This is a genomic window from Spirosoma endbachense (assembly GCF_010233585.1).
GTDB lineage: Bacteria > Bacteroidota > Bacteroidia > Cytophagales > Spirosomataceae > Spirosoma > Spirosoma endbachense.
Genome location: NZ_CP045997.1, coordinates 3,808,106 through 3,865,776, shown reverse-complemented (window position 1 = coordinate 3,865,776; position 57,671 = coordinate 3,808,106). Strand labels below are relative to the sequence as shown.

General features: G+C 48.0%; 60 protein-coding genes and 1 riboswitch (2 of these 61 running past the window's edge). Of the genes, 27 read left to right on the top strand and 33 right to left on the bottom strand.

The window, feature by feature from the left end:
* Positions 1-1,146 carry the 3' portion of a S8 family serine peptidase gene (locus GJR95_RS15585; protein WP_232541194.1) on the top strand. Its footprint begins 624 nt before the window's first position, so the window shows 1,146 of its 1,770 coding nt (coding positions 625-1,770); the start codon falls outside the window, past its left edge; it ends in the stop codon at positions 1,144-1,146.
* A 63-nt stretch (positions 1,147-1,209) separates the two neighbouring features.
* The gene (locus GJR95_RS15580; protein WP_162386752.1) at positions 1,210-1,449 is read left to right on the top strand and encodes a hypothetical protein; all 240 of its coding nucleotides are present in this window, start codon (positions 1,210-1,212) and stop codon (positions 1,447-1,449) included.
* Here GJR95_RS15580 and metH read toward each other — a convergent pair.
* Positions 1,446-5,177 (bottom strand): methionine synthase, encoded by a 3,732-nt coding sequence (metH, locus tag GJR95_RS15575; RefSeq protein WP_394369993.1) that lies wholly within the window; start codon positions 5,175-5,177, stop codon positions 1,446-1,448. The genes GJR95_RS15580 and metH overlap by 4 nt on opposite strands.
* 158 nt (positions 5,178-5,335) lie before the next feature.
* Positions 5,336-5,451, bottom strand: a riboswitch (SAM riboswitch).
* A gap of 166 nt (positions 5,452-5,617) precedes the next feature.
* Here metH and GJR95_RS15570 point away from each other — a divergent pair.
* From GJR95_RS15570 to GJR95_RS15555, 4 genes are all read left to right on the top strand, one after another.
* Positions 5,618-6,505, top strand: coding sequence for a Ppx/GppA phosphatase family protein (locus GJR95_RS15570; protein ID WP_162386751.1), 888 nt, complete (start codon positions 5,618-5,620; stop codon positions 6,503-6,505).
* A gap of 630 nt (positions 6,506-7,135) precedes the next feature.
* Positions 7,136-8,083, top strand: coding sequence for a GNAT family N-acetyltransferase (locus GJR95_RS15565; protein WP_162386750.1), 948 nt, complete (start codon positions 7,136-7,138; stop codon positions 8,081-8,083).
* 145 nt (positions 8,084-8,228) lie between these two features.
* Complete coding sequence (locus GJR95_RS15560) at positions 8,229-9,134, top strand: hypothetical protein (protein WP_162386749.1); 906 nt, start codon at positions 8,229-8,231, stop codon at positions 9,132-9,134.
* 220 nt (positions 9,135-9,354) lie between these two features.
* A complete protein-coding gene (locus GJR95_RS15555) occupies positions 9,355-10,716 on the top strand; it encodes a tyrosine-type recombinase/integrase (protein ID WP_162386748.1) in 1,362 nt (453 codons plus the stop codon).
* 13 nt (positions 10,717-10,729) lie between these two features.
* Here GJR95_RS15555 and GJR95_RS15550 read toward each other — a convergent pair whose 3' ends face one another.
* Both GJR95_RS15550 and GJR95_RS15545 read right to left on the bottom strand, forming a co-directional pair.
* Complete coding sequence (locus tag GJR95_RS15550) at positions 10,730-10,888, bottom strand: hypothetical protein (RefSeq protein ID WP_162386747.1); 159 nt, start codon at positions 10,886-10,888, stop codon at positions 10,730-10,732.
* Positions 10,889-11,216: 328 nt separating this feature from the next.
* Positions 11,217-11,759: an RNA polymerase sigma factor gene (locus tag GJR95_RS15545; protein WP_162386746.1), complete on the bottom strand. Its 543-nt coding sequence runs from the start codon at positions 11,757-11,759 to the stop codon at positions 11,217-11,219.
* A 552-nt stretch (positions 11,760-12,311) separates the two neighbouring features.
* On the opposite strand from GJR95_RS15545, the gene GJR95_RS15540 reads away from it, so the two are divergent.
* A complete protein-coding gene (locus GJR95_RS15540) occupies positions 12,312-12,515 on the top strand; it encodes a hypothetical protein (RefSeq protein ID WP_162386745.1) in 204 nt (67 codons plus the stop codon).
* Positions 12,516-12,571: 56 nt separating this feature from the next.
* Here GJR95_RS15540 and GJR95_RS15535 read toward each other — a convergent pair whose 3' ends face one another.
* Positions 12,572-12,931, bottom strand: coding sequence for a DUF4359 domain-containing protein (locus GJR95_RS15535; protein ID WP_162386744.1), 360 nt, complete (start codon positions 12,929-12,931; stop codon positions 12,572-12,574).
* Between the two features lie 199 nt (positions 12,932-13,130).
* Between GJR95_RS15535 and GJR95_RS15530 the strand changes: the two genes are divergently transcribed.
* Positions 13,131-13,391 (top strand): hypothetical protein, encoded by a 261-nt coding sequence (locus GJR95_RS15530; RefSeq protein WP_162386743.1) that lies wholly within the window; start codon positions 13,131-13,133, stop codon positions 13,389-13,391.
* A 322-nt stretch (positions 13,392-13,713) separates the two neighbouring features.
* Here the strand turns inward: GJR95_RS15530 and GJR95_RS15525 are convergent, their stop codons facing one another.
* The 3 genes from GJR95_RS15525 to GJR95_RS15515 all read right to left on the bottom strand — a co-directional run bounded on the left by GJR95_RS15525 (position 13,714) and on the right by GJR95_RS15515 (position 15,511).
* Complete coding sequence (locus GJR95_RS15525; protein ID WP_162386742.1) at positions 13,714-14,040, bottom strand: DUF2207 domain-containing protein; 327 nt, start codon at positions 14,038-14,040, stop codon at positions 13,714-13,716.
* 84 nt (positions 14,041-14,124) lie between these two features.
* The gene (locus GJR95_RS15520; RefSeq protein ID WP_162386741.1) at positions 14,125-14,613 is read right to left on the bottom strand and encodes a hypothetical protein; all 489 of its coding nucleotides are present in this window, start codon (positions 14,611-14,613) and stop codon (positions 14,125-14,127) included.
* Between the two features lie 61 nt (positions 14,614-14,674).
* Complete coding sequence (locus GJR95_RS15515) at positions 14,675-15,511, bottom strand: XRE family transcriptional regulator (protein ID WP_162386740.1); 837 nt, start codon at positions 15,509-15,511, stop codon at positions 14,675-14,677.
* Between the two features lie 105 nt (positions 15,512-15,616).
* Here GJR95_RS15515 and GJR95_RS15510 point away from each other — a divergent pair, with 105 nt between their 5' ends.
* The 11 genes from GJR95_RS15510 (at position 15,617) to GJR95_RS15465 (ending at position 20,727) form a co-directional block, all read left to right on the top strand.
* Positions 15,617-15,841, top strand: a complete 225-nt coding sequence (locus tag GJR95_RS15510) for a hypothetical protein (RefSeq protein ID WP_162386739.1) — start codon at positions 15,617-15,619, stop codon at positions 15,839-15,841.
* 75 nt (positions 15,842-15,916) lie between these two features.
* Positions 15,917-16,213 carry a helix-turn-helix domain-containing protein gene (locus GJR95_RS15505; protein WP_198424845.1) on the top strand — a complete coding sequence of 99 codons (297 nt, stop codon included), beginning with the start codon at positions 15,917-15,919 and terminating at the stop codon, positions 16,211-16,213.
* An 83-nt stretch (positions 16,214-16,296) separates the two neighbouring features.
* Positions 16,297-16,695, top strand: a complete 399-nt coding sequence (locus GJR95_RS15500) for a hypothetical protein (protein WP_162386738.1) — start codon at positions 16,297-16,299, stop codon at positions 16,693-16,695.
* Between the two features lie 3 nt (positions 16,696-16,698).
* The gene (locus GJR95_RS15495) at positions 16,699-16,935 is read left to right on the top strand and encodes a hypothetical protein (protein ID WP_162386737.1); all 237 of its coding nucleotides are present in this window, start codon (positions 16,699-16,701) and stop codon (positions 16,933-16,935) included.
* Entirely contained in the window at positions 16,935-17,339 is a 405-nt protein-coding gene (locus GJR95_RS15490) for a hypothetical protein (RefSeq protein ID WP_162386736.1), read from the top strand. The genes GJR95_RS15495 and GJR95_RS15490 overlap by 1 nt, the downstream gene beginning before the upstream one ends.
* Positions 17,336-17,467: a hypothetical protein gene (locus tag GJR95_RS42540; protein ID WP_262889787.1), complete on the top strand. Its 132-nt coding sequence runs from the start codon at positions 17,336-17,338 to the stop codon at positions 17,465-17,467. The genes GJR95_RS15490 and GJR95_RS42540 overlap by 4 nt, the downstream gene beginning before the upstream one ends.
* Positions 17,468-17,478: 11 nt before the next feature.
* Positions 17,479-18,444, top strand: coding sequence for a MarR family transcriptional regulator (locus GJR95_RS15485; protein WP_162386735.1), 966 nt, complete (start codon positions 17,479-17,481; stop codon positions 18,442-18,444).
* A gap of 28 nt (positions 18,445-18,472) precedes the next feature.
* Positions 18,473-19,159, top strand: a complete 687-nt coding sequence (locus GJR95_RS15480) for a hypothetical protein (protein ID WP_162386734.1) — start codon at positions 18,473-18,475, stop codon at positions 19,157-19,159.
* Positions 19,146-19,541, top strand: coding sequence for a VRR-NUC domain-containing protein (locus GJR95_RS15475; RefSeq protein ID WP_162386733.1), 396 nt, complete (start codon positions 19,146-19,148; stop codon positions 19,539-19,541). The genes GJR95_RS15480 and GJR95_RS15475 overlap by 14 nt, the downstream gene beginning before the upstream one ends.
* Complete coding sequence (locus GJR95_RS15470) at positions 19,538-20,068, top strand: hypothetical protein (RefSeq protein WP_162386732.1); 531 nt, start codon at positions 19,538-19,540, stop codon at positions 20,066-20,068. The genes GJR95_RS15475 and GJR95_RS15470 overlap by 4 nt, the downstream gene beginning before the upstream one ends.
* Positions 20,069-20,094: 26 nt before the next feature.
* Entirely contained in the window at positions 20,095-20,727 is a 633-nt protein-coding gene (locus tag GJR95_RS15465; protein ID WP_162386731.1) for a DUF4494 family protein, read from the top strand.
* Here the strand turns inward: GJR95_RS15465 and GJR95_RS15460 are convergent.
* A complete protein-coding gene (locus tag GJR95_RS15460) occupies positions 20,705-23,266 on the bottom strand; it encodes a tetratricopeptide repeat-containing sensor histidine kinase (RefSeq protein WP_162386730.1) in 2,562 nt (853 codons plus the stop codon). The two genes, GJR95_RS15465 and GJR95_RS15460, sit on opposite strands and share 23 nt — an antisense overlap.
* A gap of 379 nt (positions 23,267-23,645) precedes the next feature.
* On the opposite strand from GJR95_RS15460, the gene GJR95_RS15455 reads away from it, so the two are divergent.
* Entirely contained in the window at positions 23,646-24,131 is a 486-nt protein-coding gene (locus tag GJR95_RS15455) for a DUF5131 family protein (RefSeq protein WP_162386729.1), read from the top strand.
* 77 nt (positions 24,132-24,208) lie between these two features.
* Here GJR95_RS15455 and GJR95_RS15450 read toward each other — a convergent pair whose 3' ends face one another.
* Entirely contained in the window at positions 24,209-24,739 is a 531-nt protein-coding gene (locus tag GJR95_RS15450) for a hypothetical protein (protein WP_162386728.1), read from the bottom strand.
* A gap of 1,209 nt (positions 24,740-25,948) precedes the next feature.
* Entirely contained in the window at positions 25,949-26,905 is a 957-nt protein-coding gene (locus GJR95_RS42670) for a helix-turn-helix domain-containing protein (RefSeq protein ID WP_162386727.1), read from the bottom strand.
* 279 nt (positions 26,906-27,184) lie between these two features.
* On the opposite strand from GJR95_RS42670, the gene GJR95_RS15440 reads away from it, so the two are divergent.
* From GJR95_RS15440 to GJR95_RS15425, 4 genes are all read left to right on the top strand, one after another.
* The gene (locus GJR95_RS15440; protein ID WP_162386726.1) at positions 27,185-27,421 is read left to right on the top strand and encodes a hypothetical protein; all 237 of its coding nucleotides are present in this window, start codon (positions 27,185-27,187) and stop codon (positions 27,419-27,421) included.
* A 282-nt stretch (positions 27,422-27,703) separates the two neighbouring features.
* Positions 27,704-28,447, top strand: a complete 744-nt coding sequence (locus GJR95_RS15435) for a response regulator (protein WP_162386725.1) — start codon at positions 27,704-27,706, stop codon at positions 28,445-28,447.
* Positions 28,448-28,517: 70 nt separating this feature from the next.
* Positions 28,518-29,027: a hypothetical protein gene (locus GJR95_RS15430; RefSeq protein ID WP_162386724.1), complete on the top strand. Its 510-nt coding sequence runs from the start codon at positions 28,518-28,520 to the stop codon at positions 29,025-29,027.
* Between the two features lie 699 nt (positions 29,028-29,726).
* Positions 29,727-29,933: a hypothetical protein gene (locus GJR95_RS15425; RefSeq protein ID WP_162386723.1), complete on the top strand. Its 207-nt coding sequence runs from the start codon at positions 29,727-29,729 to the stop codon at positions 29,931-29,933.
* A 557-nt stretch (positions 29,934-30,490) separates the two neighbouring features.
* Here GJR95_RS15425 and GJR95_RS15420 read toward each other — a convergent pair.
* The gene (locus GJR95_RS15420) at positions 30,491-30,919 is read right to left on the bottom strand and encodes a response regulator (protein WP_162386722.1); all 429 of its coding nucleotides are present in this window, start codon (positions 30,917-30,919) and stop codon (positions 30,491-30,493) included.
* A gap of 308 nt (positions 30,920-31,227) precedes the next feature.
* Here GJR95_RS15420 and GJR95_RS42665 point away from each other — a divergent pair, with 308 nt between their 5' ends.
* The 3 genes from GJR95_RS42665 to GJR95_RS15405 all read left to right on the top strand — a co-directional run bounded on the left by GJR95_RS42665 (position 31,228) and on the right by GJR95_RS15405 (position 35,787).
* A complete protein-coding gene (locus GJR95_RS42665; protein ID WP_162386721.1) occupies positions 31,228-32,586 on the top strand; it encodes a sensor histidine kinase in 1,359 nt (452 codons plus the stop codon).
* Between the two features lie 385 nt (positions 32,587-32,971).
* On the top strand, positions 32,972-33,397 hold the full coding sequence (locus GJR95_RS15410) for a response regulator (protein ID WP_162386720.1): 426 nt from the start codon (positions 32,972-32,974) through the stop codon (positions 33,395-33,397).
* 989 nt (positions 33,398-34,386) lie between these two features.
* Positions 34,387-35,787: a serine hydrolase domain-containing protein gene (locus GJR95_RS15405; RefSeq protein ID WP_162386719.1), complete on the top strand. Its 1,401-nt coding sequence runs from the start codon at positions 34,387-34,389 to the stop codon at positions 35,785-35,787.
* A gap of 264 nt (positions 35,788-36,051) precedes the next feature.
* Here GJR95_RS15405 and GJR95_RS15400 read toward each other — a convergent pair whose 3' ends face one another.
* The 22 genes from GJR95_RS15400 to GJR95_RS15295 all read right to left on the bottom strand — a co-directional run.
* On the bottom strand, positions 36,052-36,618 hold the full coding sequence (locus tag GJR95_RS15400; protein WP_162386718.1) for a glycoside hydrolase family 19 protein: 567 nt from the start codon (positions 36,616-36,618) through the stop codon (positions 36,052-36,054).
* The gene (locus GJR95_RS15395; RefSeq protein WP_162386717.1) at positions 36,615-37,073 is read right to left on the bottom strand and encodes a hypothetical protein; all 459 of its coding nucleotides are present in this window, start codon (positions 37,071-37,073) and stop codon (positions 36,615-36,617) included. The genes GJR95_RS15400 and GJR95_RS15395 overlap by 4 nt, the downstream gene beginning before the upstream one ends.
* Positions 37,070-37,531, bottom strand: coding sequence for a hypothetical protein (locus GJR95_RS15390; protein WP_162386716.1), 462 nt, complete (start codon positions 37,529-37,531; stop codon positions 37,070-37,072). Before GJR95_RS15390 ends, GJR95_RS15395 begins: the two co-directional genes overlap by 4 nt.
* 4 nt (positions 37,532-37,535) lie before the next feature.
* Positions 37,536-37,898, bottom strand: coding sequence for a hypothetical protein (locus GJR95_RS15385; protein ID WP_162386715.1), 363 nt, complete (start codon positions 37,896-37,898; stop codon positions 37,536-37,538).
* A gap of 278 nt (positions 37,899-38,176) precedes the next feature.
* Complete coding sequence (locus tag GJR95_RS15380; RefSeq protein ID WP_162386714.1) at positions 38,177-38,812, bottom strand: hypothetical protein; 636 nt, start codon at positions 38,810-38,812, stop codon at positions 38,177-38,179.
* Positions 38,813-38,815: 3 nt separating this feature from the next.
* Positions 38,816-40,876, bottom strand: a complete 2,061-nt coding sequence (locus GJR95_RS15375) for a hypothetical protein (protein WP_162386713.1) — start codon at positions 40,874-40,876, stop codon at positions 38,816-38,818.
* Between the two features lie 60 nt (positions 40,877-40,936).
* A complete protein-coding gene (locus GJR95_RS15370) occupies positions 40,937-41,416 on the bottom strand; it encodes a hypothetical protein (RefSeq protein ID WP_162386712.1) in 480 nt (159 codons plus the stop codon).
* A gap of 29 nt (positions 41,417-41,445) precedes the next feature.
* Complete coding sequence (locus GJR95_RS15365) at positions 41,446-43,845, bottom strand: hypothetical protein (RefSeq protein ID WP_162386711.1); 2,400 nt, start codon at positions 43,843-43,845, stop codon at positions 41,446-41,448.
* A gap of 6 nt (positions 43,846-43,851) precedes the next feature.
* Entirely contained in the window at positions 43,852-45,738 is a 1,887-nt protein-coding gene (locus GJR95_RS15360) for a hypothetical protein (protein WP_162386710.1), read from the bottom strand.
* Positions 45,739-45,741: 3 nt separating this feature from the next.
* Positions 45,742-46,140 carry a hypothetical protein gene (locus tag GJR95_RS15355; protein ID WP_162386709.1) on the bottom strand — a complete coding sequence of 133 codons (399 nt, stop codon included), beginning with the start codon at positions 46,138-46,140 and terminating at the stop codon, positions 45,742-45,744.
* Complete coding sequence (locus tag GJR95_RS15350; RefSeq protein ID WP_162386708.1) at positions 46,140-48,389, bottom strand: hypothetical protein; 2,250 nt, start codon at positions 48,387-48,389, stop codon at positions 46,140-46,142. Before GJR95_RS15350 ends, GJR95_RS15355 begins: the two co-directional genes overlap by 1 nt.
* Positions 48,386-51,025 (bottom strand): hypothetical protein, encoded by a 2,640-nt coding sequence (locus GJR95_RS15345; RefSeq protein ID WP_162386707.1) that lies wholly within the window; start codon positions 51,023-51,025, stop codon positions 48,386-48,388. The genes GJR95_RS15350 and GJR95_RS15345 overlap by 4 nt, the downstream gene beginning before the upstream one ends.
* Positions 51,025-53,979, bottom strand: coding sequence for a tape measure protein (locus tag GJR95_RS15340; RefSeq protein WP_162386706.1), 2,955 nt, complete (start codon positions 53,977-53,979; stop codon positions 51,025-51,027). The genes GJR95_RS15345 and GJR95_RS15340 overlap by 1 nt, the downstream gene beginning before the upstream one ends.
* 1 nt (position 53,980) lies before the next feature.
* Positions 53,981-54,208 (bottom strand): hypothetical protein, encoded by a 228-nt coding sequence (locus GJR95_RS42110; protein ID WP_232541193.1) that lies wholly within the window; start codon positions 54,206-54,208, stop codon positions 53,981-53,983.
* Between the two features lie 50 nt (positions 54,209-54,258).
* Positions 54,259-54,654 carry a hypothetical protein gene (locus GJR95_RS15330; RefSeq protein WP_162386705.1) on the bottom strand — a complete coding sequence of 132 codons (396 nt, stop codon included), beginning with the start codon at positions 54,652-54,654 and terminating at the stop codon, positions 54,259-54,261.
* Between the two features lie 74 nt (positions 54,655-54,728).
* A complete protein-coding gene (locus tag GJR95_RS15325; protein WP_162386704.1) occupies positions 54,729-55,196 on the bottom strand; it encodes a hypothetical protein in 468 nt (155 codons plus the stop codon).
* A 4-nt stretch (positions 55,197-55,200) separates the two neighbouring features.
* Positions 55,201-55,599, bottom strand: a complete 399-nt coding sequence (locus tag GJR95_RS15320; protein ID WP_162386703.1) for a hypothetical protein — start codon at positions 55,597-55,599, stop codon at positions 55,201-55,203.
* Positions 55,599-56,081: a hypothetical protein gene (locus GJR95_RS15315; protein ID WP_162386702.1), complete on the bottom strand. Its 483-nt coding sequence runs from the start codon at positions 56,079-56,081 to the stop codon at positions 55,599-55,601. Before GJR95_RS15315 ends, GJR95_RS15320 begins: the two co-directional genes overlap by 1 nt.
* The gene (locus GJR95_RS15310; RefSeq protein WP_162386701.1) at positions 56,081-56,440 is read right to left on the bottom strand and encodes a phage head completion protein; all 360 of its coding nucleotides are present in this window, start codon (positions 56,438-56,440) and stop codon (positions 56,081-56,083) included. Before GJR95_RS15310 ends, GJR95_RS15315 begins: the two co-directional genes overlap by 1 nt.
* Before the next feature lie 2 nt (positions 56,441-56,442).
* Entirely contained in the window at positions 56,443-56,988 is a 546-nt protein-coding gene (locus GJR95_RS15305) for a head-tail connector protein (protein ID WP_162386700.1), read from the bottom strand.
* Positions 56,988-57,395 (bottom strand): hypothetical protein, encoded by a 408-nt coding sequence (locus GJR95_RS15300; protein ID WP_162386699.1) that lies wholly within the window; start codon positions 57,393-57,395, stop codon positions 56,988-56,990. The genes GJR95_RS15305 and GJR95_RS15300 overlap by 1 nt, the downstream gene beginning before the upstream one ends.
* A protein-coding gene (locus GJR95_RS15295; RefSeq protein ID WP_162386698.1) for a phage major capsid protein crosses the window boundary here: on the bottom strand, positions 57,395-57,671 show its end. 989 nt of this gene lie beyond the right edge of the window; the window shows 277 of its 1,266 coding nt (coding positions 990-1,266); the start codon falls outside the window, past its right edge — the gene reads right to left on this strand; the stop codon is at positions 57,395-57,397. The genes GJR95_RS15300 and GJR95_RS15295 overlap by 1 nt, the downstream gene beginning before the upstream one ends.

The window sequence follows — 57,671 nt, the reverse complement described above, 5'->3', positions numbered from 1 at the left end:
GTAACTGATCCCGCTGGTAACCCTATTGAGGGAGCAAGAGTCGTTGGATTTACTAATTTCGACCAACGGGCAGGAACCGATGGCGTTACGAATGCCAATGGTGAGATAAATCTAATAGGGCTTGGTAATCGAACACTGGAACGGTTATATGTATTCCCCACCAAAAACTTCTGGTCGTTACTTCGAAGAAACATCCTGCCAGCCACTGGCGATACCCTGATACTCACGCCTATTAAACCTGGACACATCGATGTCAGACGGCATTTTTACCCGGATGGGGCGGCTGGCTCAGGTCAGGGCGTGAAAGTGGGCGTTATCGATTCAGGAATCGGGCCACATCCCGATTTGGCAGTATCGGGGGGGACTTGTACTGTTACGGGGGATAATACAGGTGATTTCGCCGATGTAGACCAACACGGTACACATGTTGCAGGCATCATTGCGGCACGAGGACAAGCGCCCAATGGTTTACGCGGTATCGCTCCCGCGGCCAGCTTATTTGCTTATCGGGTTTTCGGTCGGGGAGCCGAGGGTGCGTCAAATTTCGACATTGCGAGCGCTATCGAGAAAGCTGTTGCCGATGGTTGTGACCTAATTAATATGAGTCTTGGTGGTGGTGAGCGGGATGAAGCACTTGAAGATGCCATAACATTTGCTTTTCAAAGCGGCACGGTCTGTTTGATTGCAACAGGTAATGACGGCAGGCAACAGGTTAGTTTCCCCGCTTCATTTTCGCTAGCTCTGGCCATTGGGGCAATGGGACGTCGTGGAACTTTTCCCGCCAATACCAGCGATACTCCCAATGCACTAGCACCATTCGGCAGTCCTGACAAAAAGAATTTTGTGGCTGCTTTTTCGAATATTGCTTCGGCAGAGGCTAGCGTTGATTTGATTGCCCCAGGTGTCGCAGTCATTTCAACCGTGCCAGGCCTGGCGGGTGACCGAGCCCCAATGAGCGGTACATCAATGGCATGTCCGACTGCTACGGGTGTTGCAGCCCGATTATTATCCACTCGCCCTGACTTACTGGCGCTTCCCCGCGATCAGCACCGAGCCGAAGAAATTATTAAATTCGTTACATCAAAAGCGAAATCGCTTGGTTTCGGAACCGTGTTTGAAGGCCTTGGTCAATTTGTTGAGTCATAGACCGCAAACTTGTTAGTCGTTGTTATTGTTATACTCAACGACAACGACTAACAAGTCAATATCATGCAAACTTCCAATCGTTATATCCTTCGCTATGAAGGCCCTTCGACTATGCCTGTGAACGATTTGCAGAGTATACAGTCGCAGGTTGAGGTTTTAAATACAAGCCGGAAAATGCTTTTAATCGAAGCCGCACCAGATACCCTTACCGACTTGTTGCAAAAACTACCTGAGTGGACAGCGAAACCTGAGATTACTCACAAAATTCCGCTCACTCAGCCTGTAATCGAAAAGCGGATTTAAGCATCATAGCTCAACACCGGAGCCAGCCAGCGTTCAATCTCTTCTACGGGCATATTCTTCCGTTGCGCATAATCCAGAATCTGGTCTTTATTGATTTTGCCGACAGCAAAATACCTTGATTCGGGGTGTGAGAAATAAAAACCACTCACCGAAGACGCTGGATACATAGCATAGCTTTCGGTTAGTTCAATATCAATTTTGTTGGCGTCCAGCAGATCAAACAGCTTACCCTTTTCGGTATGGTCAGGACAGGCCGGGTAGCCTGGAGCAGGACGGATACCCTGATAAGCTTCCTTGACCAATTGCTCATTACTCAATTTTTCACCAACGGCATACGGCCAGAATTCTGTTCGTACGCGTTCGTGCATCCGTTCAGCAAATGCTTCAGCCAGCCGATCGGCAATCGCCTTCACCATGATGCTGTTATAGTCGTCATGGTCGCGCTCAAACTTGTCGATCAACGCTTCGATACCAATTCCCGCCGTAACGGCAAACCCGCCAATATAATCTTCCCGACCGCTTTCTAAAGGAGCAATGAAGTCAGACAGGCAGAAGTTTGGCAATCCTGGCGCTTTCTGATTCTGTTGACGCAGGAAGTGAAGCACCGTTTTGGTATCATATATCAACTCCCCTGCCGAACTCACTGCCGTCTGCGACTGGGCTTTGCTGATTTTATATTCGATGTGTCGATGTGAGCCATGACGTTCGCAGGGAACATCGCGTACGTTCTCTTCAAAATCGTGTAACAATACGTCATCATCGGCCGAGTTAGCTGGATAGAATCCAACCACAGCTTTGGCTTTCAGCAGCTTATTGTCGATGATTTCCTGCAAGAGTTGATTCGCATCGTCGAACAGCTGACGCGCTTCTTTCCCAACGACTGCATCGTCGAAAATGGCCGGATATTTACCGTGTAATTGCCAGGTCTGGAAAAAAGGCGTCCAGTCGATGTAATTGGCTAGTTCTGCAATCGAATAATCATCGAAATAGCGATTGCCCAGAAAAGTTGGTTTGGTCGGCTCGAAATTCTGCCAATCAATTACGGTGCGATTAGCGCGCGCCTTTTCGATTCCCAGCAAATTTTTCTCCTTCTGACGCTTGGCATGGTCATCGCGGAGTTTGGCATATTCCGCTTTAATTTGAGTAAAAATCAGCTCGCGAGTAGCATCGGTTTCACTCACAAGCCGCCCGGCAACCGGAACGCTCCGGCTGGCATCGAGTACGTGAATGACCGGACCCGAATAATGCGGATCAACTTTAACTGCTGTATGAATACGTGACGTTGTGGCTCCACCGATCAGCAAGGGCAGGGTGAATCCCTGACGCTCCATTTCCTTGGCAACTCCGACCATCTCGTCTAAGGAGGGCGTAATCAATCCGCTCAGACCGATAATATCAACCTTATGTTCGCGGGCAGCATCCAGAATTTTCTGCGTTGGGACCATCACGCCAAGGTCAATGATCTCGTAATTATTACAGCCCAATACGACCCCAACAATGTTTTTGCCAATGTCGTGAACATCGCCCTTGACGGTTGCCAGCAGGATTTTTCCGGCCGATGATGAGCCTTCTCCCGATTTTTCGGCTTCAATAAATGGGGTCAGATAAGCCACGGCCTTTTTCATGACCCGTGCCGACTTTACAACCTGTGGCAGAAACATTTTTCCCGCGCCAAACAGATCGCCAACAACGTTCATACCATCCATCAGCGGACCTTCAATGACATGCAAAGGGCGCTCGACTAGCTGACGTGCTTCCTCTACATCCTGATCGATATAGTCTGTGATACCTTTTACAAGCGCATGTTTGAGCCGCTCATTAACATGTTCGAGCCGCCAGCTTTCGTCCTGTATGATCGCTTTCCCCTTTGCTTTTACGGTTTCGGCGAAATCAACTAACCGTTCTGTTGCATCGTCTCTACGGTTTAACAATACATCTTCGCAACGTTCCAGCAGGTCTTTTGGAATATTGTCATAAACCTCTAATTGCCCGGCATTGACAATACCCATATCCATACCTGCCCGAATTGCATGGTACAGAAAGGCCGAGTGCATGGCTTCACGCACAACATCGTTGCCTCGAAAACTGAACGAAATATTCGATACGCCCCCACTTACTTTAGCTAGCGGCAGGTTTTGCTTAATCCAGCGCGTAGCATTGATAAAGTCAACAGCGTAGTTATTGTGCTCCTCAATACCCGTTGCAACAGTCAGGATATTGGGGTCGAAAATAATGTCTTGCGGGGCGAAATGAACTTTATCGACCAGAATTCGATAAGCTCGTTCGCAGATTTCGATACGACGCTCGTACGAATCGGCCTGGCCGGTTTCATCGAATGCCATCACAACCGCAGCCGCCCCGTATCGCTTCACTAACTGGGCCCGTTCAATGAACGCTTCTTCGCCTTCTTTGAGCGAAATAGAGTTTACGATGGCTTTTCCCTGAACGCATTTCAGCCCTGCCTCAATGACCTCCCATTTCGATGAGTCGACCATGATGGGTACACGGGCAATATCAGGCTCGGCAGCAATCAGGTTCAGGAAAGTCTTCATGGCTTCCGCCGAATCCAACATGCCTTCATCCATATTAATGTCGATCACCTGCGCTCCGCCTTCAACCTGACCACGTGCAATGCTCAGTGCTTCGTCGTAATTACCTTCCTTAATAAGCCGGGCAAATTTCTTGGAACCTGTCACGTTGGTTCGTTCACCAACGTTCAGGAAATTCGTTTGCTCTGTAATTTTGAGCGGTTCAAGTCCGCTCAACTTCTGATAGGGCTCAGGTTGCGGGAGTTGCCGTGGCGGATATTTGGCCGCTACGTCGGCAATGGCCCGAATGTGGTCGGGTGTAGAGCCGCAGCAACCACCAACAATATTGACAAAACTACTTTTAATGAAATCTTCGATTTGCAATGCCATCATATCCGGCGTTTCGTCGTATTCGCCAAATTCGTTGGGCAAACCCGCGTTCGGATAGGCCGACGTAAAGAACGGTGCCTCTTTCGAGAGCGTCTGAATGTATGGCCGCATCAATTCGGCCCCCAATGCACAGTTGAGCCCTACACTTAGCAAGGGCAAATGGGAAACTGAATATAAAAAAGCTTCGGTTGTCTGACCTGATAATGTCCGGCCACTGGCATCTGTAATGGTGCCGGAGATCATGATTGGGCGAACAGGCTGCTGCGGGTTTAAATTGAAATACTTATCAATGGCGAACATAGCCGCCTTGGCATTCAGTGTATCAAAGATCGTTTCGACCAACAGCAAGTCGGCGCCCCCTTCCACTAAACCGCTTACCTGCTCATAGTAGGCATTCACCAGTTCATCGAACGTAACAGCCCGATATGCCGGATTATTTACATCGGGCGAAAGGGAAGCAGTACGGTTTGTCGGCCCCATTGCTCCCGCAACAAAGCGTGGTTTATCAGGATTTTGCTTGGTTAATTCCTCCGTTACTTCCTTAGCTATGCGGGCTGATTCATAGTTCAGTTCATAGGCCAGCTCTTCCATGTGGTAATCCGCCATAGCAATGGATGTACCGCTGAACGTATTGGTTTCGATAATGTCGGCCCCTGCTTCCAGATATTGTTTATGGATTTCCTGAATGATCTGCGGCTGCGTGATCGACAGCAAATCATTATTTCCCTTTACATCGTGTGGATAGTCTTTAAAGCGCTCACCCCGATAATCGGCTTCAGTCAGGTTATACCGCTGGATCATCGTTCCCATGGCACCATCGAGAACGAGAATTCTTTGTTTCAGAAGGTCTGTAATCAGTTCCAATTGATACAAAATTTATAGAGTTAAAGGCACGCCAATGGCGGCCTTAAAATAGTATAGCGTAAAAACCGGGGCTTATCAAAACAGGGGAAGGAAGCAGAAACGCTAACTTATCTGTCCCCAAAAATTGGGGTGGAATGCGGCACCTTTTCCTACTTGTATAGTAAGCGGCTGGTTGCCAAGACATCGTTGGGTCCAATCCCTCCGTCTTTCTTGATAAGCACTTATGCAAAGATACATATTCTACCCATAGTCCCAAAAATAGCTTACTTTTGGGCGAATTTTTGAATGAGCGAATTAATGAACAGGCGACTAGTTTGTGACTAATCCCGTTCACTGGTTCGCTCATTCCCCGCTCCGGCGAATTGGTCACTACCTAACTATAGTTGATGAAACTAGCAGCCATCGATATCGGTTCCAATGCAGCTCGTCTGCAGATCTCAACGGTGTTACATAACGACAACGTTGTTAGCTTCAAGCGTGTCGAATACGTACGTTTCCCGCTTCGGCTGGGGCACGATGTATTTAATTTTGGCGAGCTTACTCCTGAAAGTGAAGCCCGAACCACCAAACTAATGCAGGTTTACAAACTGCTGATGGAATTGCATGAAGTGGAAGATTATATGGCCTGCGCGACATCGGCCATGCGTGAATCCTCCAATGGGCATGATGTCGCTAAACGTATCGAAGCATCAACAGGCATTAAGATTAATATTATCGATGGGAGCAAGGAAGCTGAACTCATCAATAATGTGGTTGTTCAGGCACTCGATGAACGGCAGTTTCTTCATATCGATGTTGGCGGTGGCAGCACCGAACTGAACCTTTATGAAAATCGTCAGAAAATCAATTCCAAGTCGTTCAAAATCGGCTCGGTGCGGCTACTGGAAGGCAAAGAAACCAAAGGTGCCTGGCGAAAAATTGAAGACTGGGTTGAGGATAATATCGATTCATCTAAAGAAATTATCGCTGTCGGCACCGGAGGTAACATCAGTAAATTATTCAACCTGGCGTCTAAAACCTCAGAATTAGAAACCACCCTTACCGAAATAGAACGGATTCGTGATTACATCGCTGGGTTTGACCAGGAAGACCGCATCAACAAACTCCGCCTTAATGCCGACCGTGCTGATGTGATCGTACCGGCCGCCGGGATTTATATTTCCGTCATGAGATGGGCTGGAGCCGATAAGATTATTGTTCCAGACCTGGGCCTGAAAGACGGTATTATTCAACTAGTATACGCCCAGCTCGGGAAGAAAAAACACGTTCTCTAAACAAGTTGCCCGTAGACTCATTAACAAAAAATCCCGGCGAAATAAGATCGCCGGGATTTTCAATTTGACATATTCTCTCTTACAATCGGTGGGCCGAATACTATTTATTGTACGAATAGTAATCGGTACATATTTTGGTTGACAGCTATACATAGAGGACATTCACCAGGGTGACAATCTTTTCTGCATAACCACCAATGAATTGCGTATCGACACAGCCCAAAACAAATGTATACTGGTTTCGACTTTGTTCTAGTTACGAAGTCACCCAATTATAAAGGGTATTCTTGTTGTCAATTATTTTCTTTTTGCTACCTATAGCCGCAATAGTATAACCAAAGCCAATATCTATTACAATATTTCGGCTATTGTTATATAAGAAACACCATTAAGACTACAAAAATTTGAGATTTTGAGAAAATGTCCAATCTGTTTTTTTACTATTCTTAACATTAAAACAGTGTAATATGGTACTACTACAACCTGATATCACTTTATAACCAACCTTTATTTGTCACCTTCGTTTCAATTAAATTTAATTACAGCCATAGAAATCTAAAGCAGGTCAATAATTTTATCTACATTAGTCTTTATTTTATCTACTAGACTTCAATTGGGCTATAAGAGCCTATGACAGATTACATTATTATTCGCCAGCAAAACCCGCAAACTGCCGACATTCCCGAGTTCTGCCAGCCCGGCTTTTTCTTTAATGAAAGCGAACACTTAAGACAGCAGAAGGGCATGTTTCATTTACTCACGGCACTTAATCAACGTACTGGCCGGTCTGAAGCCCGGTGCGCCTTTTTTGTTGGTAATGAGGAAGCTATTAGCCCCGGAGCGGCACCATTTGGGTCCGTCGAATTTGCAGAAAATCTGCCAGATACGATATTAGATGAGTTGCTTCGATCGCTTCAAGCGACGGCTCGTTTCGCGGGTGCCTCTACGCTGCGTCTGGTCAATTATCCACATTGCTACGCACCTGAACAAGCGGAACGCCTGACTGATACATTAGTCAACCAAGGGTTCAGCGTGCTAAAAAAAGATCAGAATTTCTTTTTGCCTATTTCCGAAAATTCCTTTGAAGCGAACATTGATGGATCTGAACGCCGACGATTACGAAAATGTAGAGAGGCTGGCTTCCAATTTTCCCATTGGGCAACTCCCAATATTGATGAAGTAGTAACCTTTTTACAGCATATATGGCTTCAAAAAGGGTATAAGCCAAGCTTAAGTGCCGAACGGTTAACACGTTTGTTAACCGATTTCTCCAATCAATTCGATGTATTCACTGTAAAGGACGGTACTAAACTTGCCGCCCTAACAGTTGCGGTTCACGTACGGCAGGATATTCTCTATAATTTCCTGCCCGTATCAGCCCCCGATTATCAATCGTTTAGCCCAATGGTTATGCTTATCGATGGGCTGTTTACGTATTGCCAGCAACAGGGCATTCAGTTGCTCGATCTGGGTGTCTCACTTGATGCCGATCGTCGGCCAAAACCCAGCCTTATACGGTTCAAGCAAAATCTCGGTGCTCAGTCTTCACCAAAGCTTATCTTTGAGAAAACACTGTAGCCCCTTTCTCCATAAAAACCCAGGATTAACAGGCAGGCATTAATCAGGAGCTGGTTAATCCTGGATTCCATGTATATGGCCTTCTGATCTGGCATTTTTTTCGTTATTTTGTCGAAAAAAGTGGCTCCCGTCTGGTGCCGACCGCATGCTTGAAGCTGGTTTTATTTCTGTAAGTCAATTTCTGAGCGAATTCGTCAAATCGCTTCTGTCATTGGTAAAAGTTGTGATTCGTGGCCGTCATAGGGCCCGGTTACCTATCCGGCAGTTGCCTGTCTGCTCCGTATTGGGAAATGGCCCCTCATTGAATGAGTCGCTGGCTGAGCATTTCGACTTCATACAACAAACAGAAGTAGTTTGCGTCAATAATTTTGCCCACGCCGATATCTTTCTCCGCCTTCGCCCGCAGAATTATGTCATTTCAGACCCTAATTATTTTGTTTTTACCGAACAAACCACCGACCGCGACGATATCCGCCGAACCTTATCGGTATTTCTGGAACACGTAAACTGGCCAATGGCGCTATACGTGCCGCATTTTGCGAAAGGTTCTTATTTACTTGGGCAAATTGAGCGGGGTAACTCCCAGATCAGAGTCGTCTATTTCAATTATACCGTCGTCAGTGGTTTCCAATGGTTGACCTACTGGCTCTATTCAAAAGGATTGGGAATGCCTCAGGCCCAGACCGTTATTATCGCTGCGCTCACGCTGATGATCAATCGCCGGTTTGAGACCATTTATCTTTTTGGAGCCGACACATCCTGGCATGAACAGATCCGGCTAAATGATCAGAATCAGTTACTGATCAAACAGATTCACTTTTATGACAAGCCCAAAGATGTAACCCACCAGCCCGTCTATTCAGATAAGTACCGACAACGCACGTTTTCGATGGCTTCGCAGTTCTTATCCTTACATAAAGTTTTCAGAGGTTACGAAGTTATCCGTAACTATGCCGATCACAAGGGCGTCACAATTTTGAACGCCAGTGCGAAAAGCTATATCGATGCCTTTGAACGAACCCAAATCAAGTGGCCTGTAGCGAGCAAATAGAGCTTTAAGGGTTAGCTATCAGCCGATTATCATTACCTACTAACAATGCTTGATCTCACAAACAAGTAAAGGTACAGCGCCCTGTTATTCTCACACCCCCGTTTTCGCCACAAAATAGCCCTTTACTGTAAGCAGACGCATAGTCATTGTTTTCGTAGATTGATATTCATTTCAATTTCCTTTCAGTAGCGTTACAGTAATTTCGTATCTTGACCGTGCTATGACCTACAACGTCGAACTCACGGACAAGCCTGATAAACGTGGCATTCACCACGTCATGATCCGGCTGCATGCTAAAGGCCAGAAACCGGCCCGGATCCAGACCAGCATCGAAATCGAAGCTCGACACTGGAACACCAAAAAGACCTGGGGAAAATGGATCCGGAGTTCGCATCCGCATGCGGGTGAAGTCAACAATGCGATCATCGCCACCTATAACAAAGTTAAAAAATCCGTTGAGGAGTATCTGGCTTTTGATCCCTTTCTGACACCCAAACAGGGAAAGGCCCGCTACGAGGCCAGCGCCATTACCCTGTTGCGGGCTCACATGTCAGCTGCTCATCAGTTCGTCGATCTGTCGGGCGTTACCAAGGCCACCCGAAATCGCCAGTGGGCTGCCTTTCTGCGCTGGGCAGGGGAGGACCTGGCCATTGAACAGATCACCCCGCAACTCGTCGAGGATTACAAAAACAAACTACTCGCTGACGGTAAAGCGCCACTGACCATTAATACGTACATGGCTAACCTGCGCGTCCTCTACGAACGCGTGCAGAAAGCCCGCAACATTCCCAAAGCCGATATTCTGGCTAAATCGCCGTTTCTGGACTGGGAAAAGTTGCCCCCAACCCAAATGCCCAAGGGCCGGCTGCCCGCTGCGGCCATTGCCAAGCTGCTGGCCACGCCATTCGATTTAGGCTCCAGGCGGGTCCGGAGCCGAACCTTTCGCAACTATCCCGACTGGGCACGCTGGTGCTGGCTGGCCTGCCACCTGCAGGCGGGTATGAGGATCGGCGATCTGATCCGGAGCCGGTATGAGTGGTATGAAGTTAATGCGGAAGGTCAACCTGTCCGGCTGCGCTATCAGATGCAGAAAAACGGCAAGTGGATATCGATTCCGGTATCGAAACAACTCCAGGCGCATTTAGGATTGATCTGGAAGGCTGGTAGTCGGCCAGAGACCTACCTGCTGCCTTTTCTGGATAACCAGGCCACCTACGCCCGCTACCGCTCCTACGAGCAAATGCGGAGCATGCCTCCGACTGAGTTCAAACAGTTGAAATCCCGACTCGACAGCATCACCTGTCAGCTGAATCTGTCGCTCAAACAGGTCGCCATTGATTTTAATTTGCAGCTGCCGGGTGGAGCGAGTTTCACCAACCATACGGCCCGGCATAGTTTTGCGGACAAAGTGCGACTGGCTATTAAAAACGGAAAGACTGACGCGAAGGGGAGGGCCGTGACCAACTTCGATGCCAAGGAACTCCTGGGTCATACCGACATGAAAACGACCGAAATGTATTTCGGGGAAATGGATCAGGAATGGCTCGATTCAGCCATGGATGCCATTACCGGCGACGATTAACAGGAGTCAGTTGCTAAAGTACCTGTTCGTATTCGGCCATCATGGCCCGGCCTGAGCGGTAAAAGGGTAGGGGTAAAGTTTGGAAGGGTTTGTTCCAGTTGGCCATGGCCATGTTGGCAGTGATCTGGGCTTCGAGCTGCTTCCTTTGATCGAGTAGTTTTTGGCGCAGCATTTGTCTAAAATATTCGTTCTAATGGCTAGACTCAACTCGGGCCAATAGGGTTTACCCGCTAATAAAATAATATGTACTGATTGGATTGAGAAACAGTATATGATAATTGGCTTGATAATGCAGCCCTTGGTAGTAATCCTTTCAATAGTTGCGGGAAAGAGATAAAACAAGAGGCAGATTACTAGTGTAGTCTGCCTCTTATCATGTTACTCCTTTTTTAGACGTTGAAAATTGGGAACGGTCACACGAAGTGACTATTTTTTTTTATTTTTTTTCGGATAGTTCAGCCAAATCGTACAACTGTGTAATGCTCTACCCAGATTTTTTCTTAAAAACCCTGCCGGCCAAACAGTTGATTTAATTTATCTCGGGAACGCTTGAGCCGCATCTTGATGGCACTTTCATTGAGATTAAGCTGCTGGCTAATTTGGCTGATGGACAGACCCTGTTCGTACTTAAGTCGCAATAGGGTCGCTTCCTCAACTGATAACGTGTCTAATAACTGTTCCATGGCCTGAAGTTGCTGCTCGTCAGAAACGACTGATTCTTCAGCTAATTCCAGCCCTTCCGGAAGATCCTGCCAATTCATCCGTTTACTAATTCGAATCTGATCCAGGCAGTAATTGTGGGCAATTGAGTAAAGCCAGGTGGCAGGAGCCGAATTCTGTTTAAACGTATCTAATTTGCTAAAAACCTTAATAAAAATCTCCTGGGTAAAATCCTGAGCCGCTTCACTGTCTTTGGTCATCGACAGGCACTTCTGATATACCTTCTCGGCATATTGTGTATAAAGCGTTTCAAAATCGCCTTTATCCCCCATAGTTTGTTCACGCTTACGAGTTGGCTTTGGGCCTTTAAACGGGTTAAACATAAGGAATTAGGCAGTTTAGGAGCTATAGGGTAACAAAATTAAGGTTAAATGTAGAAAGTGCTAAATAGTTTATAATTTAGTCAATATTGAGCGGTTTATTAAAATGGCAACCAAAAGCCTGATATAGTTGGAACTAACCTAATAGTATGTGGATTTATTTACAATAGACGGGGCTAGTTGTTAAATTAATTTAAAATCAACAAAACTATGTTCTGTATTTAGCAGTAAGTTAAATTTATTATATGGTAGTTTAGTCCAATTACTATATAGACAAGTAATAGTATACCATTCATCCAATGCATCAATGCCTCCCAAGCTCCTTTAGAACCCGGTCATACTCGGCTATCATAGCCAGGCCAGTTCGGTAGTACTGCGGCGGCAAGGTTTGAAACGGCATCCTCCAGTTTGCCACAGTCATGTTGGCAGTGATCTGGGCTTCGAGTTGTTTCTTTTGATTGAGTAGTTTATGGCGCATACAGGTGTTTTTTTACGCCGATTGCGTGTGATTTTACACTTGTATACGTTTCTAAGCCTTTCCTCGATTTAACTCCTATGGAAATTTTTCTATCAGCACTCTTGCTAACGGATATTGCCCTCAGTATCTACGTTTATCGCCTCGTTAAACGCCAGCTGAAGCAGTATCAGCAACGACTCAACCAGCAGCAACGGGAAATCGATCACCTCAACGAGAATATGAAGCAGGTTTATCTAGTCCTGAAGGATCGTGAGATCATTTACCCCATGCACAATAATTAGGGTTTGATCATGATCACCTCTGATGAGGAATTGCGATATGACTCAGTAAAGCAGCTTTATTGTTTAGATTCTTCGTGTAACTCGTCAATCTTTTTGGTGATAAAGACATTGCCTAGAATACCGACGCCAATCACTTTTGGCTCTCCATCGAATTTTAGCTTTGTCAGCGAAAGGAGCAGGTAGTTATCGCGGGTAATCAGGTGATCAATAACCGTTTCAGCAAACGCAGTTCCCAGTGTCTGGCCGAAGATGGCCGCTGCACTTTCCTGATCAGTCTTACTGGCAATGGCACTCTTGATCTCTTTTCTAAAGCTTGCTTTGACTTTGGCTTTATGATCTTCCAGGCCGGGGTTTGTTAATACCAAGATTAAGATGACAAATCCCCCAATAATTAGCGGAAGTTGAGATTTCTTCATGTAAGGTGTGGTTTAGGTGATGATTAATTACATAGGCTGGTGAATGCTTCCACTTCAAGCCTTCGCTATTAAATTCAATTTGCTTTTTGCCTTCATAGTAAAAGGTTGCCTCGACGATTACGGGGTATAGAATGTAGTTTGTAGTTTCAGACTTTTGTCTGATATTTAAAGACAAATAGTTAATCAAAAATCAATGGCCATGAATCCAAATACCCATCCACTACCCGGTGTCAGATTGGCTGCCGCACAGGATCATAAAATTGGTAATCATGATAGTACACTTGGAAGTCCCGAGGCCGCACAACTGCCTACTCAGTTAGACCGTATCGAATCTATGCTTCAACGTATTATTGAAAACCAAGAGCGGCCCATTACGTTGTCAATAGGATCTGTAACTACTTCAGCTGCTCAGATCAAGGCTGCGCTTGATGTGGGGGAGTATCTGGGTTCTGCACTTTGAGTTCAGCTAGCCGATCCTTTACTTCCTTTAGCTTTTCCTTCAGGATGCGCTCAACTTCGGCATCCGACTTACTACTTGCCTCATGGAGAGTTAGTATCTGGGTATAGTAATCTCTGAGTCTATAGAGGTCGTGTTTCTCTCGATCGTCTACTGGTAAATCTTTCGTAAGTAGTCGAAATATTCCACGTTGATAAGCCTTAATCTCAGCTATATCCATTAATAACTGAGTCATATCAAACTTTACGTCAATGTTCTGCATTTTTAATGTGGTTTAGGCGATGATTAATTACATAAGATGGTCAATCAATATTAAGAATCGGACTTAATTCGATCCTTCATTATTCTTTAAGGACTTTTTGAGATAAGCTTCTATTTCGGCTTGGGTAGGCTTACCCTTTTCGATAAGCTTAGGGACTTGGGCAGATTCATATTTGTTAGCTAAATACAGAATCCCTATTGTTAAAACTACAAATAGGCTTACTATAATTAGCGCAAAAGGTCCATTAGTTAAGGCATCATTAACCATCCATCCAACGAAAGCAGAGATGAATATGAACCCTGAAACAAAACAAAGTATTGTTATTAGGCGCTGCCTTGGTGTCATTTTTTCATACTCTTCAAAAAGATCTCTTTTCTGATTAGTTTTCATATAATAGTTTGCATTGATATATTGGAGTAGATAGCAGTTTGATTATTAGGGCCTTTTACGATAAATAGATTTAGGATTTCGTAGCTACTGCAATTCAAAAGAATGTTCTTTAGGGCGTGCTTTCGTTCCTCCCCAACGGCGATATTCGGAATCAACAAAGGGAAAAAGATTCAATTCGTTGACTGTTACGTTATAGTCGGCCACATAATGCTCGCAGATAAAAGGCCAGTTCTCCTTACGCCAGGCTGGATTATATGACTTAGCCTTATATAGTGAATATGCCTTTTGATTATCCCAAATCCCAATACCATTACAAGGCATTGAAGTGCATTCGGCCACCACAAACATTTTCACGGATTGGCGTATATCATCTGCACTTATACTGTTCGAGTCGATTAGGATCTCATAATTCTTAAAGTTTCTGGTCTGGGTAGATTCCAGAACGGTATAGTAGGTTTTAGTCTGAATAGTTGTTGTATCAAGGAAGGATGTTGTGGGTGTTTCCGTACTAGTGGATTTATTCCCACAGTCCAAGAGGAAAGTACCAAGAAGAACAACTAGAAAAAATTTCATTTTAGTTGTGGCTTAGGTTCTCACTGGTTAATAGAGTATTCGGACAAAAAGTGAATGCTATTTATCTGCGACTCCAGTCCCGATCGACTTTGCGAATTTTGTAAAGCTCATACACTTCGGTTAGCCTTATTTCATAATCCGGGTATTCGACTTTATCGGGATTGATTGACGAGCATGTGATAATGCCTTCCTTGGTATTGTGCTTGGTGATACGCTTAATAACTACACCATCATGAGTCACAATTATATAGTCCGTACCGCCATTGGTATAAAGCTTGACATCCCAATAATCAGATTCAATCTTTCGGCCAACGGCCACGTCACCATACCCAATTGAAAATCGGGAGCCATCATCCATACTATCCCCTCTGACTTCAAAAGCGCGGAAGATGCCCTTTTCCCGTTTAGGCAATACAATTGAATACCTGGGCAACTCGATAAGGTATTCTCGATCCTTCCAGCCATGGGGATAGCTGGCGTAGGCAAATTCATCAACAAGTGGGATCGTCATCAACACCATTCCATTATCCAACTCCCGAAACTCCATCCCGCTGGCGGATGTCGTCACGTCTGTCTCATCAATAAAATTGATAAGAACAGCTTCGTTTTTTTTATTGTCAACTTCACCAATAATTGGCTGATGAAGGGTTACCCGTTTAGGGCCTGTTCCAGTAAGTATCCATTTGGCTGACCAACCAAGCTTATTCTGAATACTGAATAAAAAGGAATCGCTCGGCTCTTCTTGTGAATTCAAATAGCCACTTATCAATCCTTTAGACTTACCGATTGATTCTGCAAGCTCCGTTCGGTTGATATTCTCTTCCAACATTAAGGCCTGAATACGTGCAGACGGAGTGTCCATGTAATTTTCAATTTCAGGAAGTTGTATTGTCATCATTAGGCTGGAAAATATTTTTCAGTAAACTGAACAAAGTTCAGAAAATTGTACTTATATTTGTATCAACCTTATGTTAAGGTACAATCAACTAAATATAAACGGCATATGCAAGAGATAATCGGTATTCGAGACAAGCTTAAGAGGGAGGTTGAAGAACTTGATGGTGGATACGCTACAATTGCCAAATTGCTTAAAACCTCTACCAGTAACGTTCACAAGACATTAGGCGAACAAAATATACCTCGCCTTACTACGCTTGAGACAATAAAAGATGCTGTTGATACTGCTAGAAAAAAGCAATTGGCGCGTATAAGCCAATTGAATGCTTAATTTTTTTGCCTTATATGTTCAGTTTTTTAAACTTTAGTATAGTTTGCTGAATATACGACTTTAGCTGCCTAATCCATGCAACCACAACCAACCAGCTATGTAGTCATGACAGACTACACTTTACAACAACGGCTCGTTGAAGCCCTGGAAGCCAGCAATGCCTTGCTGGAAGCGGCCACCGAGCAACTGGGGAATGCCCGATTTTACGAAGAAGATGCGGCTAAATACCTGGGCGTCGAAAAACACACACTCTACCGCTATCGCCAACAAGGCCTTATTTATGAGAAGGTCGGCAAAATTATTTCCTACCGCCGGAAGGATCTGGATGCCTGGCGCAATGCCGGCAAAACCAAGGCCACGGCTATCTATTAGTGCTTCTGCTGAGTAATCAAATCTAAAGAGAATACCGGAACCATAGGCCCCGGCTTCTACGGTAATCAAATCTAGTTACAAAAATGCACACGAATCTTTCCACCCACAAACAGGCCGTATTCGCCACGCTACTGGCCACCTTTGCCGCCCCGACGTCCACGCCCGTTACCTTGGCTGATCTGGACCGTCAGCAGGATTTTTCCGAACTCGAGCAGTTGGTTGCCAAACTGGCTGGCCCGCACTGCCTCAGTATCGAGTTCCACGATGACAATCGCAAACACGGTTGTCGGTCATTGGAGTGGATTGTCGTGACCAGTTGCTACAATGGCTACGCCGATCGGGATGAAGACGGTAACTATGCCGATACGGGCAATGTGCGTGAAGTGATCTGGGTTCCGGTTCGTGACACAGATACAATTGAGAACATCGCCGAGCGGGTGGTGGCAGAGGTGCGTGGAATCGACTCAAATGTATTTGCCTGAGCCATGACAATCGCTACCCTCACCCTGTTCGCTGCCCTGGCGGTTAATGTCCCGTTTTGTGCGTTCCTACTCCGATCACTCCCTTTTTCGGATTGGTGCTATCACCTGCGCTACTGGTGGCTGATTAACCGGGCTAATCTCATCGCTGCCCTGATTCATCGCACGATTCTGCTGCTGCTCCTGATTGGGCTGTTTGTCGGCATGTGGCTTCTGTCGTATCACGGCTTGATTCTTTACTGATGGGCCGCCCTCTCCACACATCCGCCCATGAGCAGGCCCACACGTTTTTCGAACTGATGTTCGAGGAGCTGCCCACCAGCTGGCAAGCTGACCTGCCCGCCTGCCAATTCGAGTTTGAACTGTGGCTGGCCACATTTGATGTAAAACGACATCAGGAGAAATTGTCGGGTTTTGATCTGCTCACGGCTGCCCGCCGTCGGGCCGAACGCTACTACCAGCGGGATCTCAAGCAGCCGCACCATACAGCCATCGAGTGGGCATTCTTTCGGTTTCGGCTGGAACTAGCCCTGCTACAAACCTGCGTTGTCGATGCGGATACGCTCCAACACTGCTACCTGTACGCTGATCTACTCAGCAACTACGCCTTTACAGTCCTGACCGATAGCCGACGTCCTGTCTCATGATACACTCTCCCACATTCACACGCTTCAAATGGTGCATGATAATCGGCTGGACTTGCCTGTTTCTGTACGCAGTTGGCTGGTTTCTGGCCGAATACAACCGGGTTATGCCGGGTGGCATTAATTATTAATTCTGATTTGTGTGGATAGCCTTTGGATTGATGAGGTGATCATGGTGCTCAAGCGGACACCAGCCGAAAAGTTGTTACTAGCCCGAATTTGCTACCGGGCCGGGATAATGCCAGACGGTTTGTGCCGGGACAGCAATAAGGAGTTGTCATTGGCTATTGACATACACCCACAGACGGTCTCTGACATGGTTCGCGCGCTGGAAAAAGCCGAACTGATCACAACGGAAATTTTTCAAAAACAGAAGAACCTCCGTACGATCCAGCCTATAAGTAAAATCCTTATACCCTACAAAAACAAGGCCAATAGGTATAAGGAAAAAGCTGATAGTCACTATAAGGAAATTCCTTATAGTCCATCAGAAAGTGAGCAAACACTATCAGGAAATTCCTTAGACCCTATAAGTCAAATCCTTATACCCTATAAGGAATTTCCTGATAGCTTATATAAGGATAGAGAACTAATAGAGAATCAAGAAGAGAACTCTATAGCTGCTTCTCCTTCTACACATGGGCGCGAGGCCGATTTAAATTCTTCTGAAAACCTACCGGAAGAGGAAAAGCCTCCAAACCCCCAACCCCCCCTTTCCCCCAAAAAGACATACGGCGATGGCACTCTGCAAAAAAGTGTCAAAGCTTTTATCAAGGCCAATCCCGATAAGTACCCCACTGGCATGTATGTCGATTTTCTGGAAAAATGGACGCTCCTCGTCGATCACGCCAAAAACGAATTGGACATCGGAAAGGAAAAATGGCGAACGCAGGATTCCTGGACACTTCAGACACGGCTCGAAAACTGGTGGCCTGGCTACCAAAAAGAACAACAAAAAAATGAACCAGCAACTCTCAATCCACAATCCACAAACTATAGTCCTGGCCAGAAAGGAGCCGGCCTTGCAGCTGGAGCGACTAAGCAGCTTGGCTTTATCCCGCCAGGCGGCCTCCGTCGTCGAGGCACGGCTGAAAGGGACGAAACTTAATTTGGCTGAGGACAGCGAGCTCGAATTGATGTGGAATCATGTCATTTTTCGGCTAGGTGTCAAAGTGGCTCCCAAAGACCTAAACACCCACGTTTTTGAACTGTCTGTTTTAAACGACTGGATTTTACAGCACTATGGCTCCAGGCTAACAACGGAAGAAGTAAAGGTTGCCTATGATCTGGCTTGCACGCAAAAGCTGGCCATTGAGGAGCTGTTTTCTATTCTTTCTCCGAAACACGTGGGCATCGTTCTAGAATCATACCTGCGCTACACAAAAGAAGATCTGGAGATTAACCGGGTGTTTACCCAGCAACTGCTCATCGAGAATGAGAAAGAGCAGACGCCCGAAGAAATCAATGCCTTCATGGAATCGGCCTTAAAACAGGCAAAAGAGGAGGTTGATGCCGGTAAATTCTATTTCGATGCCGGGAATGGGCTGTTTGACTGGCTACTGCTGAACGGCCGAATTACGATCGACGAAGATCAGGCCGACCACTTCTACAACAAGGCTAAACAGCAATTGCCGAATCTATTAGACCGCGAAAAATCGAACGTGACGCCTGGCGATACGGGCAAGCGTTCGCAACTGGAAAAGCTCATTGAGCAGCTGGAAATGGGCAAGTTCGGTAACGATCACGAGGCACGTGTCCAGTCCTACGCCAAACGGCTGTTTTTGAACCACTATCTAAAGACGCTATCCAATGAAGAAAAATAGCAATGAATTATCGGCTGCTGATTTTCGCAAACAGTACGTCGATCAGCAGGAGCACGGCCTGCAAAAACGCTGTGTCGACTGGTTTAAACGGGCTTATCCCCAACTGATCATTGCGGCCATTCCCAATGCGGCCAAACGATCGCCAGGTCTGGCCAGACAACTGCTCGATGAAGGATTGCTGGCAGGTTTTCCCGATACGATTATTCCGTTTCCCTGTGGTGAATACCACGGCCTGTTTGCGGAGCTGAAAACGGTTAACGGAACGGTCTCCATTCAACAGGCCGCCATTCATGCCCTACTGAGAGCCTTTGGCTACGTGGTCATCATTCCCCGCACGTTCGAAGAATTTCAATCACAAGTTAACGACTACCTCCACCCATGAATTCAAACCAAATTTATTACCACGGCTATGTGACTGGTAATGTTCCTCGGCCTTACGAACTGCTCAATATTCCAGCTGAACGTCTGGAGCGTGTCAAACAGAAATATGCCGACATGCCAGGGGTTACGCTCACTGTGCGCCAAAGTTCAGGAGCAATTCAGCCCGCAGCGCCTGCCCGATCTGTACCAAAGCTCATGCAGAATGAACTGCCCAGAAAGCCTAAAACAACGCCGAAACCGGTTCAAGCTATTCAGCCAGTTGTTCCGCCAGTGGGGAACGAAGTTGCCAAGCCGGGTCGCAAGCGTAAACCCTATGCCCGAAAAGGCCGCAAGCATCGATCAGTCATCAATATAACGACGGGTGAGTTTTTCCACTCTCAGAAAGAAGCCGCAGCCGCCTGTTGTGGTTCGACCGCAGCTATTAACCGGCAGATTAATGACCTCCTACGCCGAAAATCGCATCGGGGCTACAACTTCCGCTATGCCACTGATGCTGAGCAACGGGCCGAAAAAATGATTTCCCAATGACCCATCACTCCTAACTCCCTCCTACAATGGCCATTTGGTATAAATCAAAAATTAAATACAGTGCGCTGGTTGATGGGGAGGCTAAGCCCCAAAACGAAACCTATCTCCACGAAGCCATAAACTATGGGGAGGTCGAAACCCAGTGTCCTGACATCCTGAAGACCCGAATTAAAACCTTCGATGAGGATACAGTAGATACCATTGGAAAGATCAAGTTTGCAGAAGTGATCTTCCATCCCATGCAGGAAGAGGATGCTTTCTGGCAGGTCAAAGTGACTGTTTTCGACGAAAAGAAGCGGGCCTGGACCTGTCTGGTTGCCGCTTTGGATTATATTGAAGCTGGTCAGCGTGTCTGTGACTATTTAAAGGGTTCACTGCTCCCTTACGAGATTGCCGATGTGAAGAAATCCGACATTCTGGCTGTTTGGCATCCCAAAAATGAACTCTGGCAGGGTGACTGGTGGAACCGCATGGAGCGGATGTACGACGAGGGTAAAAAAGAAGTTGGTCATAATCAGCTGGATATTGATTTCAACAAAAACGCTGATGAGGATGAAGACGAAAATGACGATCAGCCGAATTACGGCTATGCACAGCGAGGTAACCAGCTGCACGACGAATTAACGAAGTTGGGCTTCAATAAACGCTCGCCGAAGTAGTGGAAAGAGGGGAACTAGTGCTGCTCAGTTGTTCGTCCTGAAACAGTAAGCTGATCGATAAGCCAGCATGGTTACGAATCGTCAACTCCCCGCCCAGTTGCTGGCTAAAACCCTCAATCAGGGTCATACCCAAAGAGTGACTACGAGCAGGATCATAATCGGCCGGTAAACCGACCCCATCATCCGAAATCCGTAGCTCAAACGTAGTGGGCTTAAGCCGATGAAAGTTCAGGCTGATCGTTCCGGAACGATCATTAGGAAAGGCATACTTGAGGGCATTGGTGATGGCTTCGTTGATGATTAAGCCTAAGGGCACCGCTTGGGTGACGTCCAGTTCAATGGCCTCTACCTGCACATCAAAGCTAATCGGTTGGGGAAGTTCATAGGACTCCCGCAGGTAAGCCACCACCTCCTGAATGTAGTCATTCATGGGAATACGGGCTACACCCTGGGCTTGGTAGAGCTTCTGGTGGATCAGGGCCATGGACTGCAAGCGGTGCTGGCTCTGCTGGATGGCCGATAGAGCCGTATCATCTGACAGATAACTGGCCTGGGAGTTGAGTAAACTCATCACCACCTGGAGGTTGTTTTTGACCCGGTGGTGGATCTCCTTCAGCAGCCGTTCCTTATCTTCCAGCAACTGCTGCAATACCTGATTCTTGTGGTTGATCTGCTGTTGTTTGATCTCAAGAAGTTGATTGCTGCGTTGTTTGAGCCGGTAGCGGTTTACACTCAGGCCCAATAAGCCCATCAACAGGGCTGTGCCTACCAGTAAGCTATTGCGCTGGGTTTGCTGGGTCTGGCCCTGCTGAGTCAACAGGGCGATGTTTTTTGCCTTCAACTGCAAGTCCTGTTCTTTCTTTTGGGTTTCGTAGCGGATACCCAACTCGGCAAGCTGCTGGCTCTTGGTCTGGTTAAAGACAGAGTCATTGATGGCTTTGTAACGCTGGTAGTGCCGCAGCGCCGACGCGGTGTGACCAAACGCCGAGTCCACCTTAAAACGCAACCAGACTATTTCGTGCCTGTTGTGCAATGGGTAATAATTATCTGGAAGATTGTTCAGTTTTTTCAGGTAAAGACTGGCTTTGGCAAACTGACCGGTGGTTACATAAAATTGACACAGTTGTAAGCGGACAAGATTTTGTGCCACGCCTTCCGGCCCATTCTTAGACCACCGAAGAGCCTGCAAATAATAGGTTTCGGCAAGCCGGTATTGCTTCAGGGCAGTGTAACAATCGCCAAAGCTGCGTAACAAATTGGGTTTTTCAAATAAACTGGGATAGAGGGGAGGGTCCTGTGAAACAACGTATTTCAGCAGGTTTAGAGCTGGCTGTACCTTTCCTTGTTTGAGTAAGCAGGCAACCAGTCGTCGAACCATCCCTCCGTAGATAATAACCTCTCCTTTTTGCTTACTGACAGCCAGTGACTGCTGGTAGTAGTCGATGCTCTTGTCAGGTTGATTCCAGTCATAGTACACATTACCGATCATAAAATAGAGGTAATCCAGATCATTGGGTAGCCCGCTGGCTTCAACATCTTCGATGATTTTCAGGTAGTATCGTAAGGCCTGGTCCAGATTATTCTTTAGTAAATTTATTTCGGTTAATAGAAAGTAAGGGTTCGAGAAATCGATAAGATAAGCGCGATGAATGAAGTCGCTATCTGTCATTAAGCTGATGTAGGTCTGATAGATTGGTCTGGGTCCAATCTCCTTGTAGATAGCCACTGCCTGATCGGCTGCCTGCTGGGCTTGTTTCAAGTTTACCGGGAGTAGGTAATTAATGCCAATCACCATTAGCAAGACGGCTTGTTTAGGCTTATCCCCTAATTGGCGAGCCAGCATTAAAGCCCGACTGGCAAACCTTATTCGCTCTTCAGGATTAGTTCGTTGCGAAGCGGTGACCCATTTGAACAGGGCTCCTAGCTCACCAGCCTTGTCACCGGCTTCTCGACGGGCCTGAATCACTGGCAGGAAGTAGGTCTTGCTGGTTGGCCAGTCACCTGCCTCTAAGTAGCTCAATCCCATTAACTGCTGACTTTCCTCGTGCCAAAGCTGGCTGTGGATGTGCCGACTCAGGGTATCGGCTCGCGCAAAATAGCTACGGGCTCTACTCCAGTCAGCCTCCCTGGTCATGGTGGAGCGAAGCCAGCTTTTGCCCAACTCCAGCAGAAGCCGGATCTGGATGGTTTCACTGCCGCCCTTGATCATCTGCTCGACCAGTTCAGGCCTTCGCTGCCGGGTCAAGACTCTGCCCTGCAGCAAAACCGCATCGTCGGCTCCTCGGGCATAGCCCAATCGGCGGGAAAGCGTTAGTGCCTGCTGGGCCATAGTTAGCGCCGAGTCCAGGCTGGGTTTAACATTCAAAGTCTTATGTAGGTAAAAATCACTCAATCGCAGCCGGGTTTGAACCTGCTGGGTGTCCGCTGGGCTCTCATTCAGCGTTGATCGTAATCGGTTGGCCTGGGCGATGGTCATGGGTTGTGCCATGACTCGGAGTGCCAGAATGAACAACAGGAAAAGTAAGAAGACAAACCGCATGGCATGAAGAGGAAGGTAATCCGTTGAGTAATCACAAGGGCGAGCAGGCGCAGTCGGTTCACTGCGAAAGGTACATATGTCTGCTACTGTAAAATTAAATAATTCTCTATCAGAGTCTTACTAAGTTTATATCTAAAGGTCAGTTAATGATCCAAATTGAATGGATACCGATATCCTGTAATTGATAAAACTTACCAACGCGATCGATGTGATCAATTTTTGTTCAAGATAAAATCACACTGGAGGTATAGCCTGAGGTTTTATTACTAATTATTGGCCTGCCCTATCATGCCGCAATCGAACGGTTCGACATACGATTTACTAACTAGTTATCGACAGGCAAAACCAGCCAGTTCTAATCCAGCCAGGTGGCAGGCAAATGAACACGATGGATATACGCTGGCGATTCTTTAATGAAGTCGTACCAGCCTGCCCGAATCTACTTTTTCTCTTTCTGAGCAAACGCCACAGCAATTACAATAAAATCATTCCTCCTTGGTGGTTAACCAATCCTCCCGCAAACGTGATGTTGGGTACCAGTGTCGTCAATGCAAACACCTATAACACGCTGGTTCCTCAGCTTTTAAAGGTAAACGGTCGCCGATTTCTCTCAATGGAGCCTCAGTTATCAGGAATTTACGGACCTGATCTGACGGGTATTGATTGGCTAATTCAGGGAGGCGAATCCGGTCATCATAAACGATCATTCGATTTAGCTTGGGCTCGGCACATGCGGGATGAATGCGCTGGTCAGAACGTGCCTTATTTTTTCAAACAAATCGACAATGTTCAGCCGATACCCACCGATTTACTGATTAGAGAATTCCCGAACCTACCGGAATTATATTCTGCAAAGCGGCTCTGATATCAGCAGTAGTACAAAACAATCTTCTGAATCGGCAAATTGTTTGTTTACCAGCCTCGATCGGTCAGCTAGCTTGTTTAAGCACTTTGCTGCTGATAGATGCCCAGCCTATTTATCTCTTTTTGCTGAAGCGTCTGCATCTTGGCTAAATACAGCTCGTACCGATCATGGAGCAATTGATAATGTTCGAGCAGACTATACCGTTGGTCTCCACTAACGATGTGCTGTTGAGCTCGCTGGATTAACTGCTTCACACGACTAATATTCGCCAGCGCCGAATCGATATGACCCTGATGAATAGCAATCAAACGCTGTAGGCGGGTATGGCGCTCATCGTTTCTGGTGGCTTGCCGATCCAAACTATGTCGAAGAGCTTTTCGGGGTTGCTTCTCTAATGCCGGTTTTCTTACTAACGCCGGGCAGTCTGGGGTTTCAATTAGAGCCAACCTGGTATCCACGGGGAAGGATTCATCCGTTGACAAGGGGGCCGTATCGATACGGGCAAACAGCTTGATAAGTTGGTCCTGCTTGGGCTTATCGAGCTGGTCGATAACCTGAGTCGCCACAGCAAATACATATTGTTCTAGAAACTGGTTAAAATCCTTCAAAAGCTTTAGTCTGGTTTGGATGAGCGGTTTATTTCCAATAACATGAGAATGGTCAGCTATTAGCAGCTCAAGCAAAGCCTATGGCTCGCTTGAGCTGCTTAGTCCATTGAATCAGGATACTAGTATGGCAGCTAAGCAGCTGAAATTTTGATAATTGACATTTGTTATCCTCTAATAACTGTATATCCCGATTTAAGTTGGCTAACATGGATATTACGTCACGCTGTAGCTGCACCGTATCTGAGCAGTAACTAGGCCTGTTGAGAAAATTCGGCAGTAAGGAATAATCTGACGGATCCGACTGGTTACGAAGCTGATCAAGTTGAGTGTAGCACTGGTGACACTCCTGAATAGCCTGGATCCAGTCGGTGAGAACGCGTTGGGGATTGAGCTCATCCGCATTGGATGAATGATCGTCTGCAGGCTTGACGTACATTGGTAACGCGTTATTTAACGATTTGGTGAATAGATTGAACAAATATTAAACAAAATAACCACTTATAGAAATGGGAAGATGTAAATAGGCAACAATTAAGTATCTAATAATTAGTTACTTACATATGTGAAAGATGGAGTTTTTGGATAAGCTGGTTGTGCTCGGTAAAGCCATCGGCTATGTCGAGTCCCTGATCCCTATAACCTGTGGGAAGTCCTAACCGGTGGTATGCCATACATTCTTGTGAAACGTTAGCATGCATTATGCTGATGGCACGTCAGAATTATCCTCAACCACGCTTATCAAATTAATGGTTCGAATACCGGGCGCTATTCGCATCTACAAACATGCTGCTGTTAATCCTAACTACGTTAACCAATGGGAGCTAAATGATTGGAATAAGGCCTTAGCGTGGGTCCAAGCAGGTGAATCATTATTGACGCTGGCCGTATCCAGGCGACGTATAAAGTCAATAAAAAGTTATTGAAAGGCCGCTGACCTACGATAAAAAAGGGCCAGTTCATCGCGATCAGGCCCTTTCTAATTCGTGTGCAAAGCCGCCAATGAACCACTAAAGGCGATGCGTAAAGATACGAATTTATATGCTTTATTTGCTATAAATATATTTTAGTTTTATTATAGTGATAATTCTTTTTGCAAACCGTTATGATAGACCGAATTGACCACTTTAAACTTCTGGGCGATATACTACTTTAGGTAGGGTAGCCAACCTGTATATGAACGAGTGGCCACCCCTAACTAGCGCTCAACCTTTATACTTGCTCATATTCTACGCCTATGAAGTGTGTTAACTCCCCTTGTTGATTATGCAAAGGGTCAATTCGTAAATGACATACAAAGGTTTCCCCATTGCTACGATAATTTAGGATGTCAGCCTCCAGGGTTTGGATATCATTCAGTTGCTTCCGGATGAACCGTATCGTAGTCGCGTCACTACCAGGGCCCAGTAAAAAGTGAGGAGTTTTCCCTAACACATCAATTGGTTTGTAACCGGTCATTGTCAAAAAACTGCGGCTTGCCCATAGAATTGTTTGCATCGGGTTGGTTAAGACCATGATACAGCCTCTCCTGATTGAGCGGTGATAATAATGAGACTGTCGACCATTTAGCGACCAGGCGAATAACTTGCTAAATTCATCAAAAAGTAGTACTTCGTCGTGTTGAGCCAGGCGGTGATGACGCTTGAGTTTTTTGAAGAAAGTAGTCGTTAATCCCGTAACTTTCTTGAACTGGTTGGACAGATGCGCTACACTGCTGTAGTTGAGCTTATAGGCTATTTGAGTAAGATTCAGTTTATCATATAAGAGCAATTCTTTTACGCGTTCAATTCGTTGAGTAATAATGTAGTGCTCAATGGTAGTGCCTGTCACCTGGGAAAAAAGGTTCGTTAGGTAGGTGTAATCATAGTTAAGTTTCTGGCTGATGTAATCAGAGTTATTTGTTTTAGGTAGTTCGTCAGCATAATGCACCATGTCGATGATCAGGGTTTTTATTTTTTCAATCAGAATCGCTTTCTTATCGTCCATCAGTTCCAGCCCTACTATCAATAAAGCGATTTTCAATTGATCCCGTTGATCCGCTGTCATTTCCGCTTTGAGTTCCACTTCCCCTAAATCGACTAGTAGGTATTGTAACCCGAGTTGATCTAATATTGCCTGCACAACCAGTTTGCAGCGCCTGGAGACCATATATCTGATATAGATTTTCATGCTTATCTTTTTTTACACAAGTCGGTAACGCATTCGTATAATACTTGATAGGAGTCCGTAGGCGGATAAAGCAGACGCATTTTTGTAATATACAAATTTATTATAGTATTTTTTTTGCTGTAGAGGAGCTATATAACCTTTTTCAGAGGAGAACCCACGTATTATGCAGAGGGTGGGAGCGGGATTTGGTTAATAGCTAAGTAAGTTATCCTTCAGGTAGGGACTGATATTGGAAGCGATATGAAGTTCCTAATAATGTTTGTTAATGAACTTTACTCAATGGACATAACGCATGACCTGTTACTAAACCTGGGCTTCGTTAAATCGCCTGGTGAGAATAATCGCTATCGCTATAAAAGCGTAGCAGGCCATCTACTGGAAGACTCTGGCCAGTTCTACTTTCGTGGTTTTGATCCGGAACGAGGTACATTGGCGGATCTGACTTATCTGCTTCGGATGATCGACTATCGACAACAGTTCTATTCAGAGCCGATGTCAGTAGTCAATCAGAATTAAAAAAGCCCGGACCTAATGATCCGGGATTTCCGATTCTATCCACACCATATAAAATATAATTCGTGGTAAGGTAAATGATTTTAAGACATTAATCGAAATCCGCTGGTTCGGGAAAATATTAGATTTAATAGCCTGATTCTTAAATAAATATAACAAACCAACATTTTTCCATGTTACGTAGTAAGTTGCTTACCTTTCCCATAAATACTTCTTACTGAGGCTTCTTCTCCGCCCTCTGCAGTCTAAGCTGTCGGTCAAGCTCCTTCATTACTGTTCCTGTATATGATTCGGCTTGTTCATGGATTAGCTAACAACAATCAGCAGTCTTTCTCTGACTTTTACGATACGTATGCTCCTAGGCTTTGGGGCATTATTCTACTCGCTAAGCTACCGACGGCACAGTCAGAAACAATTCTGATAAACACACTAAAAAAGGCCTGGCAACAAGTAAACCAACAGATATTACCTGTAAAGCCTACGTTCGTCTCACTGCTCTCTTTAGCCTATAGGGAAGGATTACCCAGGGAGTTCGTTAAAGCTAGTCTTCCACCCAACCCAACCGCCATGCCAAGTAGTGCGAATCGGTACCCTTTAGATAAAACCGTCCAGGTACTCATTGCCGGATGCTCCCTGGACGACCAAGCGTTATTTACCCAGAGCTTGAAAGCCAGTATGCCGCGAGTAGAGATAACCTTTTCGTCAGGAATTGATCAAGCTTTGGTGCATTTGCGAACCAGCTTTCTGAATTCGACTAATTTACCCAGGCTACTCCTGTTGACGTTATCGGAATCGGATACCCAGATCGATTGGCAACTGTTGCACCAGATCAAAACCAGTTATCGCCTATTGCCTATTGTGCTCATTGGGACAGAACAACAAGCGGCTATGGCCCCCAAAGCCTACGACTTGGGAATTACTTCATTTCTGGTGAAACCTCCCGACTTGGATGAATGGAAAGAGGAACTGGCTTTACTGTCCAAATACTGGCTTACGATTGCGAGCTTACCCAATCAGCAACGAAACTAACGCGAATCTATACCTTGAAGCTAACTATTGTTGTTAAGTAAGAGTGGAATCCTATCTGACTACTTGAGCTATGGTTTTTTTCTTTACAACGATTTCTCAACAGGGCGAGAACCGCGAGTTTTCCATCATGGGCGACTTGGAAGCAGGTTTTAGCATTCTGGATTACATCGGTAAAAGGGGCGACATCTTACTAAAAGCGCCTGTTGTAGATGGCCACCGAACCAGCGAACTCCCCCTCGACTCGTTCTATGGATCGACAAGCCTGCCAGGTATGGAAGCCCTTGAGCAGGATTGGACACACATCTTAAGTAAGCCCGTTAACATTCGATCCGTTTGTGCTCAGCTCCTGCCTGATTTGATTGCTCGACGGGTTGAGCGGCATAAAATCTGCATTGGTCAGTTAGAGCAGGCCGTTGTTCTGGCTGAATTGCGGCTGCAACACGTTTCTGATACCATTCATGGGGAACCTCACCGAACGCGAATGCTAAATCAGCTGGAGATGGTTTTGAAACGGCATCGAGAAAACCTGTCTACTGAGCAGGCTAGCCTATACGCCTTACTGGATCAATCGCCACATTAAAACCGCAAGCAATCAAAATTGGCTGGCATTACTATACGAGCATGACTAGAGGACGGATTTCACTTTTTACAGAATATTCGTGTTACTCTCTAGATTTAGATAGTTATAGCCAAAAGCCAGTCGAGTGAGTCTGAAAAACACTGGTCTGCAAAAACGTTCATTTTCATGTCAAGTATAACGGCCGTTCAACTAGGCGCAGTTTAGCTATGACAATAGTAGCCGATTATGGCCTATTCAATGTCGAACAAACTTGTCAATTAATGGCTGTCAAACTAGTCTCCTTTTATTTTACATCTTATATACTTAGGCTCTAATCAAAATTTATTGGTTTGTAAAAACACTCCGTTTGACAATACCGATATTCTGGGTGGTCATGCCAAAGGGGCCAACCGCTTCTATATTGGAATTGATATCACTAATACATATGCTGAATTGCGAAGGTTAGGCTAACATTTTGATAATGAGGCAGTGGTGTTTGTTGCTCTCAATCTTAGCGGTTCATTCGAAAGTACAAAACCCACATGCTTACAAAAAAATAGTTGGTTTTGTGTTTTAAGTAGATGGGCTGCTTGAAAAGCAAACAAAAAATTATTAAATATCTATATTTCCATAGTATATATTCTATAATGTAGCTAGAATATGAGATTATTGGTTAACTTCTATACGAAAAATAGGTATAAACGTTAAACAAAAGCCCATATGAGTACTCCAACATTTGATAGTAATTCAGTAGAGGCTCAAGAACACAGACATGTATTAGCTGAGTGGCTTAACGCGGTTACAGAATACGATGAAACGGTTCAAGGCTATTTCAAAAAACCTTACTCCTACATCGAGCTAAAACAACAGATTAAGCTGATCATAGCCTACTGGACTGAATGTATTCATCCGAGTAGCGACTTATAACAGCTATCCGTTCGTAATGCGTTTCGTAGTTTAGGGAGTAAAGTACTAAAATTGGATGGTGCCTGTAACAGGCAAATGCCGTTTGCCTCAATCTCATAAAAATGCTGGTTAATTCGGACAAATTGACCAGCCGGTTCCGACAACTGCTAACTGAGTGATTTCGCCCCATACTATATCAGTAATTAATCAGAATTAAAAAAGCCCGGCTCATTAGGTCCGGACTTTTCGCTTCTATCCACATGCTATAATCTAGGATTCAGATTAAGTAAGTCTTTTAATGCCAACTTAGTAACGTTAGTCTAACGTACTTATGATGATCGTTCATTTGGCCAGGCAAATTCGTGAACGGAAAAGGCTGAAACAGAATTTGTACTAAAACGATAAAGTGAGCTGAATGTATTGACAAATGTCAACCACTAAAAAAGCAGCTTATTAAGATGGACTTGCCTCTCCTTCAGGAAACAAGCTAGCCATTAACCAATCGTTATACGCAATAAGCTAGCTGGCCTCTGGCCGTAGTCTAACCTCACCCATTCCAGGTTTAACAGCTCCATATACTACGTAAACCGACTGTTAGGATGTAAGCACTTATCCCAATAGTCCAGAATCGAGTGCAGCTGTTCTTGTAAACCAGTAAAGGTGCGCTCTTTTTTAAAGAACCCCTGAATGGTCATCCGATACGCCGTGTTAACCAGGTCTTGATCGGCCGCCGTGGTTAAAAAAACGAAGGGGATACATTTCAGTTTCAGGTACTCATTCAGATCAATCAGCTGGCGAAGCTCAATGCCGTTCATGGCCGGCATGTTGACATCGCTTAAAATCACTAAGGGCGCTTCCGAAGCAGCGATTAAGTACTCGATAGCGTCAACGCCATTGCTAAAAAAGACAACCGGATTCACTATGGCTAAACTGGTAAGGGCTTTCTCAATAAAGAGTTGATCATCCTCATCATCTTCAATCACCACAATGGGCGCTTTGCTGGTCATAAGATCGTGGGAATACGTACGTCGAGTTTCGGTGAAAATTGACCACAAATATACCAAAATAAGGGTGGGTTGAGGTATCACCCTCTGCTGGCCTTCACACCCGACAGCTTAACCAAAACGCCAGGCCATTTTTGTTCAGCAAGCTTAGGTAGGGTCAGTGGGACTGATTCCCTTTTACTGGTCACGATTTAAGAACGCTAGAAACGGTTATTTCAATGGCACAAGCCGTCTTTTGCTGAACATACCTTACCGCCACGGGTTGTTCAATGATAGCTCCTTTAACTTTGCCCTAGGGGTTACACACAACGATGCTACTGCCTGAGGAAATCAACCGGCTACAAGCCTTACGAAGCTATGAGATCCTGGACTCCCTGCCCGAGGCCGACTATGATCATATTACCAGCCTGGCCGCTCAAATCTGTCAGGCTCCCATCTCGCTAATTAGTCTGGTCGATGAAAAACGACAATGGTTTAAGTCTACCTATGGACTGGCGGTTCGGGAAACACCCCGCCAGTTTTCCTTTTGTGCCCACGCCATCCTCCAGCCGAATGGGCCTTTCCTGATCCCCGATACCCGCCAGGATGAACGCTTCGCCACAAATCCCTTTGTCACGGGTGAACCCCATATCGTTTTTTACGCCGGTATACCCCTGGTGGATGCGGAGGGCTTTGCGGTAGGCTCCCTGTGTGTGCTGGATAACAAGCCCAGACAATTGGACGAGGACCAACTCAGAGCTTTACAAACTTTGACCGACCAGGTGGTCAATCTGCTCGCCTTACGAAAAGCCAATAGTGCTTTACGCCTGAGTGAACAGCGGTATCGAACCTTGACGGCTGAGCTCGAAGAGCAAGTCCAAACGCGCACCCAGGACCTCAAAATGGCCAATGAGGCGCTTCATACCGCCAATGAGTTATTAACCAGGGCCAATGATAACCTGCAACAATTTGCTTCGGTGGCTTCTCATGACTTACAGGAGCCCCTGCGAAAGATTCAATCTTTTGGCAACCTGTTGCAAGTCCAGTATGGCAACCAATTGGGCGAAGGCCGTACCTACCTGGATCGGATGCAATCGGCGGCTACTCGCATGTCAGCACTGATTCGAGATTTATTGAGTTATTCGCGCATATCAGCCATCCATGAGCGTCGACAACTGATCCCGCTCACTGCGGTTGTCCAGACGGTCCTAACGGATCTTGAGTTGGTCATTGCCGAAACGGAGGCGATTGTCCAGGTGGAGCCCTTACCCGAGGTCGTAGGGGATGCTGTTCAGTTAGGTCAGCTCTTTCAGAATCTGCTGAGTAACGCTCTGAAATTTAGTCGGACGAGTTCATCTAAGCGGTTACCGTCCGCCCAATCGAAGGTCCCCTTCATTCAGGTTCGGGTGCAAACGATGCTGGCGAAGGACTTACCCCCCTCAGTCAGGACGGCTCTTTCGGCCCCACTTTACTACCGGATCGATGTGATCGATAATGGCATTGGCTTTGAGCAAAAACAGGCCGACCGCATCTTTCAGGTCTTCCAGCGGCTACACGGTAAGGGTGAGTTTGCGGGCACGGGCATTGGCCTGGCCATTTGCGAGAAAGTGGTGACCAATCATGGGGGAGCGATTCGGGCGACCAGTCAGCCCGGTCAGGGGGCCACCTTTAGTATCTTTTTACCCAACTAAGCTGGGCCTATAAAAAGTAGCTCACAGGATAAGTTGGCTCGCCTGTCTGGAGAGGTAATGGGACAACTGACACTTGAGTCAAGTACAAGTTGGGGGTTTACGCCCACAAGTTTGAGTAAAAATGTCCCAGCCTCCCATCTATGCTAGCTCTAGTGTTGTTGATTAATAATTTGACCATCAATGTGTTGACTTTTTTCAGTTCAATTGGTATGATTTAAGCTACATGAGAAATGGACGGGTTTTTATCTTCAGTTGTTCACTGCCTCTTGAGCAGTTCTACCATAGATCGATATCGTTTCACTCAACGTTAGAAAAACAAAAAACTTGGAAAGCTCGGTATGGAACCGGGCTTTTATTTTACCCTTTCTTTATTCCCTAGGTAGCCATGAACGAGCACCCAATCATCTTTATTGACGCCGATGACGATGATCACGACATGTTCAAAAAGGCCTTGTCGGAGTTAGCTCTGCCTCATCCTGTCCTCGTTTTCGGCAACGGCCAAACCGCTCTGGACTACCTGAAGGCAACGACGCAGATTCCCTTTTTGATTATTTCCGAAATCAGTATGCCGGGGATGAGTGGGCTAGAGCTTCGCCAACAAATCGATCAGGATCCAGGCCTGCGCAAAAAGTGTATTCCGTTTGTGTTTATGACCCACCCGGTTGAAGAACAGATGGTCGAAGAAGCCTATGAATTAACCATCCAGGGACTATTTGAAAAGACGGCCACTTACGCTGCCTGGAAAGCTCAGTTGGCGGCCATTATTGCCTACTGGACGGAATGCCATCATCCCAAGCGCTTTACCCGGTAATGAGTAGTTAACCAGTCGGAACGCTCTTGGGAAAGGTACTTCTTCACAAAAATGGCAGTTTATTCTGGGTGATTATTGACTAACGAAAGGCCCGTTTTATCCTTCCATAAACATGGGATTTTGACCAGCCAGCGGCTTTGCTAATCACAATTTTGACTAGACTTGAGTTGTGCAACAGCCACGTTGGTATAATAAGACAGTTTAGCTATGGCTACGATAGTCGATTATGACCAGTTCTATGTCTAATAAACTTGTCAAATAATGACTGCCTAACTAATCTCCTTTTATTTTATATAAGATGATATAGGAAAACGAAGCTATTAAGCGGAACAATTGAGCTACGGGTCACAGAACAGTATACCCTCTTCGGAATATAGATAATAAAAAAGCCCGGACTTAGTGATCCGGGTTTTCCGCTTCTATCCATGCCATAATTAAATATGATTCGTGGTAAAGTAAGTCTTTTCTTACCACTGTCTGAATCGGTTGGCTGTCGCCGACGTTTTTTGGCCAAAATAGCGTCTCATATACTCAGGCATAGATTTATAAAAAAGACCTTGAATCGTGAGATGGCAATTTGATACTATATATAGTTCAAAAGGATAGTGATATTAATGCTTTTGTAAACGTTTCGAGAAACAGGCGTTTTGTGAAATGCAGCAAATAGAGGGATAGATGAGGCATCAAGGATACGGAATTCGTGACTCACTCCTTCTCAAGCCCTCTTAATAGCTATATGATCCTCCTCCTACGAAGCGAACAGGTAAACTGCTAGACTAGCTACTAGTCCAATCGCATTACACTTGGCAGCTCTTTCAACTTGTTTCGGTGACCCTAACCTGATAGGTTAAAAACGGACAGTAATGTCCGGCAGTGGACATCGGCCTACCCTAATTAAAGTAATAGCGGCAGCTAAAGGCATTTTGCTGCCTTGGTACAGTCCTTGCCATAACCAAGGTGAACGCTAGTCATCATTCAGTACCTCCCTTATGAATAAGTGCTTACTCCTTACTCTGCTTCTCGTAGTTTCCCTGACCAGCCAAGCCCAGCCACCCTCCTTCCGATCTTACCAAAAACTTAAGGAGTTCCAGGGACTTTACCAATACCAAAATCGAACCACGCTCAAGCTAGCAGCTTCTCCCCGAGATTCACTCCTCTATGCGATTATTGCCGAGAGTCGCTACCCGCTGTATCCCATTGGCGATGACCTATTTCGAAATCAAAGTAAAGATACCATCCGCTTTCAGCGAGACCCACAAGGGAAAGTTATCGCCTACTGGGTCAACCAACAACAATTTCGCCAACTCAGTGATACGCTGCGGTTCCCCATCCAAATGTGGTATCCCCGGATAGGGCAATCCGACAAATCCTATAGCTATCACCCACCTATAGCTGAACAGGACGGGTTGAGAGTGGGCGGTCTTCAACAATCGGGTTTAGATTCTACCCTGCTAACGACGATGATTCAACAAATTGTTAAGGGCACTTATCCCAATATTCATTCTGTTTTGATTATTAAAGATGGTCGGTTGGTGTTTGAAGAGTATTTCTATGAATATAACCAACAGCGTCTCCATCAACTCCGCTCAGCCACCAAAAGCTTTATTTCCGCTTTAACCGGTATTGCCATTGATAAAGGGCTAATCAAAAGTGTGCACGAACCAGTCTTACCATTCTTCCCCGAATACCAGGTTAGCAACAACTCGGATGCCAAACGAACCATCACCATTGCCCACTTATTGGCTAACCAAAGTGGTTTAGACTGTGACATTAGCGATGCGCACGCAGTAGGTAATGAAACCCAGATGGATTATTCAGCGGACTGGGTAAAATATACGCTGGATTTGCCCATGAGTGATGTGCCTGGAGGCAAAGGGATGTATTGCTCTGGTAATCCTATTACGGTAGGCCGTATCGTTGAAAAGCAGACCAAGTTATCCCTTCCTGAGTTTGCCCAACAAACTTTATTCGCTCCCTTGGGCATCACCCAGTTTGATTGGCACTTTCAGCCTGATTCGTCGAGTGCCGAAACCTACTGTCAGCTTTCGTTGCGTCCCCGGGATATGGCTAAGTTTGGCCTTCTATATTTAAATAAGGGCCGGTGGCAAGGGAAGCAACTCATTTCACAGGACTGGATTACCACATCGTTAACCAAACACTCAGTGGTACAAAATGTAAATTATGGTTACCTGTGGTGGTTAAAGTATTTAAATGCGGGCGGGAGTCGTTTCGATGGCTTTGCCGCCCAAGGCAATGGTGGCCAACGGATTTACATCTGGCCTGGGCAAAACATGGTCACGGTGATCACGGGGGGCAATTTTAATCAACAGTCGCCTGCTGACGAACTCTTGGCGAGGTACATCTTATTGGGCTTTACCAATCAACGATAATGGCTTGATTTGACTTTTTCTTCCAAGTTATCTCTGAATCGTCCATATATTAAGTCGGGGAGATCATCTGCGTCTACTTGAACAAAGAAAGTCTCAATCCCACGAAAACGCTGGTTAATTCGGACAACTTGACAACCTAGTTCCGCCAGTTGCTAACCGAATGATTTAGACCCATACGATGTCAGTAGTCAATCAGAATTAAAAAAGCCCGGACCTAGCAGATCCGGGCTTTCTGTTAACCCTAATTAGCCAACCTATACTTTCTTACACAAACAATTTCTGCAAAACGACTTTACAGCGTCCAAGGCATTGCTGCCGTTCTTTCCATCCGTTTGGCAACTGCCGTTTTTCGTCTGGTTTCGGCACATGGCCAATATTGATGATACAGCTGATTTCCCAGACCCGGTCGAAGTCGGCCCAGCCATTCAGTTTATTGACGTTCCAGAAGTTCAGCGCTGAAGCTACTGCCCAGCGAGGTGAAGCAATCAGTTCAGGATGGTTCACGCAGTCAATGTTGAATTTATTCGCAAACGCCGTGTAGTTCTTCCGGCCGGTTAACTGAATCAGCCCCCGACCTTTGAAGCGAATCCCGTCGCCCGGTTCGGTGTTACCCAGATCCATTCTACCTTCGTAGGCTGCCCCTGACGCATATTCTTCAGCGGTTTTCATCGAGTCGCATTCATGCAGCACTTGCCCCAGAAAATGGGATAAACGTAAATGTGTTGTGATCTTGTAATAGGGAAGTAGTTCGTTCAATAGTTCGACGTACTTCTCGGCTCCTGTGCGGATAGCCCCGCACCGGACCAGCATATCGACTGTTAGTGCTTTCATGGTACAGCTGCTTTAATGGCGAAAAACAGAACAGTTCCGCCCCCTATGTACGTCAAAGCGTTACTTACCTTTCGGATAGCTTTTCCCGCATTGGTTTTGCCTTCATATTTGGCGAGTTCGTCCCTAACCGGTTTTAATGCGATTTCAGCTTTCACGGCTCGATCAGTCTGCCCATTGCGCTCTTTGACGAGTCGAACTAGGGTTGCATTCTGCTTTATAATGGTATCATTCGCGGCACTCAGACTGGCTTTCAATCCATCGATGGAAGTTTTTCCAGAAACCTCTAAACCGTTGGCCCTAGCTTGTTCTTCCTGATACAGATTATACCAGTAGCCAGGATCCTGATTGGCGTACATAGGTATTGTAGACTGCCCTTGAGCCATCTGACAAAGCAGCATACCAGCGCAAAACAGCAGGATATTGACTATAGTCAATAAGAGTCGTTCGCGTTTCATTTCGACAGGGCGTTAAACTGATCAATTGCTTTCTGCGTACTATCCCCGATCGCAACGGTTGTTGAGGTAGGCGCCTGCGTTGCGTCCACTGGAGCAGCGGCTGCCGGTTCGTTCAGCTGGAGGATCAACGCTGTGGCCAGTACGGCGGCTACCGACGTAATCACGACACCGATCGCGTATTCACGAATCAGTTTTACCCGCTCATCCCGTGTCATGACGGCCTTATGGGTATGGCGAAAGCCGGTGGCTGCGGCTAGTGTAATTGACAAACCGAGGGCAATGATCCCATAGTTGGAATGAATAGACCATTTCCAGACCAGGAGCAGGGTTAATCCAAACGATGCTGCAATGCCTGCTACGGATAGGCGAACCAGTTTTGGGACTTTATGCAGAGCCGCTAAAAACACAACGCTGGCGTTCATGGCCAGAAACAGAATAACGATGGTCAGTACTTTCATGGTTTTACGGTTTTACGGTGGTTTTTGAAAAGCGTTTTTGTATTTCATCCAAAATGAATGGAAGCAATTCCTTGATTGGCATTTTCTTAATTTCATCGCCTTTGGCAATCAAGATTTCGACAATTAAGCTGCTGGCCAGCGGAGCCGCCAGAGCAACCCACCAGGCTGTTTTCATGTGCCATTCCGCCTGATAGATGACACAGCCGGTAATAGCAGCACCAACAATGAGCGACCAGTAAAATTCTTTGAGAGCGGCCATTGCCCCAATCGACTCATTTCGGGTCAACCGAGCGAGGCTACCAGCGATCAGGCACAAAAAAATTAGAGCGTCGCCCGGTATTGAATCGATGAAAGGGGTTTCGTTCACAGGTCGATTGAGTTACGGTTTTAGAATATATTGTCGAATTGTAATTCTCGGTAACTTGAGCTTTTGATAGAGACTTTTAGTGTAAAAATCCCTTCTGGCCATGCTAGTAGGGATTTTTGTTGCCAGATAATCAATTTGTAGCTCACTTTATCTATCATTTTTAGATATGAAATATTGTTCTAATGATAGTTTCGGTAACTTAAGGCTTTCATTAAAAGCTGAATTCCGGGACCTCGTCTAGCTACTGGCTGGACGAGGCTTTGTGTTACCATGCTTGATTAAATACCTGCCCTGGCTACAATAGCGCGAATACCGACGATGGTCATGGCATACACTCGTTGTTGGGAAGAAACCACACCAGCTGGTACAATGCCCATAGCCTGCACCTGCGCATCGGTTACGTTTTGATAGAGCAGTATTTCAGGAATGGCCCCTTCTGGATAGTTGCCTGATTCGTCAGGATAGACGATTTCCAGCGTTGAGGGCATCATGTAGCTCCCTCTTGTTGACTTGGGAGCCAGCTGGTAGGAGGCAAATAGCGTAGACTGATATGTTTTTGCATCCACACTCAGAGCTTCGTTATTACGTATGGATTCGAGCATGGGAACTCCATCCAAATCGTAATACACGATCCGAATCGTGACCAGCTTATGCAGATCCTCTTCATCCCGCGATTCGACCAGTTTAGCGGTTCGTGTGTGCGGAATGGTAATGAGCGGGTTTGGGTCTATTTCAACCTCGATACCACATTGCACACCAGTTTCGTACTCTTCTGTGACAGCAGGTACAGCAGGTGAACCTCCCTCAAATTGACCAGACGCTGGATTAAACGTACCTGGTACTTCAGCTACAGCAGGCGTGATTACCCGCTTGGCTAACTCATATAATATTCCGTTTCGATTGATAGCTCCCATAATCTATTGAGTCATAGTGAATGTAAAGGCGTATTCAGTATTCTGCTGTAGGGCAGTTACAGCCCAGATTTCAAACCCAGTAGTCGTAATGTTCTTAACCCGGTACCTGCTAAAATCCGTAGCTGCGGCATCGCTATAGGCTGCTAGAGATATGTGAGGAGTCTGATTTAAAGTTACATTGAAGGTGTAAGTCATTATCTTACCTACGGAAGGAGTAGTGCCAGTAGTAAAGTAGATCTCTCCACCTCCGTAAGTCGTAGCGTTCGTGATGATCGATGAAGGAGAAGTACCCATTCCTACGCTGGCAGATGTCGTAGGGGATATGCCGGGAGACGCAAAAGGCTTAGCCGTTATGTTGCCAGCTAGGTCGATCGAGAAACGAGAGGTGAAGGTTGCGTTTGCATCTTTGATGCCTGATGGAGCCGTAAAAATGTATAATGACCCACTCGCTGATTGAAAGAATAGCGAAGCGGGTCCATCATTTTTGTACTTGAATCCTCCTCCTGAAATAGGATAGGCATTATTGGCTAGAATAAGGTCGTTGGAAGATAGCGATGCCAGTATGACAGCGGATTGCCCCAAGTGCTGTTGCGTATAGGCTGTGCTCAATGAACCCGGCAAAACACTGGACTGGATAACATTACCTCCTACGGTCAGACTGCCCGGTATTGAAACGTTACCCGCTTCAGTCGACATTAGATACCGTTCCCAGACTGAACCGTTATATCGATACGTGCCTGGCCAGCTGTCAGTCTGGTTAATCATAAAGCCAGTACTGGGAGTCATTGCATTGCGATTGCCAGCTGTAGTATTTCGAAATCCGAACCCGTTCGCCGTAACATAGGCGATATCAGTCAATCCAGACTGGAATAGATGAATCGCGTTACTTCCTGCTCGGTGTATCAAGGTACTAGGGGCTATACCGAATCCATAAGCTTCTGCATAGGAGGAGCCTCTATACAGATACGCTTTCAACCCTTCTGTTGTAGTAGGGGCGTAGTCATTACCAAGGTTGAAGTTAGTAGGGTCGTTCCTGGCTGTTTGAGCAGCACCAGCACCAATTACTAAATCCCCTGTAAAAATCCCAGGACCAGAGACTTGCAATTTATACCCAGATCCTACCTCAGTAGTCGAACCGATCCTTACGCTACCTCCCTGATCCTGCATTACGATGGGAGCCGTATACGCTACACCTGCATATAAACCTTGAATATGCGTGTATCCTCCGTTAGCATTCGTACCAGTAGCCGCTATTATCGTTGCAGCACTGCCCCCTCCTGATCCTCCATTACCTGATGAAGCGACGAATTGACCACCGTTATGCACACCCACGTAAGAACTTACCAGGCTAGTCGCAACAATATTTTTACCCGTAACTGTCTGCGCACTGGAAAGGTCTACATACCTGGCATCGGCTTCAGTCTTCGTCCAAGCTCCCACCTGGCTTGCGGAGGTAGGAATGGTTGGCTTATTTAACAGGTCAAAATAATTGCCTGAAAAAAAGTTGGGTTTGCCCGTTAGTTCAGCGAAACTCGGAACATAATTGCTGGCTTTAAACCGGCTGTCTGACTGGCTTTTCGAATACACTTCGGTACTGTTGATCTTCAGACCCAGCGCCGTACTTAACCCGACAACATCAGCGATCGTAGAAGGAAAACTAGTCGGTTTCTGTAAAATCTGATTCCACGTAACGGTTGATGTTGAACCTGATCCTCCACCGGGAGGCATGGTTTCTCCGATAGTCAGTTTTCCCGTATACCGACGTATTCCATTCGTTACGACTTCAACGAAGGTTTCATTTTGCAAGGCTGCTGATTGAACTGCTGATATCGTCACCGTAAGCGACACGCCAGCTTGAACAACGGCTGGCTGCATTTTTGTCGGATAGACCGATCCACCCGATGAGTAATAGAGCTTAACCGTTGCCGTCTCATTGCCGTAAATAGAAGCCAATGGGACCGTATTGATAATAGGCTGTCCGCGAACGCCAACCCAGGAAAAGTCCTGAGCGAGAACGGCAGTTACAAGCAGACTAAATACGATGGTTAATAAGTTACGTTTCATGGAGTCAGAGACAAGATTGGAATGGTGGCCACTGCCCGAATCGACAGTGGCCAATTTGATTTAAGGGATAGCCGGACCGCCCGAGGCACGAACCCAGACAATTGCTTTGGTCACATAATTGTCTTGACTGTTGTAATAGTCATGCTCCCAAACCATCGTGTTTCCTCCATTGTCGAAATACACCCGGTAATTTTTATCCTCCATACCACGCCCGAACGAAAAGGGTAGCGCATCATCGTTGCAGTACCATTGTACCTGCTCACCGCTCATGTTGGTCATTGTCTCAAATTCGATTGAGTTAATGGCTGCGGCTGCATTGATTGCGCTGGTAGTGGTCGCAGCACACTGAGTGAGATTAGTAAAGGTCAGCGTCCCATGTCGACCATCCGGCCACCGTTCGACATATAACCAACTAGAAGAAATTGGGCAGGAAGGGTGAGCCAGATTCCAGAAGTAAGTCGAAAAATAATTACTGCCATCGGCAAAGAAGTCGGCAAGTTTCCACTGGCCACTCATTGCTTGTAATTCGCTTGTCGTCATCTAGTTGAGGAATAATTAATTGGTTGCGATTAATTGACTTTTCGAATCCGGTAAGGAATGATTTTACCGCCGTTCGTAATGGGCAATGCTCCCTGCGAACCATCGTCACGAATGGCCCGAAGGCCGATCGTAGCAATCGTGCCTGTCCAGGCAGGATCCGAAGTGGAAAAGCTGTAGGTACGGCGAACCCCATCACCGGTTAGGGTAATGGCCTTCCGGTGCTGCTTGGTGATATCGTTTTCTTCACCGGGAGCGTACCATTCAACCCAGAGTGCGGATATACCTGTCACGGCCATATCGAACTCGATCGTGTGAATTTGACTGGCATCCCAGGCACCATACGGACTAATGAACTGACCATGGGCGCTCGTAACGTTATTGTCCGTTTTGGTATCACCGATGTAGCAATTCCACAAACCAGACTCCTTTTTTAACCGGCAATCCAGATTCCACCAGCGGTGGTTATCGTCGGTATAGCTGAAATCAAAGGTTTGATCGGGACGAGGTAGGGCATTGATTTTTGACCGCGCATCAGCCAGGCTACTGGCCATAACCAGATACCCCGAGTTCTCGTAAATGCCAGGATTGTCGTAGTTCTGAAACTGGTTGGCATTCGCATAGCTACAGGCATTATCCTTCCAATCGCCAAATACACCAACAAACTGCCCCATGTTGAAGCGGCTGTTCAGACCAACGCGAACCCCATCCCCCCGATCGATACCGGGCGTGTAGAGTGCCAGTGTTACGCCATCAGCCCCTTCGCTCAAGCTGGCCCAGCATTCAGGTGTGGCATAGGCTTTGGTGAAGTTGTTGTTGGCCGAGAACCCGTACTTGAATCGATCGACGGTCGGCGCATTCGTCCACGGTGTCGCATTGGCATCGGCCATGCGCTGATAGGTCAGCGGAGCAATCGCATAAACACAAGGCAATTCCTGCGAACGGCCTTCGTATTTCATCTGGGGATTGATAATGCCCGGCCCTACGATCTGACGGGCATAGTAGCCAATCGTCGAGGTTTCTCCCTGCAACCAGACCCAACATTCTTCATAGATGTCGACAAACTCATCTGGTACGGCCCAAACCCGAGGCCGAATTTTCGCATAAAACATTTGCCCGTATTTCGGGTGTGTATAAATGCGACTGGCGACAATCTGGGACTCGTCATAGTAGTTGCCGAGCGACCCGCCTTGTACGACGTTCCCGCCGGTATCGAACCCGTACTGGTTGGTATTTTTGCCGGGAACCACCTGCCAGCCTGAACCCGGCGTCCAGTAAATCGACCCGGCCAGCATCGCCTGACGGCCTTTGTCGGAGAATACTTTTTGATATCGGCCGAGTGGGTCATCAAATCGGGCATCGTCAACCTGATAATCATTAATCAGGTTGCGACTCGTCGATTTAAAGGCAGCATAACACAGGGTTGCCCCAACCGATCGTCGGAACCCGATTTTGATCACCGAGTTTTCAATAAACTTCAGATCAGTAGCATCCGAATTGATCCAGCCTTCATCGGTTTGCGAGACGAAATCAACTGTACCTGGCTGCACGACACAGCCCGAAACCGAAACCGTCCCCGTCGATGATTTAGGCGAACAGCCCGCTTTTGACGTGGTGACCGTGTAGCCATACGAGCCATTCGATGAAGGAGCCGTTATGACGATCGAAGGTGTTGTTTGTCCTGATGACCACGAATAAGTAAGCCCGGTTGCTGCCGTTCCTGATGCTACAGCAGTTAGTGTGGTTGATGCGCCACAACTCACAGAGGGGCTATTAACGACTAAATTATAGTCACACCCTGAGCCGCCACCGCTATTGGCCAGGAACAGGTTTACGTTGTTGGCGCCATTAGCCGGCGTTAGCAGTTTGACAAACGTGGCATTATCACTGACCCGTTTATAGGTCAGCTTGAGCGGAGGGGCATTGGTAAAATTGGCCTGCCATTGATAGACGCCATTGATGGTCGCATGACCAAAAAACTGGATGTGATCAATGTGTACGTTATCTGGATTTATGGTCGAAATTGGCTGTCCATCCTGCCGCTCAAACCGCAGAACCATGTCATCACCCGTCGCCCGAATCGTTAATGTCGTACCATCGTAATCATACCACGAAGATCCCCAGGACGGCGCACTGGTACAATTGGTGGCACAGGGAGGAACCAGGGGTGGTTTGGTGCCGGCAGGAATAACGGCGATATCACCGCAGGGGCAATTGACGGTCAGGGAGAATGCTCCTGACGATGCGGCTGCGGTAAAGCTATTTAACCCGGCTGTCGTAAGGGGATAGGTTGTTATATCCCGTATTGTACTGACATTATAAAGAAACGGCCCCGGTTTGGGCATCTGCCGAATCTTGACATTTTGAATACCCTGCCCATAGCCTGAAACCGTCAGCCAGAGCAGCGCATATAGAGAAAGTAGCTTTTTCATGGTTGATTAGTTGTCGATCGCGGTGGGAATTGTCTCGCTATTGCTGGCCGTGAAGCGGTAATCGCCGGTCCAGGTCACGGTTACCGTTGGCGACACAAGCGGACTGGTGTAGCGAAATCGTAGGTGTTGAGGGAGAATGGTTGTACCGGGAGGCACATCAGGCACCTGCCAGCAATCCAGGTAGGTTTTTCTGCCGGTTATGTTGAAATGGGTTGAGCCTGACTTCCACGTTCCCGTATCGACCCACACGTCGACGCGAACAACGTCCGATGGATCGAGCATGGGCCAGGCTGCGGCAATCTGCACATGGTTGCCCGTCTCACTAATTCTGCCACGAATAGCAGCTTCTTTCCACTTGTCAGCATCGACATCGATACCCCGATGCGGCCGAACCCAGTACCAGTTTCCCCAGGGCCTTCCTTCAAATTCACTGAACCGATGCAACCCCTTGACGATGTACTCGAATTGGCCGAGGTTCGTTTTGTAGCCGTTTAGGTTTGTGGTTACCCCCGGAAATTGAACGGCCTGGCTGTCGTGGGTCGTTGGGCCTCGCTGGAGATATTCTCCATGCCAGAGGAATTCAGCATCGTGCAAGAGCGCTCTAAAAATCGTGCCCATCTCCTGCGCAGCGGGGTCGATCGGGCGCGGATCCCCCTGACCCGGCGCATTGGCCTCCTCCGTGTTGGTCCTATACCAATCACCGAGGAGTACACCCGTAAAATCGGACGAACGATCGTTCTTACGAAGAGCGTAATTGCGCCCATTCATCCAGAACCGATTTGCTTCTTCGCCACTTAGATCTTCATACAGCCAACTCGTATGATAGTCATATTCATTTTGCCCGAAATAATTCGGATCAGCACCGTAAACCGTAAACGTTTTCCCAAAGATGGTTGTCTGGGAATTATCGGTTCTCAGTACACGCCGACCACCCGACATAATGAAATTACCACTCCCATCTTTCTGGTAGATGGTTGTCATACCACCGATTGTGGTCCGCCAATAATGGTCGCCTGCGGCTACACCGCCACCATTCGCTCTTAATGCCTGGGCAAGTGGATTGTTGACATCAAGCGGAGCTGAGGTGTTCCCGGTCGTCCACCAGAAGTTGGGACCAAAGGTTGGATGCTCCGTAAAGAGATAGCCACCGATGCTCCTGCCCATATCGGCATAACCCGTATATTTCGGCGTGTGAATGGGCTTAGGCCCATAGCTAAAAATCTTCGAGGTGGTGCAGACATCTAAAATGCCCAGGTATAAGTTGCCCACGAAGAGTCGCAAACTGCCTTCGCCACCGGCATCCCAATAGTGTGCTGACTCTTCATCAATCGTTACCCATTTCGGAATTTTGCCCCCACAGATCTGATTTTTAATCAAATCGCCCATCCAATTACCCATCAGCCGAGCCGAGGCAGCATCCGTTACCGGAATCAGTGAATTGATGTATTTCCCGATTTCGGCTTTGCGTGGATCGGAATTGGATAGGGCGTTATAGGGATTTTTTAAATAATCGGGCATCTGGCCAGTGGTGCCCGGCATGAGCACGTAGCCCATGTACTTATCGCCCGTATTATTTAAGATGTCCTGATAGTTGACCGCATCGTTTCCGGTACCACTATAGTTCAGGTTTGGTACTAATTGCCGAAACCCATGAGTGGCAAAATCATCGTCCCATTCCCCAATCTCACCAGTCCGCTTTTTAAAGCGAGGCCCCCAGTAAACCCAATCTTTGTTTATACTGAAGCGCGGAAAACGCTTCCAGTTGACTGTAGCTTTGGCCTCCTGCGGAACGTAGGTATAATCGTTGCCGTCTTCCCGGAAGGTATTTCGGTACGTCGTTTGTCCAAATAGGCTACCGCTTACGAACAGCCAGAGAATGAGCAGCTTTTTCATCAGTTAGTCGTCAGTCAGAATTACGGGAGTAGAGAATGTGACAGACGTGCCGGTATCGTCCACATCATTCGGATTGCCAGCGGTCCACGCACTGCCATCTGTTGGGAGCGGGTTGTTACCATTGCCACCACCAGGCGGAGGCGTATAATCGTCGTTGCTGGTATCGGCATAGGTGTCACCCGAAGGCGCACAGCCACGAGGATTCCAGTGTTTATTAGGCAGATTCACCGGTACGTCCGGTGTTGTCTGAGCCTGCTTGTTATCAAGTGCCAGAAATGCAGCGGCATCCGTATTGCAATCCACACCAGCGACAGCCTGTAGAAAATGCCGGGTTTCCAGTACCGGAGTTCCGCCATCGACGACGGTCGATTTTTGGACTACTAGTCTCAGTCTTTTAGCCATTACGGTGAGGGTTCTACAGTTTCAGTTAGCGTTGCCGTATTATTTGGCAGATCCACCGACCAGCGAGCAATCACGTAATCCTGACCTGCTGGGATGAGCACGCCCTGGACACTATCGCCCAGGTATTTTTTCTGCACGCCATCCTGACTAATGCCGTTGTAGTCATAATCCACGCCCGTCTTGTCATTGAGCGGGATAGAGACAATGCCGTAGGATCTGTGGTTGCTGAAATTGACCTGCGTGACCCGGTAGCGGGCATCAGCATCATAGGAAGTTCCTGATGCGAATTTTCGCCGTACGATCACATCGAAGTCAACCGTCGTCGCTGTCGGATACAGCGCTTTGAGCCGCTTCAGGGAAAGGGCAAAGCTGTAGTACTTCGAGTTGGTGGTAGTATTCCGAAAGGACTTATAAGGCCCTGCGATCACGCTAGCCGTTTCGACCGTCAGGCCGTCCAGGAACCGGGCGGATGCTGCCGGGTTATTGGTGACAAACTGATTCGAAATGGTTAACCCAGCGGTTACGCATTTCACTCTCATCTCGTAATCAATAACCAGGTTGGTCGAACTGCTAATTGTTGAGAAAATGACGTTGATCGCCGTCGCTCCAACCTCTGATGGTGGAGTGACTGGCGTCGTGTAGGTCGAATCTTTGACCGCAACGATTTTACCGCCTACGACCTGAATCGCCTTTTTCACCGTGTTTCCACCCTGACTATCGAAAACCGAGTAAATATTATCGCCTGCTTTCTCGCAAGTCGTGTTATCCAGCAAATACACATCGGTCCCCACGTTGAGGTTGGCAGCCTGAATAATAAACATATCCAGATTGCCGGGTCGAGTACCGTCGAACGCTTCGCCTGCGGTATCGTTTGCCTCGTCAAGTGTCGGATAAGGAGGGTCGCTAAATCCACCAGTCGGGATAAAGTGATAGCTGGCGTTGTAAGTCGTTAACCCACCTGGCCGGGTACAACCGACAGTAATTACCTGTACGGTTTGGGGCAACGTTAACGAGCAGGTGATCACAAAGTCGCTCACCGTGGCCGCACTGGTAGCTGCTACATCAAGCGTTTTAGCTGGGTCATAGGGAACGGCAACTATCCCCGTTGGCGTGTTTGAAATACCCCAAACTGGAACAAGCGGCCCAGTGTAAGGCGTCTCTGACCAGTCGGACCAAACCTGTATCAGCGTTACCGTTTTCGAGTCACCGGCTTTATTGACACTGATGATTGGCGACTGCTTGATGAACATCTCGTAAGGGACGTCCGGAACAACAGGAGCTGCGCAGGTCTTTTCTTTCGGCACATTGTAGTCAGCCGCTTCAACACCGTCCACAAACACGCGCCAGGTGTGTTGAACGCCATCCCGCCATTTGGCTGGCTTCATGTAGTTAAAGCCAAAAATGGTATTGGTGGTCTGGATGCCGGCAGCAATCAACGCATCGCGCACATCGGTACGAACCCGCTGAGCCGTTACATTGGCTTCAAAGACACCATCCACTGTAATCGTGACGACAGCTGGAGCGACCAGATCATTGAAGCCCCAGCCAGCCAGCTGCTCGCAGTCGTTGACATCGACGGCCGACTTTTTGTGGAATGGCGGTGGATCAGGTGGATCAACAACGTCATCGTCCTCTTCAATGTACTGCTCAAGAACAGTCCAGGTAATTACTGTCGTTGGCTGAGTCACTTCCGTAGATCGGTACAAGATGCCATCGTTGCCAATCAACACATTGGCAACCGGCGTATTTGGCGGAGGGGTAGGCAGGATCGCGTTAATTCCACCTTCGAAAAAGGGCATGATCGTCGTATGGGCACCATTTTGGGTAACAATCTGAAGCGTTGGATCATCGGGCACAGCATAGTATGCATTGCCAATTTTTAGTACTCCCCAGAACTGGCCGTTTTTTCCAGTACCTGGTAAAAAGGTTACGCCATTGGTACTGCCATTGCCCTCTCCTCCAGTGCCGGGATTCTCGTTCGGGTCTAGAAAATCGTAGCCTCCTGATTCTTTGAAGACGACCCGGACCAGTTCCTGATCGGCCATGTACACCGGGTGATAGCCCAGAAACCGGTACACCACACCCGCGACAAAAGGCTGATTATCATAATCGGCCACAAACAGCGGATCCTCCAGCTGATCACGTTGATCCTCTTCGTGGCCAGCCTGATTGGAGAGCACCGAAAACGTAAAGCCTTTTGTGAGAAAGCCGCCGGTCGTCAGGGTTATGGATTTTGCAGGTAGGCTCATGGGTTCATCAGGCTAATTTGCCGGCGCAGGCTGGCGATGACAGAGCCAACCTTAATGCCGTTCGTGAATACATCAGCCCCTAGTTTGGCCTTGCCCGCATCAATGGGTGTATAGCCCTGGATGGCCGAGCTAATGCCGAGCTTCGCTTTGAGGCCAGCTCCATGGAGGTTCCGCTGAAATTGTTCGGTGTCGCTGAGCGTCGTTTTCAGGGCAGGCGGAACGGGCTGATCGTTGTCATCGAGTGCCAGCGGAATCAGATTGCCGTCCTTATCCGCCCAGTAGCCTTTGGGCATGGGTAGTTGTTCGACATCGAGATCCATCACCCGGCTGGAGGATGTGATGACTTCGCAGCCTCGTACATCCCAGTCCATGCGGGTCTGCTGAAAGATGTAGGGAGTAAACACCCCGTCGTCGATCGTACTCGTATCCGTGATGGCGACCCCCGTACTCTTGCCCGGTGTTAGTGTACCACTGACGATAAAGTACCAGGGATCTTTCACCAGGCCTGAATAACCGGTTACCGTATAGGTACCCGAGTTGGTACCCGATGGATCCATGATCGTCACCTGCATGCCCACTTTGATCCAGGGCAGATACACGCCCGGCAGGACGTAGTTGCCAAAACCCGGACTCTGAAACTCGACTGCCAGATTCGTCGATTGCAACGGAATCTGTCCCGAGCCGCTGCGACCAATATCCAGAAAGCGAAGGCCCGTGTGCAGCCCGTAGGGTAGCCGTCCCATGAGCGTCACTTCAATGACTTCACCCGGTTGCATGGTCTGCCGGGCAAGCGATTCAGCCAGCCAGTTCGTCAGTGGCTTACCATTCACATCACCGGCATCCCCCCGGTTCCAGTCGACCGTCGGTTCGTGGCTGCCAGCCCGAAACAACGAGCCAATTCGGTCATTCGGCAGCGGCCAGGGTACATCCCCCAGCGTCAGGGTCGCCGTAGGCTCAAGCTTGCGTTTGGAGTCGGTAATAACGACCTGACTGCTTTCCAGGTTGACGCCATCCTTCTCCGTTTCCAGCGTGACGTTGTAGTACTTGACGAAAGGCTGATTGCCTGGAGTGCCCAGGTTGGGCCCACCACCGGGCAAATCAAGTGCTTCGCCCACACAGACCCAGATATCGAGCATCCGCACCCGGTCGAGTGCATGCATGGGCAGGGTGATCGAGGCGATCCCCGGAAAGGAAACCGTGCCGGCTTCGTTCGAATTGTAGGTTAGAATACCCACCATTTCCGCCCGACTGGGAGCCCGTTTCCAGGTACCACCCCCCTGCAGAATGTATTCGCCCCCGTCGCCGTTACCCGCATCATCCCGGTAAGCGAGCACCACGATTTTAGCGGCCCGAATCAAATTCGTTTCAAATTTGCATTTCAGGGTCCGTTTGTAAGATTGGCTGTAGGCGAGTGATCCTTTTTCAAAAACCATTCGGGTGCGAATGCTCGGCGTATCAGCGTTGGCTTTTTCGTCACCAGCCCCGTACAGTACCATCCCATATTGATCCTCTTCGTTGCCCAGTCCCACCCGGAATGAATTATCCGGGGTGATGTTATTTCGCGTCCAGTTGGTCGGCAAAAAGGTTGAATCGACTGCTGCCCAGTCCCCATTTTTCAAATAGTTCAGGTACCGGCCAAACTGCTGGACCACCTTGACACCGGGTTTGACGCCCAGCAGGCGCAGCGTGGGATCTTCGTTTTTAACCCGAACCGTCTGATTGGGGTAAATATCGACCAACATATCCCGGCTGACAGCGGAATTGATATCCGGTCCTGCCGTTAGGTCGGAGCTGGTGTAGGTACGCGTATGCAGACGCTTGCCGGATTCCTGATTCCAGACGTCCCACTCGCCCGTAATTTCATCGGCCCGAATGGCAAACCACTTACCCTCAGCTTGGCCCAGTCTTACCCCCATGGGTTCCAGCACTTTTTTCAGGGCATCGTAGCAACTCAGCGTTTCACCCGAGTCACTGACCAGCGCTTCTGCCTGCATCTGGGTCTCAAAAAGGGGATCTTTAGCTGGATTGGCTTTCCCATTGATCAGCTGGCCAGCGGCCAGACTCGCCCGTTCAAACAGGTTCACCCCCGTAATCAGGGGCAAGTCCAGCCCCGAGTTATAGAGGGCCGTCCGAATGACGGTCGATTTACTAACGTATCCCTGTAAACGTTTGCCGGATGGGTCCAGAATGGGCCGATCTTTCAGCGTCGATAATCCACAGGATGCCGAGACCGAAATGGGGTAGGGCTTTTTGCCGTACCGCTCCGAAAAATCAGCCGGCAGCAGCCAGCCCGCAAACACCGTACTGGTGTAGGCAAAGCCGGTAGCCGTGGTATCTTTTAAAATAACGACCTGGATATCGCGATCACCCCGGACATAAAATTCCCGGCTTTCGAAGGCATTCGACGCACGAAGTTTGAAATCAGCCTTCAGCGGATGCCAGAACGACAACCGGCTGGCGTCCGAAGTTGATTTACTGATCTTGACAGGTGAATCGTGATACACCTGTAGTTTGGTCGGTGTTCCCGAAAAATCGGGGAACCGGAATGAAATTTTGTATAATGCAGGAAATAGCCCCAGCCCAAGGTTCGGCTGCTCGATGAATTCGGCGTAGTATTTTTCGACGTACTGGGGCATTACGAATAGTATTCGTTGGTTTGCTTGAAATCCTCAAGAGCCATGTACAGGTCCCCTCCACTAAATCTTGCTTCACCCGAGAGCTTTACCAGTTGGGGCTGAGCGGCCCTGAATGAATTGACATCAGGCCGGTTGACCTGGGGAGCGCCCAGGTTCTTCATGATACGTTCCGAGATTAAATCAGCCCCTAAGCCAACGGGCGACACCCATTCGCCCAGACCACCCGAGGTAGCCCGGCTTGACTCACCCACCCGGATCAAACTTTCCGATCGGAACAGGCCGCCTTTGGCGAAGCCTTTCGTATTATCGGACAGCAATGCCCCGGCCAGGCCTTTGGCCACGCCACCGGCCAGCACAATGGCACCACCGGTCAGGATCTGCTTGAGTCCCAGTGAGGCAGTAAGCGGATTGGCCAGAAAGGGTAGGCCAGTCACAATAAGCGCCTTACCGATGGTGATAGCCGCATCAGCGATCATGTCGATGATGCTTTTAATGATCGACTTGAAGCTGAGCTTACCGGATCCCAGTCCTTCGCCAATACTGGCCAGCAGGTCAATACTTCCTGAAACTAAAGTGTCTTTGGCACTGGAAATGGCACCCGAGAGCGATTGGGCCGAGGAGAGCACCGAGGAAATTAACCCCTTTGTGTTGAGTGGATCACTTTCAGCGACCCGCTGCATTTCATCCTTGACCGAGCCGAACATGTTCGGAAAGTCGGCTAAGGCAAACCGTAGCTGCTGCTTGTCTTCCGTCAGTTTTAACTGGGCATCGCGAAGCTGCTCGCTGGTTCGCTGCTGGAATTCAGTCAGACCCGGCAGGCCGATACTGGCCGTCGAGCCATTCAATCCAGGCGTAGTGACACCGCCACTACTGATAAGGGAGTTTACCCGTTGATTAGAAGCATTCGGTACCGCAATCGGCTTTAAGTCCCCCAGATTGACGGGTTTGAAATTAGCTAACTCCTTTTCATCGGCAACTAATTGCTTAAACAGCGCAACCCGCTCCTGCAACGCTTTATTGGGTACAAGACCCTGCTGTTTTAATTCTTGTGTGAGCCGTTTGAGGATCCGTTCATTGGTCGTTAGCGTTGGGTTTAAGCTTTCGTGCGTCGCTTTATGCGCCTTAAACGAATCCGTAGCAGCATCAACTCGGTTTTTTAGTAAATCATACTGCGTTTGCAGCGTTGATACGTCTTTACCGGCTAGAATACCACTGGCAATGGCATCCTTCAGCTTCTTAAGCTCCTCTTTTGCTTTTTGTATTTCACTCTTACTGCCTAACGTGCTATTTAAATAATCGAAAGGCTTTGGTGTATCTTTAGTTGTTTTGCCCCCCGCTTTATTGCCCGTCGCTACATTGAGTGATACGCCCGCTTTGGCAACCGCCTGAACAGATTGAATGCTGCCTTTAAGACCATCCAGCTTACTTAGTGCCTTATCAATGCCGGCGGTAATTTTATCCGCCAGACTCGTAGCGCCAAACAGCTGAAAAATAGACGCGATGGTGCGACCGATGGTCCCGGCCATGAGTTTGAAGCCGTCAATCAACAGGTTCCAGATGGATTTAGCAACAACCAGTAAGCCGTTGCCGAACTGGCTCCAATTACCTGTAAGCAGTCCTGTAAGCGTCGAAAAAATACCCTGTAAAATGCCGGCCCCGAACTTGAAAACGGCGACTACTGCTTCAAAGGCTCCTTTGGCGATGGTGGTAAAGAAACCCCCGAACCGAGCCCAGACCCCCTGAATATAGCCGACATAGACGGTAAATACTGACCGGACAAAGCCCATGGCTGAGCCAACCAGATCCTTGACCGATTGCCAGATCCCGGAATTCGTTAAAACCGTTTTGATATAATCCCAGTTGGTGGCTACGAGTACGGCAACGCCGGCAATGGCCGCACCAACCAGCAAAATGGGGCCAATGGATACACCCAGCGCAGTCGTTATGGCCGCTGATCCGGCGACTACGGAAGGTACTAAGGCCAGCAGGCCACCAATCCCCAGGGCCAGTGGACCAATGGCGGCTACCAGGCCGGCAACGGTCAGGATTACTTTTTGTGTGGTGGGCGAAAGTGCCGTAAAACGATCGGCCAGACTACCGACGGCATTGCCAATCCGGTCGATCAGTTCGGTCAGTCCAAAGGCTTTATCGGCCGCTGATGCAAACTGGAATTGGGCAATCTTGAGGCCATCACCGAGGTTTTCCAGAGCGTTTTTCGGCCCACCTTCCACCCGTTCCAGTTTGGACAGGTTAAGGACCAGGTCATTGATGAAGTCTTTCGGACTCCGACCCACCGCTTGCAGTTTGGCACTGATCTGCTCCGAATCGACGGTACCGAACATATCGGTGATCGCTTTGGAAATGACGGGCGAAGCCGTGATGATGGGTTTCAAGTCATCCCCCAGCACTTTGGCTTTCCCCGCCATCTGGGTAAACTGGGTAATGACCTGCGCAAATTCGACTTTGCCTTTCCCACCCAGCGCAATGGCGTTCCCCACCTCACTGACGTATTTCTCGGCGGTCTGGGCTTTAAAGCCTAACGTTTCGAGCTGAAGGCCCGCCTGGGTAACCTCTTCCAGTCCTAAACCCGGCAGACGAGCCAGCTGTCGGAATTCGGCGAACTGTTTAGTGGCCTCCTGCGCCGAACCCGCCGTAACTTTCAACGCCCGCTGAATGCCGTCGATCTCGCCGTAGGTATGAAACGAGGCAACTCCCAGCGCGGTAATACCCGCCGATACCAGCGAAGTCGTTCGACCAAAACTCTGCATACCGGAGGCCACCCGGCCCAGGCCCCGCTCGAACTGACGGGATTGCCGATCGGCGGCCGCAAAACTGGCAACCACGTTACCATTGAGCTGCGTGGCCAATTGACCGGCCGCAGCGCCAGCGGCCCGAAACCCGGCGACAAAGTCGGTAACAACTGCCCCCAGCTTAATATTAACTGCTCCTGCCATGTTAGGATTTAGCGATTCGACTCACCAGTTCGGCCCATTCAGCCTCTGATCGTTTCTTGAGTTTGGGCGCAGCGGCTGCCCGCTTTTTCTTTTCACCAGGTAGCCGCATCACATCTGCCCCTTCGATGGCCGGGCTTTTCTCGCCCCGGTTGATGTTGTAAAGCAGCGCGTAGAGTTCGCGGAAATACACACCCTCTTTGTTGGTTCGTCGGAGGTATCCTGCGACCATCCGGTCAAATTCAGCGGGGGTTATCTCCCAGAATTCGCCCGGACGCAGGCCTACTTCGTAAGCTGTTTCCTGGAGGGACTCCCAGTCAGTGTAACGGGGCTTCCGTCTGGCAGCTGCCCGAGTAGTTTTTCTACCAGACTGTTTACGTTTGGGATGCGTTCGAATGCCGTTTTGGAGATCACCAGCGCTTGGGCCAGATCCTGGTCACTCATGGTATCCATCCAGTCGAGCATGGTATCAATGGTAAACACGGTCGGCAGATCGTTCTGCTCGAAGCGGCACATCAGCCCGGCCCATAAGGTCAGACCCATCATTTCGTAATTGCCTGAGACACCTTCGCCCTGCTTTTCGACGAGTTTGGCGGCCAGCATACCGAACTTAAACGTGCGGGGTTTGCCATTGACTTCGGCGATGAATTCGCCGTTGGCTTGTTCAATTGGTTTCATACAGACGGTAGGTATCGATTAGGGAGAAACAAAACCTACTAAAACGGGTAAGCTTTAGTAGGTTTTAACTAGGTTTACGGAGCGACGATGACGCTTCGGGTGGGCATCGTCAGGAAATTAAAGGTGGCTCCGCCCGTGGCATCGCCTTTTTGGGGACCCTTGCGGGAAAAGCCGTTAAAGAAGCCCTGACCCGTATAGACCGGATCGCCAATTTTATCACCGACCGAGTACTTGAGGTCGATAATCTGAGCGGTATCGTTCCACTGCTGGACTTCGTCGTCGGAAACGTTGGTTGCCTGATCGCCGGTCGCATAGTGTCGCACGATGTGTTCAATCGAAAGGGTCGGTACAGCAATATCGCCCGAGGGGCTTTTTTCAGTACCTGACCGGCAGGCGGTCTCTTCTACTTCAGCCCCCGGCGAATCCAGGTCAGCGGCCGTCATGCAGCCAAACAGGATATAATCAGTCCCGGCTGGCTTTTTGATGAGCACAATAATCTCTTTGCCTTTGACCAGTGTTTTGGTCCGTGCTACAGGTGCCATTGCGTTACAGTTTGGTTACGGTTAAATCGAAAAATAATCGCTTGTAAAAAGCCTCCAGGTCCGGATCGGTCTCGTCGAAATCATCGTCGTTGATCTCCAGACTGATCTGGTAGCCCAGGTGATTGCCTTCGTAGCCATCGAGCACATCATTCACCGTATCGGCCAGCGTTTCAAGCTCAATGGAGTTTTTGGCAACCAGGCCAATTTCCAGCAGACCCTGTTTGGTACCATCGGGTGTTCGACAGGCCAGACGCTTAAGTCCTTTGGTGTTGTAATAGAGGGCCGAAAAGTTTTCGCCCTGACCAAAGGTGACGGGTGTTACCCGCCCTTCGTGAAGTGTCTCCAGGTCAATCTGCTTACTGAGCAGATCGTATAGAGCTTCGCCAATTTTAGCTTCTTCCATCACCTCAATAGCTCTTTTTCTACTTCAGCATGCAGGGCTGTGAGTAAGCTCCCTTCGACCAGTGGCACTCCCTGCGCTTCGGTTCTGGACAGGAAGTCGTCGACGCCCCGTTGATGTATATTGGGTCGGGTGATCAGGTGTGTCCGCCAGCCGGCATAGCCTCGTTTTTTGGTGGCTCCGACCAGCACCCGAACGACTTCGCCCTGACTCCCCGGTACCACCAGGATCCGCAGGCTTCGTTTGGTGGCTCCGCCCTTGTCGTAAGTGCTATCCCGTTTGGTTTTGCCTGATTTAAGCCGGCGAACCTTCTGACTCCGAAACAGACGCCTTCCGATGGGCACTTCCCGTTTGGCGATGTCGAGCATCGGTTTGACGGCTACCCGCATCGTTCGACCCATGAACCGGGCATCGACCACACGGCCCGTTCGGGCCAGTTTTCGATCGACGACAAACAATTCGCGGGTGTCGATGGTCTCCCTCATCAATCATGTTTCTGGGTTTCGATCGTTAACCACTGCCGGCGCGGCCCTGGCATCTCACTGATGTTGAGGATATCATATAGTACCCCTTCGCATTTGAGAATCATGGTCGGCAACAAATCAGTACGGTACCGAATATCGAAGTCAACCAGCCCATAGGCCGTTTCGCGCGAAGCCGCTGGGCTCCCCGATCCATCGCCACCCGTTTCCACACCACCCCGTTCGCGTTTGCGGCAAGGGAGGTTCTCAACAAATGGGCTTTCGGATTTGCCAATCGATTCACCTTTGCCGTTTTTATGAGCATCCATCGTGAACAGACTCAGCTTTCGGTCCAGATCGCCCGGTTGCAGTGCTTTTGCCATGATTATAAAATCGGTAAAACGTAACTCTCCATCATCCATTCAGCCTGGGAGGGTACCTGTTTGCGCTCATCGGCCCGGTTGTCATACCAGCGGCCGATCAACAGCCTCACCACCTGCAAAATATCAGCGGGCAGTTCAGCTGGCTCGTAGCCTGCCCGGTAGCTGACCCGAATGCGGGTGACACCCCGAATCGAATAGGCTGCTGGCAGAAACTGAATCTCCCCCGTTTCCTGCCAGCGGTAGGCAGTGGTGGGCAATTCAACCCAGTCGGCTGTTTCCTGCTGGTAGTGAATGGCTGAAACCGTCTGCACATTCAGACTGTGCAGCTGTGCAGAACAGAAACTATCCCCATACCCGTAGTAATCGCGGGCGAACAGGGGCTGCTTGCTGAAGCTTTCCGCCCAGGCCATCGCTGCTTGCACCAGACTGACCGCCTGCCCTTTATCGGCCACACTGTCCCGATCGATCCGAATCCAGTCGCAGGCGGTAGCGCCGTCGATGCATGGTTCGAAGGGAACAGTGGGCTGTTTCAGGCGGGCAGTGAGCATTACTTCGGTTGAGCTTCGGTTTTTGACTTACCAGTCGACTTGGCGGCCTTCTCGGTTTGTACCTGGGCGGTTTCACCTGAAGCGGCTACCGTTGCTGTCTCGACTTTTTCTTCGTCCGACTGCTGCTGGTTGGTTTCCTCATTCATCGTCTCCTGGGTCGAATCATCTAGGTCATTTTCCGCCGAATCGTCTGCCTTGGAGCCTTCCGATGAGTCATCGGGATTTTCAGCATCCGGGTCCGTTTCTTCTGGAATGACCACAATGGATTTTCCTTCATCGTCTACCTCAATGGCCAACTGGTGCTTCACCAGATCGGTCCCCACTACCGGATCAACTTCACGAACCACCTGGTCAAGGTGAAACGAGAAGTTGAGTCCAGAGCAGGAGGTTAGTACTTTAATGTGCATTAGCTGGCTGCGTGCTGGAGGAACTTAACAGCTCCCGTATTGATCAGCTTGGCATCCGTCCGCATAAAGCCTACGTAGGCTGTCTGGTTGAACTCAGCAAAACGCTCGGTCAACCGGATGATCAGGGGCGAAGCCACGTTACGGATGATGTATTTGCTGAAATCGCCGAAACCGACCGACTTCGCGCTGAGGCCTATATCAGCCAGGTCATCATTGACCACATACTGGTAGCCCCACAGATTCTCGGGTGTTCCTTTCTGAATGTCACCCATCTGC

Coding starts and splice junctions, on each gene's coding strand:
- GJR95_RS15525 (WP_162386742.1), bottom strand. CDS start 14,040: ATGAAAACTAATCAGAAAAGAGATCTTTTTGAAGAGTATGAAAAAATG.
- GJR95_RS15370 (WP_162386712.1), bottom strand. CDS start 41,416: ATGACGACAAGCGAATTACAAGCAATGAGTGGCCAGTGGAAACTTGCC.
- GJR95_RS15465 (WP_162386731.1), top strand. CDS start 20,095: ATGGCCATTTGGTATAAATCAAAAATTAAATACAGTGCGCTGGTTGAT.
- GJR95_RS15565 (WP_162386750.1), top strand. CDS start 7,136: ATGACAGATTACATTATTATTCGCCAGCAAAACCCGCAAACTGCCGAC.
- GJR95_RS15310 (WP_162386701.1), bottom strand. CDS start 56,440: ATGGCAAAAGCACTGCAACCGGGCGATCTGGACCGAAAGCTGAGTCTG.
- GJR95_RS15400 (WP_162386718.1), bottom strand. CDS start 36,618: ATGAAAGCACTAACAGTCGATATGCTGGTCCGGTGCGGGGCTATCCGC.
- GJR95_RS42665 (WP_162386721.1), top strand. CDS start 31,228: ATGCTACTGCCTGAGGAAATCAACCGGCTACAAGCCTTACGAAGCTAT.
- GJR95_RS15425 (WP_162386723.1), top strand. CDS start 29,727: ATGAGTACTCCAACATTTGATAGTAATTCAGTAGAGGCTCAAGAACAC.
- GJR95_RS15405 (WP_162386719.1), top strand. CDS start 34,387: ATGAATAAGTGCTTACTCCTTACTCTGCTTCTCGTAGTTTCCCTGACC.
- GJR95_RS15390 (WP_162386716.1), bottom strand. CDS start 37,531: ATGAAAGTACTGACCATCGTTATTCTGTTTCTGGCCATGAACGCCAGC.
- GJR95_RS15520 (WP_162386741.1), bottom strand. CDS start 14,613: ATGAAATTTTTTCTAGTTGTTCTTCTTGGTACTTTCCTCTTGGACTGT.
- GJR95_RS15320 (WP_162386703.1), bottom strand. CDS start 55,599: ATGGAAGAAGCTAAAATTGGCGAAGCTCTATACGATCTGCTCAGTAAG.
- GJR95_RS15470 (WP_162386732.1), top strand. CDS start 19,538: ATGAATTCAAACCAAATTTATTACCACGGCTATGTGACTGGTAATGTT.
- GJR95_RS15495 (WP_162386737.1), top strand. CDS start 16,699: ATGACAATCGCTACCCTCACCCTGTTCGCTGCCCTGGCGGTTAATGTC.
- GJR95_RS15550 (WP_162386747.1), bottom strand. CDS start 10,888: ATGCTGCGCCAAAAACTACTCGATCAAAGGAAGCAGCTCGAAGCCCAG.
- GJR95_RS15395 (WP_162386717.1), bottom strand. CDS start 37,073: ATGAAACGCGAACGACTCTTATTGACTATAGTCAATATCCTGCTGTTT.
- GJR95_RS42110 (WP_232541193.1), bottom strand. CDS start 54,208: ATGGTCGCAGGATACCTCCGACGAACCAACAAAGAGGGTGTGTATTTC.
- GJR95_RS15480 (WP_162386734.1), top strand. CDS start 18,473: ATGTGGAATCATGTCATTTTTCGGCTAGGTGTCAAAGTGGCTCCCAAA.
- GJR95_RS15430 (WP_162386724.1), top strand. CDS start 28,518: ATGGTTTTTTTCTTTACAACGATTTCTCAACAGGGCGAGAACCGCGAG.
- GJR95_RS15340 (WP_162386706.1), bottom strand. CDS start 53,979: ATGGCAGGAGCAGTTAATATTAAGCTGGGGGCAGTTGTTACCGACTTT.
- GJR95_RS15475 (WP_162386733.1), top strand. CDS start 19,146: ATGAAGAAAAATAGCAATGAATTATCGGCTGCTGATTTTCGCAAACAG.
- GJR95_RS15365 (WP_162386711.1), bottom strand. CDS start 43,845: ATGAAAAAGCTACTTTCTCTATATGCGCTGCTCTGGCTGACGGTTTCA.
- GJR95_RS15315 (WP_162386702.1), bottom strand. CDS start 56,081: ATGAGGGAGACCATCGACACCCGCGAATTGTTTGTCGTCGATCGAAAA.
- GJR95_RS15545 (WP_162386746.1), bottom strand. CDS start 11,759: ATGTTTAACCCGTTTAAAGGCCCAAAGCCAACTCGTAAGCGTGAACAA.
- GJR95_RS15560 (WP_162386749.1), top strand. CDS start 8,229: ATGCTTGAAGCTGGTTTTATTTCTGTAAGTCAATTTCTGAGCGAATTC.
- GJR95_RS15325 (WP_162386704.1), bottom strand. CDS start 55,196: ATGGCACCTGTAGCACGGACCAAAACACTGGTCAAAGGCAAAGAGATT.
- GJR95_RS15345 (WP_162386707.1), bottom strand. CDS start 51,025: ATGCCCCAGTACGTCGAAAAATACTACGCCGAATTCATCGAGCAGCCG.
- GJR95_RS15300 (WP_162386699.1), bottom strand. CDS start 57,395: ATGCACATTAAAGTACTAACCTCCTGCTCTGGACTCAACTTCTCGTTT.
- GJR95_RS15375 (WP_162386713.1), bottom strand. CDS start 40,876: ATGAAACGTAACTTATTAACCATCGTATTTAGTCTGCTTGTAACTGCC.
- GJR95_RS15460 (WP_162386730.1), bottom strand. CDS start 23,266: ATGCGGTTTGTCTTCTTACTTTTCCTGTTGTTCATTCTGGCACTCCGA.
- GJR95_RS42670 (WP_162386727.1), bottom strand. CDS start 26,905: ATGAAAATCTATATCAGATATATGGTCTCCAGGCGCTGCAAACTGGTT.
- GJR95_RS15500 (WP_162386738.1), top strand. CDS start 16,297: ATGCACACGAATCTTTCCACCCACAAACAGGCCGTATTCGCCACGCTA.
- GJR95_RS15515 (WP_162386740.1), bottom strand. CDS start 15,511: ATGATGACAATACAACTTCCTGAAATTGAAAATTACATGGACACTCCG.
- GJR95_RS15380 (WP_162386714.1), bottom strand. CDS start 38,812: ATGGGAGCTATCAATCGAAACGGAATATTATATGAGTTAGCCAAGCGG.
- GJR95_RS15540 (WP_162386745.1), top strand. CDS start 12,312: ATGGAAATTTTTCTATCAGCACTCTTGCTAACGGATATTGCCCTCAGT.
- GJR95_RS15490 (WP_162386736.1), top strand. CDS start 16,935: ATGGGCCGCCCTCTCCACACATCCGCCCATGAGCAGGCCCACACGTTT.
- GJR95_RS15435 (WP_162386725.1), top strand. CDS start 27,704: ATGATTCGGCTTGTTCATGGATTAGCTAACAACAATCAGCAGTCTTTC.
- GJR95_RS15535 (WP_162386744.1), bottom strand. CDS start 12,931: ATGAAGAAATCTCAACTTCCGCTAATTATTGGGGGATTTGTCATCTTA.
- GJR95_RS15410 (WP_162386720.1), top strand. CDS start 32,972: ATGAACGAGCACCCAATCATCTTTATTGACGCCGATGACGATGATCAC.
- GJR95_RS15360 (WP_162386710.1), bottom strand. CDS start 45,738: ATGAAAAAGCTGCTCATTCTCTGGCTGTTCGTAAGCGGTAGCCTATTT.
- GJR95_RS15355 (WP_162386709.1), bottom strand. CDS start 46,140: ATGGCTAAAAGACTGAGACTAGTAGTCCAAAAATCGACCGTCGTCGAT.
- GJR95_RS15350 (WP_162386708.1), bottom strand. CDS start 48,389: ATGAGCCTACCTGCAAAATCCATAACCCTGACGACCGGCGGCTTTCTC.
- GJR95_RS15505 (WP_198424845.1), top strand. CDS start 15,917: ATGCAACCACAACCAACCAGCTATGTAGTCATGACAGACTACACTTTA.
- GJR95_RS15570 (WP_162386751.1), top strand. CDS start 5,618: ATGAAACTAGCAGCCATCGATATCGGTTCCAATGCAGCTCGTCTGCAG.
- GJR95_RS15440 (WP_162386726.1), top strand. CDS start 27,185: ATGGACATAACGCATGACCTGTTACTAAACCTGGGCTTCGTTAAATCG.
- GJR95_RS15455 (WP_162386729.1), top strand. CDS start 23,646: ATGAACACGATGGATATACGCTGGCGATTCTTTAATGAAGTCGTACCA.
- GJR95_RS15555 (WP_162386748.1), top strand. CDS start 9,355: ATGACCTACAACGTCGAACTCACGGACAAGCCTGATAAACGTGGCATT.
- GJR95_RS42540 (WP_262889787.1), top strand. CDS start 17,336: ATGATACACTCTCCCACATTCACACGCTTCAAATGGTGCATGATAATC.
- GJR95_RS15530 (WP_162386743.1), top strand. CDS start 13,131: ATGAATCCAAATACCCATCCACTACCCGGTGTCAGATTGGCTGCCGCA.
- GJR95_RS15510 (WP_162386739.1), top strand. CDS start 15,617: ATGCAAGAGATAATCGGTATTCGAGACAAGCTTAAGAGGGAGGTTGAA.
- GJR95_RS15580 (WP_162386752.1), top strand. CDS start 1,210: ATGCAAACTTCCAATCGTTATATCCTTCGCTATGAAGGCCCTTCGACT.
- metH (WP_394369993.1), bottom strand. CDS start 5,177: ATGGGAACGATGATCCAGCGGTATAACCTGACTGAAGCCGATTATCGG.
- GJR95_RS15305 (WP_162386700.1), bottom strand. CDS start 56,988: ATGCTCACTGCCCGCCTGAAACAGCCCACTGTTCCCTTCGAACCATGC.
- GJR95_RS15330 (WP_162386705.1), bottom strand. CDS start 54,654: ATGAAACCAATTGAACAAGCCAACGGCGAATTCATCGCCGAAGTCAAT.
- GJR95_RS15420 (WP_162386722.1), bottom strand. CDS start 30,919: ATGACCAGCAAAGCGCCCATTGTGGTGATTGAAGATGATGAGGATGAT.